Here is a 56,863-nt window from a genome sequence, read left to right as displayed (position 1 = left end):
CAGATTCCCTGTTTGAATGAAGAAGCAACCCTGCCCGATGTGTTGAATGATATTCCCTTGGATTTACCCAATGTGCATTTTGAAACCCTAGTAATCGACGATGGCTCAACCGATCGCACGGTTGAGGTCGCGCGTGAGCTAGGAGTTAACTATATTGTGCGCCATCGTGGGCGCAAAGGCTTGCCAGCCGCCTTTCAATCGGGCATGGATGCAGCGTTAAAGCTCGGTGCTGATATCATTGTTAACACCGATGGCGATCATCAATACCCAGGCTCAGCGATTCCCGAGCTGATCAAGCCGATTTTAGAGGGTAAGGCCGATATTGTGATTGGCGACCGCCAAACCCAAAATGTTGAGCATTTTTCAACTCAAAAGAAGCTCTTGCAGCGAGTTGGCAGTTGGGTTGTGCGGGTTGCCTCCGATACTGATGTGCCCGACGCGCCCAGCGGTTTTCGCGCCTACTCCAAAGAAGCTGGCTTACGTTTGTATGTCACCAGCGAATTTTCCTACACGATTGAAAATTTAATTCAGGCTGGCAAGCGCCGTTTGAATGTTGATCATGTGGCGATCACCACCAAGCCAACCCGACCCTCTCGCTTGCATCGCGGCAATTTCAACTTCGTCAAACGCCAAGGCGCGACAATTATTCGCACCTACGCTCAATATGAACCACTCAAAACCTTCACCTACTTTGCGCTGCCATTTTTGCTAATTGGCGGCGGCCTGCTGCTACGCTTTATGATCTACTACCTGCTCGATCCCAATCAGACCTATACCCGCTATTTGCAATCGGTGTTTATTGGCGGGGTGTTTATGATTGTCGGGATTTTGACCTTCTTCATTGGCATTTTGGCCGACCTCAGCGGCAACAATCGCCGGATCAACGAAGAAATTCTGTATCGTTTGCGCAACCTTGAAGTTGAGGTCGCCCGCCGCTTGCCGAGCAACGATGGCGAAGAAATCCACGAGTAGCCAATCAAATCAGAAGGCAAAAGGCAAAAGGCAACCTCTAACGCAGAGGATTGTATGACTATCGGGGATTGTTTCGGATCTTTCGATCCATAGCCTATAGCCCGCTTCGTGTAACTTCGTGTCCTTCGTGGATCAAAACAGTTTGACAGTAGCCTAGGCTGGTGCTATACTGAGCGGTCGATGCCCCGTGGTGGGCATGCTTTTTTTGCTGCAATTTTTCGCTGGTGAACATCAGCCAACTGACTGATGGCTAACCAATAGATTATGACTGTTCGCGGCATTGGGGGCGGCAATGCCATAGCCCGTTAGGCTAGAACACGCTCACGGTATAGTAGACGTGAGAACCGTCCAGAACCCGGTATTTCCAAAATCTTTGGAGGAATTGAATGCCAACGATCAACCAGTTGATCCGCAAGCCCCGTAAACCTGTGGTCAAAAAGACCAAGGCACCTGCGCTGCGTTTCATCTACAACTCGCTGAAGGGCAAGCTTACCCGCGGTAACGGTGCACCCCAAAAGCGTGGTGTTTGTACCCAAGTTAAGACCATGACCCCCAAGAAGCCAAACTCGGCCTTGCGTAAAGTGGCTCGGGTGCGCTTGTCGAATCAAATGGAAGTGACCGCCTATATTCCAGGCGAAGGTCACAACTTGCAAGAACACTCAGTGGTCTTGATTCGCGGTGGTCGGGTAAAAGACTTGCCAGGCGTGCGCTACCACATTGTGCGCGGTACCTTGGACTCACAAGGTGTCAACAACCGCAAGCAAGGTCGCTCGAAGTACGGCACCAAGAAGAACGCCCAAGTTGCAACGGGCAAGAAGAAAAAATAAGGTAGGGTAACATGCCACGACGACGAAAAATTACCAAGCGGATTGTGCCTGGTGATCCAATTCACAACAGCGTACACGTGCAAATGTTGATCAATAAGGTCATGATGCACGGTAAAAAAAGTGTCGCAGAAAACATCGTATACCGCGCTTTAGATGTTGCCTCACAACGCTTGAACCGCGAAGCGGTTGAGCTGTTTGAACAAGTGCTGCGCAACTCCAGCCCTACCATCGAAGTTCGCCCAAAGCGCGTCGGTGGTTCAACCTATCAAGTGCCTGTTGAAGTTAAAAGCGACCGCCGGATTGCCTTGGCCATTCGTTGGTTGTTGACCGCCGCTCGCGGTCGCAGCGGCAAACCAATGCACGAACGCTTGGCGCTCGAATTGGTCGATGCTTTCAACAACACTGGTGCAACCGTCAAGCGTCGTGAAGAAGTTCACCGTATGGCTGAAGCCAACCGCGCCTTCTCACATTACGCTCGCTTCTAAAGTTTATGGCCACCCCTCACGACCAGCGTCGTGAAACAATTGGGTCGGTGACCAGAGCGGCTAGACGCGAGTTTAGCCGCTTTTTGCCTGCATACTTATGGTACAATACAACGTCACCGCCGTGCAGGCTGTCACCAGCTAATACTAACCATGTAACGGAGTAAGGAATGCCTCGCTCGACACCACTCGACAGAGTACGCAATATTGGGATTATTGCCCACATTGACGCAGGGAAAACTACCACCACCGAACGGATTTTGTTCTATACTGGTCGTAACTATAAGATCGGTGAAGTCCACGAAGGCGCTGCCACCATGGACTGGATGGAACAAGAACGCGAACGTGGGATCACGATTACCGCTGCTGCTACCACCGCTCACTGGGAATATGCTGAGCAACGCTATCAAATCAATATTATTGATACCCCTGGCCACGTGGACTTTACGGCTGAAGTAGAACGCTCATTGCGCGTGCTCGACGGTGGCGTAGTGGTGTTCGATGCAGTGGCCGGTGTGGAGCCACAATCAGAAACGGTGTGGCGACAAGCTGATAAATATAACGTGCCGCGGATTTGTTTCGTCAACAAGATGGACCGCATGGGCGCGAACTTCGATCGCACCGTTCAGATGATTGTTGATCGCCTTGGCGCAAAGCCTGTGCCGATCCAATTGCCAATCGGGGCCGAAGATCGCTTCCAAGGGATCATCGACTTGATGGAAAACAAGGCCATCTTCTACATGGACGATGTTGGTAAAGTCCAAGAAGAGCGCGAAATTCCTGCTGAATTGGCTGAAAAAGCTAAAGCAGCCCGCGAATATATGCTCGAAGCCATCGCCGAAACCGATGATGAGTTGATGATGCTTTATCTCGAAGGCGAAGAATTGCAAGTGCCTGAATTGCGCCGCGCTCTGCGTGCCGCCACGATTGGCAACAAATTGGTGCCAGTCTTGTGTGGTTCAGCCTTGAAAAACAAGGGCGTGCAACGCATGCTCGACGCTGTGGTCTTGCTCTTGCCTTCACCATTGGAAATTCCAGTGACCAAGGCTGTGCGCCCAGGCGTTGATTCAGAAGCCGAAGATGCTGAGTTCATCGAGCGCCCAGCCGATGAAAATGCACCATTCACTGGTTTGGTCTTCAAAATTATGGCTGACCCATTCGTGGGTAAGTTGGCCTACTTCCGGGTTTACTCAGGCAAGCTCGAAACTGGCTCATACGTTTTGAACACCACCAAGAACAAGCGCGAACGGGTTGGTCGCTTGCTGCAAATGCACGCCAACCACCGCGAAGAAATCAAGGAAGTCTATGCAGGCGATATCGCGGCTGTGGTGGGTCCAAAAGACACCTTCACTGGCGATACCATCTGTTCACCAGATGATCCGGTGGTTTTGGAAAGCATCAAGTTCCCAGAACCAGTGATTTCGGTGGCGATCGAGCCAAAAACCAAGGCTGACCAAGACAAGATGTCGATTGCGCTCTCACGCTTGGCCGAAGAAGACCCAACCTTCCGTTTGAACACCGATGTCGAAACTGGCCAAACGATCATCCGTGGGATGGGCGAATTGCACTTGGAAGTTATCGTCGATCGGATGATGCGCGAATTCAAGGTTGAAGCCAATGTTGGTAAGCCGCAAGTGGCCTACCGCGAAAGTATCACCCGCAGCGTCGATATCGATAGCAAATTCGTGCGCCAATCGGGCGGTAAAGGTCAATACGGCCACGTCAAAGTCAAGTTCGAGCCATCAGGCGAAGGCGAAGGCTATATCTTCGTCAATGGGATCGTTGGTGGGGTTGTGCCTCGCGAATACGTCCCAGCAGTCGAAGCTGGTATCCGCGAAGCCATGGAAACTGGCGTTATCGCTGGTTACCCTGTGGTTGACGTGAAAGCAACCTTGTTTGACGGCTCATACCACGACGTTGACTCGTCGGAAATGGCCTTCAAGATCGCTGCTTCAATGGCCTTGAAGGACGGCGTTCGCAAGGGCGGCCCCCAAATCTTGGAACCAATCATGAAAATTGAAGTGATTGTGCCCGAAGATTACATGGGTAGCGTAATCGGCGACGTAAACAGCCGCCGTGGTCGCATCGAAGGTATGGAAGCTCGCGGTAATGCCCAAGTCGTGCGTGGCTTTGTGCCATTGGCCAACATGTTTGGCTATGTCAACGATTTGCGCTCACAAACCCAAGGCCGCGCTACCTACTCGATGGAATTCCATCACTACGAGCCAATTCCACGCAACTTGCAAGAAGAATTGGTCGAAAAAGCTCGTAGCTAAACCCTGCTACAAAGTGCAACAGATGGGTCGATTGGCTATACCAATCGGCCCATTTTCTTTTAACTTTTTTGTGCGTATAATAAACAGCACAAATGTAATCCTGAAGCAATTCGGAGCCAACCCTCATGCTACGAATCACCCAGCGCCAAGCAACACTCGCGCTTTTAGTGCTCTTAAATATCATGACCGCTGCAATCGATGCGGTGATCATCATTCGTAACGGTTGGCAAAATCCGCTGCTGATGGGGGTTATTTTGCTGATTCTGTGTGGTATCAGCGTGGCCTATTGGCGCGGCATCGAGTGGAGTCGTTGGTTAATCGTCGGGTTTGTGACGCTGATTTGTGCTGGCTTTGTCGATAAAACCCAGCCTGTTAATTTGGTTACGCTGATTCCCCCAGTCATGGCGTTGATCATGGGTTCTTCAACCGCCGTGATCATTAGTGCTGTGGTTGGTTATGGTGGCATCTTAGTTCGCGCCAATTTTACTGGTTCGTATGCCGCCGTCGATAACTTAGTGGCCTATGCTTTGTTGATTGCCGCGATTCTGCTGATTCGCACGATTAGCGAAACCAATCTGCTTACCCTCCAAGATACAATCAGTAAATCCGATGGCGAACAACGCCGCATCAAAGCCCAATCAACGCTCATGCGCAACCAAGCCGATGCCTTGCTCAAACAAAATCAGGAGCAACAACGCTTATTGGCCTTGGTCGAAACCCTCGAAACTCCCGCCGTGACCATTGCTGCCAATGTGCTGTTGGCTCCCTTGGTCGGGGCACTCGATCCCAAACGAGTTGAGCAAATTCAAAAACGCTTGCTAGCCAACATTCATCGCCAACGCACCCGCCTGTTGATTTTAGATTTAGCCGGAGTTCGCGAACTATCTAATGAGGCCGCCGAAAAGGTGATCGTGATGATGCAAGCGATTCGCTTGCTTGGTTGTGAAGTGACGGTCACCAGCGCTTCGGCTGAAATCGCCATGCAATTCGGTGATCTTGGGGTCGATCGCGAACTCTTCCAAACCGCTCAAACCCCGCAAATTGCCCTTGAACAGAGCATCTATAGCTTGAGCAAGCCTCAATTTGACAAGTAACTGAGAGTGTGCTAATATACATAGGTCAACGCGGGGTGGAGCAGTGGTAGCTCGTCGGGCTCAACTGTGAAACTCAAGAGTTTCCAAGCAAGGGCTGTACAAAAGGAAACTTTTGTATGATAACCTGTCAAACTCGGGGAACCCTTTCAAATGGCAATCCCGACCCAAGCCTTAGTTTCTAAGGAAGGGCGAGAGACTTGACGGCAGGCATCCTAACAGATAATGCTGAGGATGAAGATAAAGTCCAGACCACAAACTAACAATGTTAGGCAGTGAAAACTGTAGCTGGTAAGCATAACCCGAAGGTCAGAGGTTCGAATCCTCTCCCCGCAACCACAACTAAAGATTTGAGCGGCTTGCTAACAAGCCGCTCATTCTGTGCCGATGTAGCTCAGGGGTTAGAGCGAACGACTCATAATCGTTAGGTCACTGGTTCAATTCCAGTCATCGGCACCATTTTTTTATTTTAGCCCCAATTTCCCTCGCAATACCCAATCCGCATCAGCTCTTTCTCAGATACTCACAAGTCCTGTTTCAGCCAGTCAGCATCCAAAATCAGCTTCCTTTCGGCTACACTCATCTTCAGTAGTGTTGATGTAGAAAGGAATCACGATGCAATGGTTATGGCGCTTAGGTTTGATTTTAAGCCTTGGATTTTTTAGTAACCCTGTAGCTGCGACCCAAAGCCAAACGCTCAGCCGTGAGATTGAGAGCGAGCATACGATTACGCAGCTTAAACTTGATGGCAATTGGCTGGCGTGGCGCACATGGCGCACCGATTTCGTCAATTACACAAGCGAATTATTGGTAACCAATCTTACAACCGGAACGAGTATTAGCCTTGGCAGTATTCAAAGTCAAACCTACGATTTTTTTATTGAGAATGGGCGGGTAATCTGGCGCGATAATCAACATGTCTATCATTATGATCTTGCGACACAAACCAATACAATCTTGCAAGTGCCACATCAGCAAAAACATATGCGTTGGACGGTTGCTGGCGATTGGCTAATTTGGCTAGAACTTGAAGGTTCACCACCGCAACTCACCAACCAAATCTGGAAATGGCATCTGGCTGGCAATCAGGCTCCAGTCTTGGTTGGCAGCGAGGTAGCTACAATTTACGCCACTGATTCGCTGCAATCTGATGGCGAAATCATCAGTTGGGCGTATGGCACACAGACCGCTGGCAAATATAGTATCTGCTCAGAGATCCATTATCTTGCGTTTGATGGCTCACAAGCACCGCAAAAACTAGTCGAATCTGCTTGTAATGTAGAAATTAAACAAAATCTATTGCTGAATAAAAGCTTTTATTATTGCAAAAACCAACATTTATATGCCCGAACATTAGCAAATACTGAAACCTTGATCCATGAAAATAATTGTCGTTTTGATACTATCTCTGGTTTTACTGGAAGCCAAAATTTCTTGGTAGCCGTCAATTATGGTGAAAATAGTAATTCCAATATTAGTTTAGTCGGGGTTGATATTCGCCAGAAAAGCATGTTTAACATTGATCATTTTGGCTATAGCGATAACAATCGTCCAACGATTGATATAAATAATTCGGTTGTCGCGTGGAGTGATCATCGCGGAGCCAAACCTGTGATTCATGTGCGGACCATCGCTGAGATCGTACCAACTGCGCCACGCCAAGCTAACGATCCATTGCTAGCAAATCGCCGCTATTACCCTGAAAGCCAGCACTCGCTTGGTGGATTGTTTGAGCAATATTGGCAAAAAAATGGTGGCTTGGCGGTGTTTGGTTATCCCCAAAGCGAAGAATTTAGCCAAATCAATGCTGATACTGGCAAAACCTACACGGTGCAATTGCTCGAACGTCAGCGCTACGAACATCACCCTGAGCTAGCGGGCACGCCCTATGAGGTTTCGTTAGGTCGCTTAGGAGCCGAGCGTTTGACTACCCTCAAGCGCAATTGGCAAAACGAGGGCGATACGCCGGCTGGAGCTCAGCAGTTGCCTGGCCAATGCCAACATTTTGCTACCACCGATCGCAAGGTTTGTGGAGCATTTTTAAGCTATTGGCAAAGCCATGGCTTAGATTTGGGTGAGCCTGGCATTAGTTACGCTGAATCATTAGCCTTGTTTGGCTTGCCGCTCACTGCTCCACATCTGGAAACCAATCCTGATGGTGATCAGGTATTGACTCAATGGTTTGAGCGAGCACGCTTTGAATGGCATCCCAATAATCCTGCCGAATTCAAAGTTCAACTTGGGCGCTTGGCCGCCGAGCAAATTCCTAGTTTGGGTTGGTAAGACTAAATTGATCAGCCGTCGCCCTTGCCAGATTCAAGGACGACGGCTTTTTACTTATTTGCTGGTCACACCACCACAATTGGGATCGCCACAAGCACACTGGTTGGCCGGCTGCTTGCGTCGCAAGAACAACAACGGAATTGCACATGGAATCAGACAGGCCACGATCATCACGATTGGCGCTGCACCTGCCAACCACACACCTAAAGCACTCCGCTCGAAAAAGAGCACGCCTGCCATCAGGGCTGCAATCAGCAACAAGCCGATTTTGCTCCGCAACAAGCCAAAACAATCCTGTAAAAGTTTCATCGAAAACTCCTTTAAACCCTGATGGTTGTAGGCTATCATGTGAAGTGCACTTTAAGTCAAGCAGGAGTTTTAGCCAATGCAAGGATTATCAATCGGCGAAGTTGCCCAACAAACAGGCCTCCAACCATCAGCAATCCGCTATTACGAGCAGATGGGCTTAATTCCTAAGCCACAACGCCATAACACCCGCCGCCGTTACGATCCCAAGGTGTTGCAATGGATCACTTTGATCAATTTGGCGCGTAAAGCTGGTTTTTCGATCGCTGAGGTTCAAACATTAATTCATGGTTTTAGCGAGGATACACCGCCATCAGCCCGTTGGCGTAGCATGGCCACAACAAAATTAACCCAAGTTGCCCAACAAATTCATGATTTACAGCAGATGCAGGTAGTGCTCAATCATGGCTTGCAATGCCAATGTTTGCGCCTAGAAGATTGTCGAATTAGCAATCAGCAGGGGTGCCACGAGCAGTGTGAAGAAGCAGATCAAACCTAATCTGCTCCAAATTAGTTTATTGAGTAAGTGATGATGGTTCAGGTTTGTAACGCAATAATCGAGCAGAATTGACCATAATACCTAAATCGGGCAGTGATTGAGCTGCTGCTGCTAAAACTGGCGGTAAGATACCCAACGCAGCCAAACTTAGGCCAATCATGTTATAAGCAACCGTAAAGCCAAGATTGCCTTTGACGATCCGCATTGTACCTAAAGCCAAAGCCAAGGCCTGCGGAACTAAGCTCCAATCGTCGCGCAATAAGGCGATATGCGCAGCATCAAGCGCAACCGCCGTGCCAGCCACACCCATAGCAATCCCAACATGAGCTTGAGCTAAGGCTGGAGCATCATTCACGCCATCGCCAATCATCACAACATGCTGGCCTTGAGCTTGGTAGTGCCGCACAATTGCTAATTTATCGGCGGGCAATAATTCAGCTTGATAGCCAATACCCAACTGCTCGGCAATATTGGCCGCTATCGCTTGATTATCACCAGTCAAGATTTCAATCGTGTCGATGCCCAAACGGCGCAATTGAGCAATCGCCGGAGCAACATCAACTCGCAAGCGATCAGCACAGGCAATTAATCCCAACACTTTCTGTTCGCGCAAAACCCAAATCACGGTTTGACCTTGCTGTTCTAAAGCATTGGCCTGAGCTTGCAAAGGATGCTCGCCCAGCAGCCGTTGATGCCCAACAACCACAGTTTGACCCTCGATCACTGCTTGCACGCCTGATCCAGCCATCGCCTTGAATTGGCTTACTTGACCAAGGTCGATTGATTGATCCCGAGCAGCCTGCACTATCGCCTTAGCCAAGGCATGTTCTGAATCTTGCTCGGCTGCTGCGGCCCAACCCAACACCTCGGCCTCATTCGCAGCAGCATGCACGACAACTTGAGTTACCACAGGCTGGCCATGGGTCAAGGTGCCAGTTTTATCAATTAGCACCACACTGGTTTTGGCAAGGGCTTCAAGATATTTGCCACCTTTGATCAAAATGCCCTGTTTGGCTGCCGCGCCAATTGTTGCCAGCATGGCGATTGGCGTAGCCAGCGCAAATGAGCATGAACACGCTACCAACAGCACCGCCGCCGTTGCCAAGGGATCACGCTGAAGCACAAAGGTCAACACGGCAAGTGCGGCCACAACTGGCAGATAATAACCTGAAAAGGCATCACCAATCCGTTGAATTTCGGCTTTTTGCGATTCAGCCTCTTCAACCAATTTGATCACATTGCCAAAAGTGCTATCTCGGCCAACCGCCGTTGCGCGAATCCGTAAACTCCCTGCAGTTGCCAAGGTTGCTGCAAAAACATGGGTTCCCTCAATTGCGTCAATCGGCATCGATTCACCAGTAATCGTTGCTTGATTGATGCTGGCAGCACCTCGCAGCACCACACCATCAACTGGAATTTGGTCGCCAGGCCGCACCACGACGACATCGCCAACTTGGACGACCTCAATTGGTAGCTGAATTTCGGCTCCATCACGTTCAACCTGAGCGAGAGTTGGGGCGAGAACAGTTAATTCTTTGACTGCACGGCGAGCTTGGCTCGCCGTAAATTGTTCAACATATTCGCCGATCCGCATAAATAGCACGACTAACAAGGCAGTTGGCCATTGACCAATCGCTAGCGCGGCAATCACCCCAATGCTCATCAAGCTGTGTGAAAGCACAGTTTTGCGCCAAGCTGCCTGCAACACGCGCCAGAAAATCCGATAGCCTGCCACAAGTACTAAAGCCACGCCAATCGGCCAAGGAATCCAGTCGATTAGTAAATCAAGCCAACCAAGCTGCTCACCAAGCACGCTGAAACCCAACACCACAAGCACAATCGCCCCAAAGAGCAGCAGCAAGCTAGCATTTGCAGGCGTTGATTTAGGCGTAGCCGCCTGAAGTTGCGGCACCTGATAGCCCGCTTGTTCAATCGTTTGAACCAAGGCATTTGGCTCAAGCAGCTGATCATCGAAGGTAATCAGGGCTTTTTCCGCAGAAAACAAAACTTGGGCTTGCACCACTCCGCTTAGCTCGCCCAACGCGGTTTGAATATGCAGCGCACAACTTGAACAATCCATGCCGCGAATCGGTAAGCTGATTGTTTGCTGGCTCATTGGTTTGCCTCGCTAGGGTAACGGGTGCAAGCATACACGCCGTGCGCAACATCGGCCAATAAGCTAGCCGCCAAGCCAATCAACTCGCCCACCCGTGGATCGCTCAGCCGATAGTAAACAAACCGCCCTTGTTGCTGGCGGGCAACCAAGCCACAATCGTGCAAACAACTCAGATGATTGGAAACATTTGATTGGCTTAGCTGGGTTGCTGCCACAATTGCCGAAACCGTCAGTGGCTCAGCCCAAAGCGCCTCAAGCACCCGCAAACGTGAAGCATCGGCCAAACCACGAAAAAGCTTGGCTTTCAATTCGATCAAATCAGCTTGGATTACGGTGTCCATATGTACCTCAACATATCATTACATACTGATGCGATGATATGTTGAGTAACTGCTGCCTGTCAAGAGGTAATTTGGCTATTGACAGGCAGCAGTTACTCAAGTATTCTATTGAACAATGGAATACCTGGGGTACTTGTGATGGAATTGAGTCAAAAACGCCAATTTAAGAATGCCTTGTATGAACAATTTGCGCGGATCAGTCGGGCTTTAGCTAACCCCCATCGGCTGGAATTGCTTGATTTGCTAACTCAAGGCGAGCGCACGGTTGAAGATTTAGCCAACGAAACGGCGCTTTCAATTGCCAATGCCTCACAGCATTTGCAAACGTTGCGAGCCGCTCAATTGGTGAGTGTACGCCGTGAAGGCTTGTATGCCTACTACCGCTTATCTAATCCGAGTGTCCAAGCATTATGGCTCAGCTTGCGCCAGGTCGGCGAAAGTCAACTAGCCGATGTACAAGCGGTTGTCCAGCACTTTTTGGCAGATCGCAGCCAATATCAATCGATCAGCATCAGCGATTTGTATCAGCGGATCGAGCAGCAAGATGTGGTGTTGCTTGATGTGCGACCAAGCAATGAATTTGCTGCCGCCCATTTGCCGCAAGCACGTTCAATCCCGATCACTGAATTAAGCCAGCGTTTAGCTGAATTAGCACCTGATCAGCCAATCGTGGTTTATTGTCGGGGGCCATATTGCCTGTTTGCCGATGAGGCGGTGACAACGCTGAGCCAACGTGGTTTTGAAGTCTATCGGCTTGATGGTGGGATCATCGAATGGCAAGCTCATGGTTTTGCCTTAGCCCAGGAAGCAGCCAAATGATTCAAACAATTGATGTGACAACCTTACAAACTTGGCTTAGCCAAGGTCGAGCAGTCACGGTGCTGGATGTTCGGCCTGAGGCCGATTGGCAAGAGTGGCAGATTCCGCAAAGCGTGCATGCTGAGGCTTACTACGATTTAAAAGCTAGCCAACTCGCTCCAGCCTTGCAACAGCTCAAATTTCCACTTGATCAGCCAATTGTAACGGTTTGTGGAATGGGCAAAATGAGCTTGGTTGCTGCCGAACAACTCCAAGCGCAGGGCTATCAAGTCTATTCATTGGCTGGTGGCATGCAAGCATGGAGCTTGGCTTGGAATATTGCTCAGCTACCGACATTAGCAAATGGCACTGAAATTATCCAAATTCGGCGCACAGGCAAGGGCTGCCTCTCATATTTAATTGCTTCGCAAGGCCAAGCAATGGTCATCGATGCCAGCCTTGATCCGACGGTGTATCTGCAACTAGCACAAGAGCGTGGTTGGCAGATTCAAGCAGTCTTGGATACACATATTCACGCCGATCATCTTTCGCGTTCACGCCAATTAGCCGAATTGAGCGGTGCAACCTTTTATTTGCCTGCTAATCAACGTAGCAGCGGTACATACCAGCCAATCAGCGCCAATATGCAGATTCAGCTTGGAGTCGCCACAATTCAGGCCTTAGCCACACCTGGCCATACGTGGGAAAGCATGAGCTATTTGCTCGATGGCTCTCATCTTTTCAGTGGCGACACGCTGTTTTTGGCAGCGGTTGGTCGGCCCGACCTCGAAGCTCAAGCCGCCGAAGCCCAACAACGGGCCAGTGCCTTATACCAAAGCTTGCAAACAATCTTGACGTTTGATCCTGCAAGCATTATTTTGCCAGGCCATACCAGCAAACCAGTTGCCTTTGATGGCCAGCCAATTATGGCTAGTTTGGCTGAAGTGCAGGCAGCAACGCCCCGTTTAGCCCAACCTGAAACTGAATTTGTGGCCGGATTAACTGCTGTGCGCCCAGCAACGCCGCCCAATCATCAAACAATTGTCCAGTTGAATCAGGCTGGAGCCGGGCTACCCGCCGATCTCATCACTCTCGAAGCTGGAGCCAACCGCTGTGCTATCGCCTAATACCCATCCTGCGATCACCCAAACTGGCTTACGCGCCAATTTGGGTCAATTTAGCCTGCTGATGCTAATTAACGCCATGGTTGGCGGCATGATTGGGATCGAACGCACGATCTTGCCAATTCTGGGCAGCCAAACCTTTGGTCTAAGCAGCACCACCACTGTGCTGAGTTTTATCATCAGTTTTGGCTTGGTCAAAGCCTTGATGAACTTGATTGCGGGGGTTTTGGCTGATCGCTATGGGCGCAAACGAATTTTGGTCTTGGGTTGGCTGGTTGGCTTACCAGTACCATGGATGCTAATCTATGCCCCCAGTTGGGGCTGGATTGTTGCAGCCAATGTGTTGCTTGGAATCAATCAAGGCTTGGCTTGGTCGATGGCAGTCGTGATGAAAATCGATTTGGTTGGCTCAGAACAACGCGGTTTCGCGGTTGGCCTCAACGAATTTACAGGCTATATGGCGGTTGCAATTACCGCTTGGTTGACTGGTTATTTAGCCAGCAGCTATGGTGTGCGGCCAGTGCCATTTTATCTTGGCATCGGCTATGCAGTAATTGGCCTAGGGCTATCGATTGGCTTGGTGCGCGAAACCCATGGCTTAGTCCAACAAACCACGAGCACGAGCAGCAATTTCTGGCAGCTCGTGAAGCAAACATCATGGGGCAATCGCACGTTATTTGGGGCAAGTCAGGCTGGCTTGATCAACAACCTCAACGATGGTATGGCATGGGGCATTTTACCGCTATTTTTCGCCAGCTACGGGCTTGATTTGCCAGCAATCGGCTTGCTCAAATTTATCTATCCAGCGGTTTGGAGCGTTGGCCAGCTGATTACGGGGCCACTCTCCGATAAACTTGGCCGCAAGGCGCTGATTGTCCAGGGGATGTTGCTGCAAGCCGCAGCTTTGGGCTTGATTGTCAACACTACAAGTTTTGGCTGGTGGCTGCTAAGCAGCATTGGCTTAGGCATTGGCACAGCGATGGTCTACCCCACGTTAATCGCCGTGGTGAGCGACAAGGCAGAACCAGCTAGCCGCGCTCGAGTTTTGGGCATCTATCGCTTTTGGCGCGATCTTGGCTATGCTGTCGGGGCACTGTTGGCGGGCATTATCGCCGATTGGCTGGGTATGGCTTGGGCAATTGGCTTGGTCGCAGGTTTAACCGCAATTTCTGGTTTGCTAGCGCATTTGAATCTCAACAACGATTAAGAAAAGCGCTGCTCGATGATCAATCAAGCAGCGCTGCTATGGCCTATTTTGCGTCGTCGATTGCGCTTTGTAAGGCGCTTTGACTCAGCGAACTAACTTCTTTGCCATTGACGAAGAAGCTCGGCGTACCCCGCACATTCAGCGCTTGCGCATCGGCATTATCGCGCTCGATCTTCTGCATAATCTTGGGGTCACTCAAATCTTTGGCAAACTGATCGCCATCCAAGCCCAATTCTTGGGCATATTGCAACATCAAGGCAGTTTGTGGAGTTTGTTTTTCACCCCATTCGCTTTGTTTATTGAAAAGCAGCTCTTGCATCTCCCAATATTTGCCTTGGTTGCCAGCAGCTTCGGTTGCGGCAATCGCCAAAACTGAGTTGTTGTGCAAGGGGAAATAGCGCACAACTAAGCGTACATTATCGCCGTTTTGAGCCAGCACATCCTTGACGATTGGGAAGAAGGCGCGACACGATTCACATTCAGGGTCAAGAAACTCAACGATCGTGACTGGAGCATCAGTTTTGCCCAAAACAGGACTATCAGGGTAGATCAAGCGTGAAACATCGACGGTTTGGGCTGGTTCGGCTCCGGCTTTAGTCAACATCACCACCGCCACAATCAACAGCACTGGCACACTCAGCCAAAGCAACATCTTAACTTCACGCGGTAAGCCACCTTGAGGTTTGCGGGTGCGGGCTTGGCGTTTTTTGGTAGCAACAGATTTATTCATGATCAAGCTCCTTAGCAGGTTTAGCAAATAACAAAGCAACGGTAATGACGCTGAATGCGACCCAAGCCAGCAGTGGAATCGTAATAAAGCCATACCAGTTGATCCAACGGGCAAGGCACGAAACCCCTGCGCTACACGGCGCAAGTTCAGCCGAAATTACACCATAGGTCAGCAAACAGTGATAACTAGCGACCAACCAGCCACCAATACTCAACGGCAAGCCATACCAACGCAGCGCAGGGTCACGGCGAATAATCCCCACCGTCAGAATCAGCACCAGCGGATACATCAAAATCCGTTGATACCAACATAAATTACACGGCGGAAAGCCCTTAATTTCGCTAAAATAGAGGCTGCCAAGCGTCGCAACGACCGCTTGAAGCCATGCTAAATAGCCGAGATTTTCACGGACACGCTGTCCAAATGAAATATGGGTGTGATCATCAGGCTCGCTGAGCGCCGATGATTCAATTGCAGAGGGCTGCATAACATCCTTCTTTAATTTGATAATGTGAATAAACCGATCACGACCAGATCAGCCTTGATCACCAAACATGATCTGGCTGATTGGGCAATAAACTTAATGAAGGATTAAATGCTTTTAGGCGGGGGCACGAGGAGGGCTAAACTGGGCGAGCGATAATTCAGTGCATCAGGCATCCAATGCAGTTGATCAGCCACCAGAATTAACTCAATTTGCTCGGAAACTGACAGGAATGGAGCGGCATGGCTAACACAGGCATCACTTGGCGACTCTGCCGGGGTTGAAATTGGCTGTTCGGCATGATGCTGATCGTTAAAACCTTGGGTTACCTGAGCTGCACATGGATAATGATAGCTGATCAGAATCCGTGGCTGGCATGGCGCAAGCACCAACGGAATTAGCAGCAACACAATTGTGCCGAGCCACGTCATAGTGCGTAAAATGTGGAATTCATGCGCCATACAAATAACCTAATGTCCTTTTCGTTAACTACACTATACCAAAATCGGCTCAAAAGGCCAAATTTGGCGTTTCGCAATCGGTTTGCTATAGTACAGCTTGTGGTTAAACAGGCGGAACAAGCATGGCATACGACCAATCATTTTTAGGCTATTGTTGGCTAAGCAGCCTAATTGTGCTGATTTTGCTACCAATCGGCCAAGCCAACTACCATCAGCACACGCTTGGCTGGTGGTTTTACCCATGCATGCCGCAAATTAATGACCTGCCACAAGCAGAATCCGAAGCACCACGTTCACTGCCCTTTAACCCAATTGCTGAGCATGGACACGGCCAACTAAGCTGGCTCGTGCCAAATCCAATGCTCGATTTAAGCCCACTCAAGCAACGTTGGCGCTACTGGGAAACCCCGGTTTTGAATTATGCAATGTGGTTTCACCCGCGCTACGTGCCACCCCCCAAAACAGTTTAACCCATCAACACGTCGAATATTTGGCCCAATGCCCACTGCTGTGGGATATTTATTTTGAGGTTTGCCATGATGTTACGTTATGTCCATTTAATCCTGTTGAGCTTGATTTTAGTCAGTTTGCTTGGCTGTAGCCGCACGCCCAGCGATGATCCACGTTTGAACATTAGCCTTGAACAAATCCCTAGTACGATGGCGGCGCAAACGATTGTCTTGAGCATCAGCGATGGTTCAACTCCACTGGAAAACGCCAAAGTCCAAATCGAGGCCACCATGACCCACGCTGGCATGCCCTCACAAATTGTGCAGATGGAGCCGCTTGGCGCTGGTAAATATCAGGCGAGCATTGATTTTTCGATGCTCGGCGAATGGGTATTGATCGTCAACATCACTGAATCCAATGGCGCAGTTATGCAACGAACGCTGCCTGCCTTCAACATTCAATAAAGGAAGGTGAATGATGCAACAGCTTGAGGCGATTGATTTGCTGAAATTGCCAGGCTTGCGCTGGTTAGGACGTTGGCGCTATGCCCGTTTTGCGCTGCAAATCCCACTATTTGCCGTAGCCATGTTGATGGTGTGGGATGGTATGACTGGCGCTCAGTTGGCTCCCAAAAATAGCGCTACAGTGCTGGTTTGGGTGCATTATCGTGGTTTTTTGATGTTGGCTTTGTTGGTGGTGGGCAACTTGTTTTGTATGGCTTGCCCGTTTATGTTGCCGCGTAACCTAGCGCGACGCTGGCTCAAACCACGCTTCAAATGGCCAAGCTGGTTGCGCAACAAATGGCTAACGACTGGATTGTTGGTCGCATTCTTCTTTGTGTATGAGCGCTTTGATTTGTGGGCCTCGCCGTGGTGGACAGCTTGGCTGATTGTGGCCTATTTTGTGGCCGCTTTGCTGATCGATAGCAGTTTTCAGGGTGCGCCATTTTGTAAATATGTCTGTCCGTTGGGCCAATTTAATATGCTGAGTTCAACCCTCTCGCCAATCGAGGTGGCGGTGCGCCAGCCCCAACGCTGCCAAACCTGCCAAACCAAAGATTGCATTGTAGGACGTGATGATCAGCCAGGTTGTGAATTGTGGCTGTTTCAACCCAAAAAGGTCGGTAACCTCGATTGCACGATGTGTTTGGATTGTATTCATGCCTGCCCTCACGATAATATTGGCTTATTGGCTCGCGTGCCAGGCCAAGAGCTGATCAGTCTAGAACCACGCTCGGGCATTGGCAGAATCGAACAACGCAGCGATTTTAGCTTGCTGATGTTGGTATTTACTTGGGGTGCATTGCTCAACGCCTTTGGTATGATCAGCCCAGTTTATAGTTTTTACAATTGGCTCACCAGCCAGTTTGCCATCACCAGCGAAACATTGTTGCTGAGTGTGGTGTTTATCTTGGCCTTGGTGATCGAGCCAGTAGTGTTGTTGGGCGGAGCAGCATGGCTCTTTCGGAGGATCAGCGGCCATCGCGAACGCTTAATCGCGATCATCAATCGCTTTATGAAGGGCTTTTTGCCAATTGGCATTGCCATGTGGACAGCCCACTATGCCTTTCACTTTATCATCGGCTTTTGGACGATTCTGCCAGTCTTGCGCTCGTTATTGGCCGAAGCAGGCATTAATTTTAGCTGGATGCCCGTAACGGGATTAAGCCCACTCGTGCCGCAAGCGATGATCTACCCCTTTCAAATCGGCATGATTTTGCTGGGCAGTGTGCTTTCAGCAGTGATTACCTGGCAAACGACAACGACGATCACTAAACAACGCCAACATTGGGCATGGCTGCCATGGGCACTGGTTATCGTAGCGATGGCTGGCAGTGCGATGTGGCTGCTAAGCCAACCAATGGATATGCGTGGGATTCTAGAAGGATAATTGTATGCAAGCATTGCAACGCTGGATCATTCTTTTTCGTGGAATGTTTATCGCCAGCTTGATTCTCGTGAGCCTTGTGCCATTGCAACCAGCAGCGGCGCACTTTGGCGAACCCTACACGGTGTTGTATGATCAAAAAATTGGGGAGTTTACGCTCTCGATGAAGGCCGACCCCGACGTGGGCACTGGTACGTTTTATAGCGATATTGAGCTACCAGCCAGCATGAACGATGGTGAAGTAACGATCGCGATTCAAGCGATAGCCGATGCCAACAGCACTGGGCCAAGCAACTCAAGCGCCAGTGGTCAAAGCGCCAGCCACAAAGCCAGTATCGAACAAACCATCGAATTTGATCAAGAAGGCTATTGGACGCTTGATGTAACCGTGACTGCGGGCGAGAGCACTGGGCAGCATCAATTTAAAGTGCTGGTGACCCCACCATTTCCACCGTGGATCACCACCCTGATTTGTTTAGCGCCATTTTTGGTGGTCGCCGCAATTTGGACATTGACCATGCGACGCAATACCCTACTCAAACAACAACAATCTGAGAGCGAAGCGCCGAGAAGCTAGAGATCAGAGTGCAGGGGCAGATGGGCTACGACATTCAAATCTGGCCCCTCGCCCCTGAATCCTGCCCCCTTGCCCTTCGTGATCTTCGTGGTTTCGGCATTGCTACTGCTCGTTGCTAAGGTTGTTGGGTAAATGCTTGCACGGCGTAATAAATTGCTTTGGGTGTGCCATCAGGCGCTACAAAGGTATAGTTATCGGCATAGGTATAGGTAAGATTGGGCAATGAAAATTGCCAAAAGCCCACAGTGCGCATCCATGGCCAGTGTTGCTCGGCCCAAGCATAAGCAGCAAGCGTATTTTGCACGCGGATTGGCGGGGGTACAGCGTTTGGCCAACGCGAATGATCGTTCCAGCCGCCCTCGGTAATATAAAACGGCACATCATAACCTACCGCCACGACTAAATCATGAATCAACTCAGTCCGCCGAAAGTTAGTAATTGTGGGATCTGGCGCTTGCTCGGCGGGATTAACCGAGCCATAGGCATGGACCGAAACTGCATCAAATGGCGGTTTTTCCGCCAAACACAATTTGAGAAAGGTCAAATCATTAACGCTCAGCGTTTGCGGATCGATTAGGCCAGTCGGGCCACCTGGGGCAAGCCCAGCCAAGGTAATTTGGGCATCGGGGGCAACTGCTTTAACGCGCGGATAGACGACTTTCAACAAATTGGCATAGGCCACCGGATCAGGCGCACGATCGCCCCATTCAAAGCGTAGATTTGGCTCGTTCCAAATTTGCAATACCTGCACGCCCTGCGGCACATAGCGGTGGGCAAACGCCGCCACAAAATCAGCATAGGCCGCATAGTGATCAGGGTCGAGATAGCGATCGCTGGTGTTGGCAGGCCGTGCCCAAGCTGGCACAAAATCCAAACGCGCAATCACCGTCAGGCCTTGGCGTTGGGCATGGGCAATGAGCATATCGCTGCCCGTCCACTCGTAGCTATTGGCTGAACGCGGCTGAATCACGGCCCACGGAAACAAATCGATAATCGTAGTTGCGCCCATTTCGCGTACCTGCTGCAAGGTTCGGCGAATCGTGGGTTCATCCAAGCCCATCAAGCGGGTATGAATCCCAACGATTGGGTGCTGAGTTTGTACGCTGGCGGCAGTGGGCAAATTAAAGGCTGGTGGCACGCGCTGGCGATACAATTGCAACAGCGCCACACCCCAAATTAGGCTAATTAATACGCTTTTGAGCAATAAACGGCGAGTTAAGCGCATAATTTAGGCTTTTTCACGCATAATCCGCAGGCCACCGCTGCGCATCGATTCCTTGCGCGACGTTTGAATTGCATCAACAAGGGCAAAATTGCCAGCTGCTGCTAATTGCTGCACCAACTGCTCGATCCCCTTGCGATCGTAGGAAACAATCACACTAGGATTGGAGATTTGCAACGTGCCAAAACCGCGTAACTGAATTTTGCCGCCCAGCTGCTCGACGAGTTCTGAGATGCGAGCACGCAGGCTTTCACGTTGCGTTTCGAGTTCGCTGATTTGGGCTTCGACGGCAACCAGATCGTTGCAGAGGCTTTTGAGTAAAAGTTGATCGGCAGGGTTTAGCATGGACGGCTCCTTCAAAAAACTGCTTGCGCCATCGTACAAGATTCAGCGCTGCTTGCCAACTAGTGCTTGCTGCCCCAGCAACTGCTCAATCGATTGCCAGGCCATCATTGAGTAGCGGATTGTTTTCTGGGCCTTCTGGCGCTTCAGGACTGGAGTTGAGCGGCGGCAGTGGCCCCGCATTGATCAATTGAGTGCCGCACCATGGGCAAAACCAATGATCGCGGGGCGGAGCATCGCCGATGCTCCACCAACCGCTACATGCGCCACAGTGAAAATGGTGTAATTGCTCAATTGAAAAGCGCACATGGCTCATGCAAGTTCCTCATCACGCAGGGTTTGGCGAATTTCGACTAACAATTGACCAAGCCTATTTTTGCCCGAGCCATCGGCCCCGCAACCCCAATAATAATCATTGGGAGCATTCTCGACGAGCGGCTGATCATCAGTTGCTAGCAAAATTGTCCGAATATCAGCGTGGCTACGAAATTTTGCCAACAAGGCGCGGCACATTACAGCATCTTTGATCGCTTCCCAATCGCGGCGCAACGGCTGTTTGCGGCTGCGCCCCAGCCGTGCAGCAATCGCTGGCGATTTGGCTAGCCGAATCGTTGTAGCATAGTCAGTGCCAACAAATTTTTGGGCTTGAAAATAATGCTCACTGGTGGGCCAGTAGTGACCATCGAGCTTAAACCCGTGGGCCGAAAAGTTCGAGAAGCAACCAAATTCCTCTGAAACTGCGTAAAAATAAATAGTCATGATTGTACTCCATGCGAAAATTTGATATGCTATTTTCGCGCGATTACGACTTGATAGCTATCGGCACTCGACCGATTTAAGCTGCATCTTACGACTGATGGCGAGCCAAGCGCTTGTTGATAGACTGTGGTTGAAACAAAAGATCTTTTAAAAACGTCTTAAGGCTAGATGTAATGACACCCAAAAAACATAATTTAACTGTGCCATTATTGGCGCTAAGGAACGCGTTATGACTCAGCCATTTTATAAAATTTGCCCAACTTGTAACACCCAAACCCATCCTGATGTGATGTTTTGTACCAATTGTGGTGGTTCGTTGCAAGGCAGCCCAGTGCATGGCGCTCAAACTGTGGCCTATCAACAAAATCCTACTCCTGCCCAACCAACCTATCAACAATATAGCCAGCCAGTCCAGCCACCGCCAATGTATCAAGCCAATTATCAACAACCAATCGCTCCTTACCAACAACCCAATCAATATCAATATCAAGTGCCCCAAGGCTATGTTGCAGGGGATAAAAATAAAGTTGTAGCAGCCTTGTTTGCCTTTTTCGGAGGGCCATTAGGTCTCCATGGCTTCTATTTGGGTAATCATCAAATGGGGCTGATTTTGCTTTTATCGAATGTGGTGTTCTTGCCACTAACCTGTATTTTTATTGGTATTTTTGGCTATGCCTTAGTTGGCTTAGTCTGTTTGGCCCAAACTGTACTCTATTTGGTTGCTTCTGATGCAGAGTTTTATCAGAAGTATGTGATTGAGAAGCGCTGGTTTTAACTCACTTTATGGCGCTTCGGCGCTGCTCGTAGCTATCGTATGGTTTGGCTATAATTGGAGCTAGCGATATGTTGCAATGGCTATTGCAATTTGGTCGCGGCTCCAATTATATTTTTGGGCTAAGTTGTTGCTCCAACAATGCCAATAATCCATAGCAAACCAAGGCCAAGCTGGCAATACTGATTGTGCCAGCCCAAATCATATCAGCGCGATCAAAGGTAATGCCTTGAAATAGCAATTGGCCCAAACCACCAACTCCAATCATGGCGGCAATTGAGCTAATCGCAATACACATCATGGCGGCAATCCGCAGGCCGGCCAACATAATCGGCAAGGCTAAGGGCAATTCGACTTGCCACCAGATTTGCCAAGCATTCATGCCCAAGCCCCGCGCCGCTTCCAGCACCGAGCGATCAATGCTCTTCAGGCCAACCACAATATTACGCACCAAAATCACTTGAGCATAAATCACCAGCGTCACGATGACGGTGGTTTTGCTCAGGCCAAACACTGCAATCAGCATAATTAGCATCGCCAAGCTAGGAATCGTATATAACACACTCAGCACAGCCATCACACCACCAGCCAGCCAACCAACCCGCACCACCAATAGCCCCAAGGGCAAGGCGATCAAACTAGCGATTAAGAGCGCGATCAGACTGATCGTCACATGCTGGCCGAGTAATTGCCAAACCTCAGCCCGTTCAGTTAATAGATACTGTAGTCCATCAACGATGTCGTTCATGGCTGACCTCAGGATGCAAATAGGCATGAATTGCGGCTAACGAGAGCATCCCAATTGGCTGATTGTGCTCAACGACCAGCAATTGTTCGTTGCTGCTAGCGAGGAGTTGATTCAACCCATCGCGCAGGTTGCGGCTACTTTCGATGCTTGCTAACGTGGAATCATAATTTGCAGGCAGTGGTTGGAGCACATGGCGCACCTGAATCAAACTCAAACGGCGCACCAAATCATCGGCTCCCAGCAACTCGGCGACATAGTGATTGGCGGGATTGCGTAATAAATTGAGCGGAGTATCGTATTGCACGATCATGCCTTCGTGCAGAATAGCAATTTTATCGGCCAAGCGCAGTGCTTCTTCAACATCATGAGTCACAAAAACGATAGTTTTCTGCAATTGCTGCTGAATCCGCAGCATCTCATCTTGCAGAGCGGTGCGGGTGATCGCATCGATCGCGCCAAATGGTTCATCCATCAACATCACCCCAGGATCGGCGGCTAGGGCACGAGCCAAACCGACGCGCTGCGCTTGGCCACCGGAAATTTGGGCGGGGTAGCGCTGGCGAAATTGGGCAGGATCTAGCTGGATAAGCTGGAGTAATTCGTCAATGCGGCTTTGGATTTTGGCTTTGGGCCAACCAAGCAATTTGGGGACAACTGCAATATTTTCAGCGACGGTCATATGCGGAAAAAGCCCAACTTGCTGAATCACATAGCCAATTTGCTGGCGCAATTTCGTGGCATTGATCGACTGAATATCGACCCCATCGAGCAAAATTGTGCCGCCGCTTGGCTCGATCAAGCGATTGATCATTTTCATGAGCGTAGTTTTGCCACAGCCCGAAGGCCCGAGCAAAATCACAAATTCGCCGCGATGGATCGTCAGAGAAATATCGGCGAGCGCAGCAGTTGCGGCCTTGGGATAGATTTTACGAACATTGTGAAACTCGATTGTGCTCACGCCGATAACTCCCTGCACGGTTCCCTCACCCCCGACCCCTCTCCTTACAAGGGTTAGGTTTTAACGTTCCCTCACCCCCACCCCCTCTCCCACTGCGGCGGGCGAGGGGGTGAGGGCATGTTAATCGACGGTGAGTCCCATCCAAATCATTGTTAACAACCTACCCTTGTAAGCGACCCCTCTCCCACAGTGGGAGAGGGGCGACGTTGTGATCGAAAGTGAGCAAAACCTATTTCAACAAACCTTGGGTAGTTAAGAATTCTTTGGCAACATCTTCATACTTGCGATTATTGCCGCTGACCTCAAAATTGAGCTGTTGCATGGTCGCATCGTCAAGTTTGGGAGCTAAGACATTCAGCACTTCAGCCAATTTGGGGTTGGTATCCAAAACACTTTGGCGTACCAACGGTGCGATTTGGTAGGGCGGGAACATGTTGCGATCGTCTTTGAGTACAACCAAACCATAATTGGCAATTTCGCCGTCAGTACCAAAGGCCACGACCACATCAGCATTGCCTTCGACTAAGCCCTTGTATTTGAGGCCTGGATCAACTGGGACATATTCCTTGAGTTCGAAGTTGCCATACTTGGCTTGAATCCCAGGTAAGCCATCTTCGCGTTCTTGGAACTCAGGTGGGCCGATCATGCGTAATTCGCCTGCTTTGGCGGCCATATCGGAAATTGTGATGATGCCAAATTTTTGTGCGCCTTCCTTGGTCATGGCCAAGGCTTGGGTATTATTCATTGGCGCAGGGTCGAGCCATGCAATTTGATATTTGTCGGCATAGCCTTTTTTGACTGTTTCATAGACCGCTTTGGGATCGGTTTGGGTTGGCAATTTGAGCACGGTCAACAAGCCAGTGCCAGTGTACTCAGGGTAAATATCAATCTCGCCTTTTTCCATGGCAGCTTGGGCTACATCGGTTGCACCTAAACCAATTTTGCGTTCAACTTTGTAGCCTGCTTGTTCCAACAAGAGGGCATACATTTCGCCCACAATAAACTGTTCGGTAAAATTCTTTGAAGCAATCCGAATCACTTGATTGCTACTTGGGGCGGGATTTGGATCGCTACTAGGGGCCGTCGTGCTGCTCACTGCATCATCGCCACAAGCGGCTAAAATTGTCATCAAGAGCGTGAGCAATACGGTTAGCTGGATGAAACGTCGCATGAATCCTCCTATCCAACAAGCTTAAAACTGTGGTGGTTGCACCCATCGCAATAGCCCGGCCATGACGATTTCGGCCAGAATTGCGAGCAAAGCCACCGGAATAGCGCCAACAAGCAAAATATCGACGCGGCTCATACTAAATCCTAGGGTGATAAAACTGCCTAGTCCGCCAGCTCCAATAAAGGCCGCCAAAGTGGCGCTAGCAATCACCTCAACTAAGGCGATGCGGATGCCCGAAAGGATGACAGGTGCGGCCAAAGGCAATTCGACCCGCCATAGTTGCAGCCATGCTGGCATACCCATGGCCTTGGCGGCTTCGCGCACGGCTGGGTTGAGCGTACGAAAAGCCGCGTTGGTATTGATCAAAATTGGCGGTAAAGCTAAGATTGTTAGGGCGATAATTGCCGAACGAATGCTCAAGCCAAAGCCTGGGATTGCTACAAACAAAAAGAGGATGGCAAGGCTAGGAATGACGCGCAGCCCATTGGTGGTGTTGATCGCAATTGCACTAATCAGGCGTGAGCGGCTGCTCCACCAACCAAAGGGCAAGCCAAGCAGCAGCGCAATCGCCATCGCGCTAGTAACAAGCTGCCCATGGCGATTGAGCGCTGCACTTAATCGCGCTAAATTGCGCGGCTCAAGCGCATACTCCAAGGCCTGCTGAAATTCACCCACACACATTCCTCGACGTTGGAAACCTCAAAAGCATACCACAAGTTGCAGCAAAAAGTAGCTCTAAAGTGCTTGCAATAAAGCCACTAATTGATCGCGCAAATTGGATAAGCCTGCCCGAACGTCTTCGGAACTTGGTAGTTCAACGCTCAAGGCTTGGCTCAGTTGGTCGATTTGGGCTTGAATATTGCTGGCAATCTCGGGAAAAGCAGCTTCAACAGGCACGCGTAGGGCATTCCAGCCATTTTCGACCGTGCTAAATAAAGCGCGGGTTTGCTCCCAATCATTGTTGCGGACTGCTTCTTCGATCCCCGACAAACGATCAACCAAATCTTGAACTGAGGTTTCACTTAATTGTTGCACTGTATCCGAGACTTGGGTAGCGATACTGCTGCCTGAGCAGCCCACCAGCATCACTAAAAGACTCAGAACTAAAAACCAACGACGCATTTCGACACTCCTTCAGGCTAAGTTTCGTTTGTATTCTAAACGCTCTGTAAAGGGCAAGCAGCGTGCCACAACCAAAAAGCCCCTCGTTTTGGTAACGAAGGGCTTGAAGCAAGCTAGGTTTATTACACGATTATGGGCGTTCCGCGAGGGTAATTTGGACCTCTTGTTGCTGGTCATTACGCTCGATGGTGACCGTTACGGTATCGCCTGGTTTATATTGCAATAACAGGCGTTGCAACGAGTGGCGTTGAGTAATTTCTTCGCCGTTGACTGCGAGAATAATATCGCCCCGGCTAATGCCAGCTCGTCGCGCAGGTGTACCTTCATCAACATTGGTCACGAAGGCGCCTTTATCGTTGGCAATCCCTAGTTCGGCGGTTTCGGGCGAGAGCAATTCGTATTTAATGCCCATATATGGTCGAATAACTTGACCATTGGCAATTAAGGCATCGCTGACTTCACGCACGATATTTGATGGAACAGCAAAGCCCAAGCCTTGAGCCTCATCAATGCCGCCAATATCACCACGCACAACCAACGTATTGATCCCAACAATTTCGCCTTTAAGGTTGATCAGTGGGCCGCCGCTATTGCCATGGTTAATCGCTGCGTCAGTTTGAATCAGGCCTTCCATGCTATCAATTGTGCGGTCAAGGGCGCTGACCACCCCAAGCGTAACACTATTTTGGAATTTACCAAGCGGACTGCCAATTGCCACGACCGTTTCGCCTGGCTGTAGGCTATCCGAATCGCCTAAGGCAATTGTGGCGGGCACGGCATCAAGTACCCGAATCACCGCAATATCCGAAAAGGCATCAGTGCCGATCAACTCGGCATTGTGGCTCGTTCCATCAGAATAAATCACTTGCAAGCGGCTTTGACCTTCGACCACATGATTATTGGTGATGATATAGCCATCTTCATTGATAATTGCCCCTGAACCGCTGGCCTGACCACCAACCACCGTGCTAATAATTTTTACGACTGCTGGTGAGGCATTGGCGACGGTTTGGACAACAGCATCATTCGTGCTGGCAACAACTGGTTGCGCAGTCAGATTATCGGTCGTTTGCTGATTGGCGCTGGTTGGCGTGACCGCCACCGCCGTTGCCGTTTGATCAACTTGAGCTAAGCGATAGCCTGCCACCCCACCAACTAACCCACCACCAACCCCTGAAAGCGCGAGGGCGGCAATAATCAATCCGCCGAGGCCGACGGTACGTTTGGGATTACTCATAACGACTCCTAGTTGCAGAGAGCTTGTTTTGCTGCTTGTATTGTAGCAATATTTAGCTAAAACGTAGGCTAACGCAGGCTAAATAGTGGTTTAGAAAATAGAGATTAAACGTCGCTTTTGCTCATTCAGAATTTATCCAATGCTCCATCAAATCTTCATAACTTGGTGCATCTATAAAAAAAGCCCGTGGCTGAGCCACGGGCTTTTGAGTAACTAATTATAAAACGTATTTATTCGCCTTTACCGACGAGTGGCAGATAAACCGGAATCATGGTTGGTCCAGCGGTAACGCTTGGGGTAACGGTTGGCGTGTTACTTGGGGTAACCGTGATTGTCGGCGTGTTGCTGGGGGTAATCGTAATAATTGGTGTATTGGTTGGCGTATTGGTTGGCGTGTTGGTTGCTGTTGGCTCTTCAGTTGGGGTAGCCGTTACAGCCGGACTATCACAAGCCATAATTTGGAAATCATCGATCGCGATACCACCTAATTGGACACTATCATCAGTATCAAGGTGATAGAGCGCTTGGATCGATTGGCCCTTGAATTCGCTAATATCGTGCAGCTGGCGGCTCCAAACTGTGCTTTCTTGGAAGGTTACACTGGGGTTACCCACCGCATTGGTCATGGTTGCTGCATCAAATTCATACAAGGTTTTAGTTACAACCCCGGTACCAATCGAAGCAGTGTAATGATCAAACGAAGCACTTTCCATTTGATAGCGTTGTTGCCATTGGATATAGACTGGGCCAGCAACGTTGGGAATACTAATTGATGGTGAGAAGAGATTGGCAATACTACTGATCGAATAGGTTCCGTCAAGGTTGGTCTTCCAGCTATTAGCCCCACTATAACTACCGATCAATGGAGCAGCGATTGGTGCGCCGTATTCCCATGTATCAGCGGTTCCGCTATGGGTAAAGCCCCCATCGTTGGCCTCGAAATCGGTGCTCGTGATTGTGCTCATACTCATACCATCGGGGCAACTGGCGGGTGGGGCAGCACAAAGCGTGATACTCCAATTTTGCAGCATTCCACCATTGCTAGCAGCATCATCATGAATCAACAGCGTCCATGTGCCAGCAGAGCGACCACCATCGAACCAATCGAGACGATACGCAAACTCTGGAATATAACGAACTCCTGAGACAATTGCGAAAATTCCAATTGGAATCGCGCCTTCATCATCAAGATCGATATTGATCGTGGTTTGGGTATTATTGCTAATATCGGTAAATAGCCCACCAACATTACCATCTGGACCTTGGAGTTGGACATCCAGGTCGGGCATGTTGGTATGGGTTAGTTCGATACTGACATCAAGATCGGCGATGATAAAGTTATCAGGCACCGTTAGGGTTGAGGTGATAAAGCTGGTGGTCGTCGGAATGGTCTTGGTCACATCGGTGCTGGTGTAGGTTGTACAATTGGCCTGTTGCTCAGCCGGAAATAGTGTAACATCTAATAAATAGGTTGCTTCAGCCGGAATACTTGCAGCCGTCGTTGAGGCCTGCACATAGTAGGTACCACTCGTCTTGACGGTCATAAAATGGGCTTCAGCATTGGGTGAGACTACACTTCCATCATCAACAACTAAAGTAAAGCCATTAAACGTGCCGATTCCTAGTCGTCCGTTCCAAACGATGCCATCACGCTCAGGGTTGAGATCGAGGCTGGTAAAGATCGTATCACCAGCATTCAAGTTAAATTGGTAGAAATCGAGGTCGGTGGTGGCCGATAAGACCCCCGAAATTGTGCCGCTGGCAGGCAACACTTGGGCGGTTGTCACAAGATCGTTTGGTTCTTGTTCGGCAGTTGCGGCTTCGCTCAACACCCGCACATAGAAGTCATAGTAGCGAACTTGGTTGGTGCTGGTACTACTTAACCGCAGATAGTAGGTAGCGGTTTGGGTCACCGGAGCCGAGCTAATCACTGAGGAATTGGCTCCTATCGAGCCATCGTTATCATCGGTTTCAACCACAGTTGTACCATCAGGCGCAAAAAAGGTTAATACCGTATCATTGTTACCCGAAGCTGAGGCCGAAGACATAGTTGCGGCGGTCAGGCGATCGCCAGCAGCTAATTCAATGCTATAGAAGTCAACGTCGCCATTCCAGATAATCCCGCGAATCAGGGTGCTGCTGGACATGATCGCGTTTGCTGTTGCAGTCGTATTGTTGGTTTCTTGTTCTTTAACGCGGACTGCACCTTGCGGTATATTCGCCTGAGCAATTTGTGAGGCGGTTGTGTTACTTGGGGCGGCTTGAACTGGCTTGAAAGCCCGCAAACCCAAGTAAGGCGATCATGAGGCCAATAAACCCAATCCGTAGACGCATGCAAACCTCCTAAAACAAGGCTTTTGCAGGGGCACTAATGAAGGTGGGATTGAGTTAGGGTAGGTTACTTTTTAACCAATTGCAAGGGTGAATTTAGGGGAATTGCGCCAGTCTGATATCCCCAGGCTGGCACAATTGATCTGGTTGTTTTAGCGGTCAATCGTATTTGGCAGGGTCGTAGGTGTAGTGGTTGCCATCCAAGGTTGTTTAGGGCTGGGCACTAATGGACCTTCAACGATAACCAACGGCAAGTATTGGACAATATTGGTTGGTTGGGGCATGGTGGTAGGCGTTGGTGTGATCGTCGGTGTTGCGGTATTGGTTGGTGTTGGCGTGATACTTGGGGTCGGCGTGATCGTTGGCGTAATTAAGTTGGCGTTAATACACCCAGTAACTTCTATATCATCAAATGCAACCCCGGCAAAGTTATCGGTTGAGTTACTACCAAAATTCCATTTTAGTCGCAGGGTATTACCAGCAAAAGCAGAGAGATCATGATGCTGAAGACCCCAGCCAGTACTTTGCTCGATGGTAACTACTGGGTTACCTACATCGACGCGCATCGCAGCACTTTGATGGTTAAATAAGACTGATCGCATTTGAGAACCAATAGCTGTTACCAAATAAAAATCGTTGATGCCACTATCAAGTTGGTAGCGTTGCTGCCAACTCGCATAAATTGGCCCGGTAACATTGGTCAAATCAACTGCTGGCGTATACATTGTCATCAGGGCACTATTTGGGTAGTTGCCAGTTAAGTTGGTATTCCAGCTATTTTCGCCACTATAAGCCCCAACAATTGGTGGGCTATTGCGATTACCCCAAACCCATTGGTCATCAAAGGGTTCATGGGTAAATCCACCATCATCGGCTTCAAATTGGCTGCTATACAGCACGCTACGCGCCATCCCGACTGGACAATCGCTTGGCGCGGGCATGCCACAAATCCGCAAGCCCCAACTATTTAATTGGCCAGCATTTTGGTCGGTATCATCATAAATCGTCAGAGTCCATTGGCCTTGGGCTTGTTGGCCTACAAACCAATCGAGGCTGAAATTGGCTTCTGGGGCAAAATAGAGGTCATTCAAGTTGTTATAGCTACCAAGTGGCAAGGCTGCTTGCTGATCGATCACGAGATTGACGTTGGGGCGCTGAGCGCTGCCAATATCGGTGAAGAGCGCTACCACATTGCCATCGGGTGCGGTCAAGGTCACATCCAAATCGGGCATTAAGCTATGTTCTAAATCAAGCAACACATCAAGATCAGTAATATTGGCTGCTTGTGCAACGGTTAAGTTCGATTGAAGTATGCCGATATTCGGGCCAATTGCTTGAACTTCTTGGCTCATAACGGTTTGGCAGTTGGCTTGCATTGTTGCAGGTAGAATCAGCACTTGGGCCACATAGCTGGCTTGTGAACCAACATCAACCGCCGAACCAATCTGAATTTCATAGATTCCTGCCTGCTTAACCATCATCACATTGGCTTCAGCATTCGGTGAAACAGTGTTGCCATCGTTGGCTTCGAAATACATGGTGTCGATTAACCCAATCGTCAGAAACCCATTCCAGGTTGTGCCATCGCGCTCAGGGTCAAAATCGACGGTGGCGAAAATTGTGTCACCAGCATTGACGTTAAATTGATAGCGATCAAGGTCGTTGCTCGCTGAAAGAACACCACTGACGCTGGCTTGAGTTGTGATGGTTTGCGGCACTTGGTCGTTTGGTTCTTGTTCGCTAAGGTTTGTGCTCAAAACCCGCACATATAAATCGTAAGGCTCGATTATCGTGGTAGAAGTGCCGCCCTCAAGTTTGATAAAATAGCTGCCAGTCGTCGTAATTGGCTGCGAGCTAATTACCGATGAGCCATTGGTATGTACGCCATCGCTCAAATCGGTTTCGAGCAGCACAAGATTCTCCGCAGGATCAGGATTATTGCCAATCGCGGCAAATAAGTGCAGCGTTGTATCACCAGAAGCGATACTCCCCCGCGTAATGGTTGCTAAAACCACCCGTTGGCCAGCAACCAAATCGATTTTAAAGTAATCAACATCGGTTTGCTGAATTGAGCCACGCACAACCAAACTACCACCAACGAGCACATTGGCATCGAGTGGTAAGTCGTTAAACTCTTGCTCTTGGATGCGGGCAAATCCTTGTGGAATTGTTGTTTGTTCAGGGGTTTGGGGCTGGGCTTGAGCCACCTCCCTCGGGTTTTGCAGGGTTTTTCCAACGGTGATCATCAGCAAAAGCGTGAGGATCAAGCCAACACGGAAACGCATACAACCTCCAAAATCTACATCTAACTCAGGTTTGGTATTAGTTGGTTATTATACTGAGTTTTGTAAGAATAGTTTCAATTAATTGGCATTGCTGTTTGATCGTTGGTAAAGAGCTGCTGCTCCAATCGAGGCTGAGCAAAGGGGTGGTAATTGTCGCTGCCCAACGATCAAGCAATGCGCCAAGTTGGACTAAATCGTCGCGCTGCGCGATTTCCAACGGGCGATTGCGCTGCTCGTAACGTTGAATAATCACATCCAACGGAGCATCAAGTTTGATAATCAAATCGGGCTGACCAAGCCCAGCTCTCAACTCAAGATATAAACGTTGGCATAAGGCAAATTCGGCAACACTCAAATAGCCCTGTTGCTGAAAATGCTGGGTAAAAACCCAAAAATCTTCATCAAGGCCGCCATCTTGGACCCCAATGCCAGTTTGCGCCCGAATCGACCGCTCTTGTTCGGCACGGAGTAAGAGGTAATCGAATTGGTTGGCAAGGGCATAACGTTGTAGATTTTGGGCAAACAGTTGTTGAAATGGCCGTTCGGCGTGGCTCTCTAAAGCTGCGAAAAAACGCGGATCACGACATAAGAGATTAGTGAGGGTCGTTTTGCCAATCCCTGCGTTGCCCACAATAGTAATTAATTTGCCCATGATGGTGTCCTTGATTGTTGATTCACTCGTTGCTGTTGTACCCGAAACAGGCCAAAGTTGCAACTGCAAGCAACATCAGGGCAAATTCCCCAACCACTGAACCATGAAATTAAATTGATCGTCTGCGCTCAGCCTGATTGTGGCAGTTTTGCCAACACAGGGCTATAGTTGAAAAGTCCTATTTCTACTACTAGAGTAGCAAGCGCCAGCGTCAATGCTACTTGCTGATTGCTTAGATTTGGCCAACCCAGCCTTGATCGTTAGCCTGAAATTGGCTAGTGAGGTATTGGTAGAGTTGGGGTTCAAGTGGGCCTTGTTGCAATAATGCTAAATTGTGTTGCATATGTTCAAGGCTGCGCGAGCCAACAATACAGCTATGCACGCCTGGGGTATAGGCGCTGAAGCGGAGAGCAATACCCAAAAGTTGCTCAGGATCGAGATCAAGCTGCATAGCTTGGAGCCGTTCCCAATAGACTTCAGCATAATCGCCAACTGGCCGTTGCGCAAAACGCCACGCAACGTTGGCTACTGGGCGTTTGGCAATCACGCCGATTTGGCGTTGCTGGGTTTGGGCTAATCCTTGGCTGATCACCCGTTGATCGGCGAGGTTGACCGAGCATTCAATTGCACCAAAATGGCCTGATTGTACCGCCCAAGCCAAGGGCGCATTATCGCCAGAATAGGCGGCAACCCGTACTTTGCCCGCTTGAACCGCTCGCTCAAGTGCTTCAATCACCTCGCCTGCCCGTAGGGTTTCGACCGGGCAAGAATGAAAATGCACAATATCCAGATAATCGGTGTGCATCCGTTGCAGCGCCGCATCAATTCCAGCGGTGATGATTGGGCTTGTCCAATCGTCGTAGCCCTCAATGCCATAGCCAATTTTGGTTGAAAGCACAAACTCATGGCGACGTTGCTGGAGATGTCGCCCGATGCGCTCCTCGGAAAGGCCATATCCACGGGCTGTATCAATTAAGTTAATGCCTAGGTCGAGCAATCCATGTAGCAACTTGGCTGCTTCAGCTTCAGTTAATTCGTTTCCGCCAATGTGGCCAGCGCCAAAGCCTAGCACTGAAACATGCAAACCAGTTGAGCCAAATTCGCGCAGCAACGGAGCGTTCATCCAATTCCTATTCAACCAAGCATCTCAGCATGGAGATCCTTGGTGCAATGTAAGTTAATCAAGCATTCAGCCATTCAGGGGCTGGGGTAAGTTCATCGGCGGGGCGTGGCCCAGGGTCGGGCAAGCCCGATGCACTCAGGGTTTGTAAGGGTTGGAGTTGCATGTCGTGTTCACAAAGGATTTGGCAAGCCAATCGCACTCCAGTCAGCTTGGCCTCGGCCAATTTAAACGATTCAGCTTTGGTGATGGCTTGGGGTTCGCCAGCCTGAAACTCAACCCGACAGGTTGTGCAACGGGCATTGCCACCACAGCGATGCAAAATATCAACACCATGATCTTCGAGTGCATTGACCAAACGCGTGCCGCTAGCGACCTCAAACGCTGCTTGCGAGCCAACCGTAATCTGGGGCATGCTCCACCTCCTAGAAATTGTGTGAATCGCCAATCCTGCTCTCTTGCTGCTCATTGTAATGGTTTATAGTATTTTTGAATGGGTGAGTATCTCCGATTGCAGTTGAGGAAGGTGTAAAGTCCTCAGATTCTTGCGTTTTCTGCGCCTTCCCTTCGTGGATCAAACTTGATCCATCGCTCCCAACCAATGCCCCTAGCTTACACCAAATTTACGTGGATCGGCTGGAGTTTGATCGCCAGTTTGCAACTGATATTGCCACCAACCAACATCATGCCAACGCTCATGTTTAAAGCCTGCTTGGCGATAAACCCCAACTGGCGTAAAACCAAGCGCCTCGTGCAAACCAACACTTTTAGCATTGGGCAAGGTGATGCCAGCATAGGCCGAATAATAGCCAAGCCCGCGCAAAATCGCTAAAAGTTGCTGATATAACGCCCGACCAACACCTTGGCGCTGGGCCGTATGAGCCACATACACGGTGGTATCGACCGACCATTGATAGGCTGCCCGAGTTCGGTGTTGGCTGGCATAGGCATAGCCTTGCACCACCGCCTGTTCATCACACCAAACTAACCATGGGTATAATTCGAGCGTTTTGCTGATGCGCTGGGCGATTTCAGCGCTAGTTGGAGCCACAACCTCAAAAGAGATTGCGGTTTGCTCAACAATTGGCGCATAAATCGCCTGAATCGCCGCCGCATCAGCCACCGTCGCAACCCGAATTTCAGCCATAGCTACCTCAACTAAAAATAAACCAGCCCTTTGCATGATAGCTGAAAAGGGCTGGTTTGAAAGTTAGGCAGCGTCAGCTTTGAGTGCTGGGCGCACTTCTGGATCGCGTGGCTCAACTATAGGTTTGACATTGTTTCTCAACGACATTGGGTGTTCAACCACAATAAACAACAATGCGCCAACCACCAGCGTCAAGCCAAACATCAACAGCAAAATCAGCCAAAAGAACCAACCAGCCGTTGGCGTAGCGGGTATCAATTTACTTAGCAGCATAAAGCCTGCATGTAAGGCCAAGCCATGAATCAAATAATATGAATAGCTCATATTGCCCAACCAACGCAGTGGTGTCCACGAAAGCGCCTGTTTAAGCCACGATTCAGTTTGGCTAAAACAGTGCCAGCATGCCAACAAAAAGCCACTGAAAATTAATGTAAACCGAATTGCATTGCCCAGCATACCAGTCAGTGGCAACAATGGAGCGCATGTCCCGATGACCAAACCAAGCAAGCCGAGCCAAGCCGCTGGAGTACGCTCGCGATACGATTCCAACAATTCGTGCAGCAAAATGCCAGCAATAAACATCGCCAATTTCAGCGGGCCTTGCCAGATGATACAAACGGCGGTGAGCACCAAGCCAACCACGCTGAAAAAGCCGATTCGCCATTGGGGCGTTTTGCCACGCAAGCCAATCGCCACGACGATGACTGGCATAATCAAATAATAAAACACTTCATAGCTCAGCGACCAAGCAACCGTAATCATTGGCTCAATCGGCAGCAACCCAGGCAAAAAGATTAAGTTTTGAATGAAATAGAGCGTTGCAGCAGTTACGCCGCTGGGGATTTTACTTTCAGCCGGAAAAAGAATCGATAACCCCAGATAGACCATGAAAATCACAAAAAAGGTTGGGTAAATCCGCCGAATTCGTCGCCCGATAAAGCCCATATAAGCTTGCTCACGTTTAATCAACGAGGCATAGATCAAATAGCCACTGAGCACGAAAAATAAATCAACCCCAGTGTTGCCAATCATTGCCAAAGCATTATTAATCGTGGCGGTTGGGCCATCGCTGAATAACCACGGCTGGATCGAACTGCGAAAGTGCACCAAAAACACCAGAAAAACTGCGATTCCGCGCAAACCTTCCATTGAACGCAGGTTGGTGCCTGCTAAACCACGGGCTAGCTCAAAACGCTGCCGAAAAAATGCCATAATGCCTCCTCAGCAAAATTCGCCAACCAATCGATGCCCACACTGCAAAAACCAGAACTCAAAGAACCACTGCCATAAGCAGCACCATTGCCAAACAATTCAGCGTCGATGGAATATCAGTGCGAGGATCGCAGGCTGCGATTGATACGACCTAGTATAGTAGAAATGAATCAATTGATCAAGAACTCGATCTGAATAAAAAGGCAACTTTATCGTCAAAAATAAAGCTGCCTCCTTACATTATTGTTGCTAAAATTAGCTTTAGCAGGTCAATTATCGTTATTCATCGAATGCAGATTAATCCTGCTTAGTATTGCTTGTTTGGCCCTGTTCAATCAGGATATTGGCGTTATTTTGGGTTTTGTCGATCGTAATCGAACAATTATTAATACTATTTAATAATAATCGATTATCCAAACCATGCTCAGGCTGAACATTCGACCAAAATGGCCTAAAACCAGCACACACACGTTTGTCTAGCACCAACAATCCCAACAGGTATCGGTAGTAGCAACTTTAGCAGAGTCATGGCGGGGTTGCAATTAAATCAGTCGGTTTTAGGTGGTACTTTTGGGTTAAATTGCTGGTGAATTTCTTGGCTATGTTGTCCCAGCAGTGGTGGGGCTAAACGGATTCTTGCGGGTGTTGCCGAGAATTTAAACGGAATTCCCAACATTTTCAAATCGCCAATTGTCGGGTGCTGAACGCTGACCACCATCTCACGTGCCAACACTTGTGGGTCGTTCAACACTTGACCAACGCTGCGCACTGCGCCCACCGGAATACCCGCCGCTTGAATTAACGCCACCCACTCAGCACTCGTTGATTTGCTAAACTGGTGATTTAGCAAATCAACCAATTCGCTGCGGTGCTGCACTCGTTGCGGATTGGTGCTAAACCGTGGGTCATCAGCCCAAGCAGGTTGTTGCAAAACAGCACACAACTGTTGCCATTGACGATCATTGCCGACTGCCAAGGCAAACGCACCATCACTAGCCTCAAAGGTTTGATAGGGCACAATCGTGGGGTGGGCATTGCCATAGCGGGTTGGCTCTGTGCCAGTTACCAAATAGGCGCTGCCAACATTCGCCAGCCAAGCAACTTGCGCTTCCAACAACGAAATATCAATATGCTGCCCCAAGCCTGTGCGTTCCCGCGCATACAACGCCGCCAAAATCGCGTTGCTCGCCAACATTCCGGTGGTCAAATCGACGACGGCAACCCCAACTTTGCTGGCCTCGCCCTCGGCTGGGCCAGTGATGCTCATCAAACCTGCGGTGGCTTGCACAATAAAATCATAGCCTGGCAGCTCAGCTTCAGGCCCAGTCGCGCCCATTCCGCTAATCGTCAAGGTAATCAAACGGGGATTTTGCTCGCGCAGACTGGCTAAACTCAAGCCAAAGCGTTCGAGCGTGCCAGGCCGAAAGTTCTCAACCAATATATCGGCGCGGTTGGCGATTGTGCGAATCAACGCAGCATCAGTGGCAGTTTTGAGATCGGCGACCAACGAGCGTTTATTGCGATTGACCGCCAAATAGTAGGCGCTCTCGCCAGCAACGAACGGCGGCCCCCAGCGGCGGGTATCATCGCCTTGCGGCGCTTCAACTTTAATCACATCAGCCCCAAGATCGCCAAGAATCATGGTGCAATACGGGCCTGCCAGCACCCGTGAGAGGTCGAGCACTAGCAGGCCATCGAGCGGAGAACTCAGCATTGAGCAGTACCGTTAACTAGAAGGAAGCAACTTCCTCAGGCGAATTATTCGCCACAACGATACAATGATGAATTGTTTTGAGCAAATTGTGCACCGCCAGCATTGCCATTTGTGGGCGCTGCTTGGCTATTTTGATTAGCAGTTGGCATTTGGCCATTTGGCAGATCAAAGCCCACTTGACTGCTCGGTGCATCGGTGACTACCCTACAGTTTTGCTGGATCCACGTTTGCACCGTTGAACTACCACCACGGCTACCACCGCCCATACCGCCAGTCATGATGTAGCGTAATTTGCCGTCGGCCACCAACTGCGCAATATCATCGGCATCAACCACCGGATCACTGCCAGAAAAACCGCCCATCATCAAAACAGGTCGTCCAGTTTCGATCACCAACGACGAACCCATCATCGAGCTTGGTACGGCGAGCATATAGTAGGTGTCGCTAGTGCGCTCTTGCAGATAGGTCGCTAAGGCGCTGGTGCTGCTGCTATCTGAGCGGTTGCGATTACTGCCAAAGCCAGTCGCAAAACCATTGGCATTGGCGGTTGGAGCAGCGGCGCTGGGCAAGGTGCTATTCATTTGCTCCATGGCCGAGGTTTTGTAGGCCCATTCACTCGGAATGAGCAGAATCGCGGCAATGCCAACCGCCGTTGCTGCCACCCGCCACGAGGTGCGAAACGCCAAGCCAATCGCCACCAACGCCAAACCAATTGCAATCGCCGGAATGAGCCAACCGCTGACGCTGGGCTGAGCGGCGATCACCTGCACCACCAAGGCGGCTGCAACCAAACCAATGAGCCATAAACCAACGATCTTGCTGGTGCTACGTCGCCAAACCGTGATGCCAATTGCCAGTGTTCCCGCAATCGCCGGCGCAATCGTAGCACTGTAGTAGCCATGCGAAAAGCCCGCAAAACTCAGCACCACAAAAGCCGTAATCAACCAACCCGCCCAAGCCCAAACATCGGCATCAGGCCAACGGCTTTGCTTGATGTAATAGGTAGCTAAGCCAACCACGGCCAAGAGTGCCGCTCCCAGCAACCAGCCAATATTGGTATTCATCGGTGAGCTGAACATGCGCAATAAGCCCGATTCGCCACTATCCATGCCTGGGCCACCGCCGCCAAATTGACCACGCATGCCTGCGTCGGTCATACCATTTGGTGGAGTTTGGGCATTGCCATTGGGAATGGCAGGCATTTGAGCATTGCCATCGGTTGCATTGGAGCGCTGGCGATCATCAGTTGGAGCACCTGCGCCGCCCATGCCTTGGCCTTCGCGTCCAGTCAAGCGCTCAACTCCGTTATAGCCCAAAATCAAGTTGACAACTGAGTTGGTGTCGCTGCTGCCGATGTAGGGCCGTTCGCTGGCTGGAACCAGATCAACCGCAATTGCCCACGAAAAGCTGACCGTTAACAGCACAAGGGTGGTCAAGCCAAGTTGCCAAATCTTGCGCCACCAGCCAGTTTTGGCCGCAAAAAAGTACATCGCATAAAAGGCGGGCAAGGGTAAAAAGGCCTGCAGCATTTTGATATTAAAGCCGAGACCAACCACTGCGCCAGCCAACAACAAATATTTAGTGCTGGTGCGCTCGGTCGCCACCAAAAACAAGGCCATCGCCCCAACCAAGGTCACAATCAACAACGCATCAAGATTATTGGTGCGTTCAACGGCAATGCTAATTGGGCTGATCGCCTGAATCGCTGCCGCCAATAAGCCTGCCGACCGTCCCCAGCGCCGCGCCACAATCCAATAGAGCAAACCAATTGTGGCTAAGCCAGCCAAAACCTGCGGCAGCACTACCACTGTGCCACTGACCCCAAACAACTTGCCAAAAATCGCTTGAATCCATAAACCCAAGGCTGGCTTGTCGATTGTGACCGAGCCACCAGGCTCAGCCGCCGCAAAGAAGAAATTATGCCACGATTGAGTCATGGCGACGGTAGCAGCGGTGTAGTAGGTATTGCCCTCGGCCACAGCATCGAAATTATGCAAACGCAACCAGCCAGCAAACAGCAAAATTAGGCTCAACAGCACTAAGGCTTGACTACGAGTTAATTGGGCAATGCGCCATGCCAATGGGCGGCGCAGATTGCTCGTTGTGGTTGATGCACTCATGCGACCACCTCATGTTCAAGATTAAATGTCCAAATGCGATTCAAACTAAAATTCCAGGCAAAACCAACCATCGTCGCCACTCCCTTGGCCAGCACATAGCCATGGCTCTGCCAAAGATCGTTGAGTGGAGCTTCAGTTACGGCTACGATTAAGGTATTGATCACCAAGGCGCTTAGGCTAATCGCGCCAAAGCGTAAAAACTGTGGCAACCAGTCAGGATTGTTGCTGGCAAACGTCCAACGGCGATTCCACCAAAAGTTATTGATGATGCCGACGCTGTAGGAAACGATGTTGGCCAGAATTGTGGCCCAACCCAGCATTTTGAGCATACTCAGCACTAGCACATCGACCAAGGTTCCGCTGAGGCCCACTAGGGCAAAACGCCACCAACGTTGTTGATTTTCAGCCATTGAAATAGTCATGGAAACGTCCTCCGACCGTGGTTTTATAACGACTGCCAAATAGCCATGACGTACCGCTTCGATCTTCGTTGATGTCGCTTGCGCAAACGTGAGCGTAAATAGCACAGCGCAATTGGTACCCAACTGGCTTAATCTAATTTAAAGTGTGGCGGGCTTGGTTGTGCGACGCTCACGATTGAGCACACGATAAAGTTGCAATAATTCACGAAAGGCGCGAATAATCACGCTCAATTTGGCTCCGGTTGGGTTGCCTGCGACCCGTGGGCGATGGCCAACAATCGCCACTTCGGCAATCTGAAAGCCTGCACGTTTGGCTCGCACCAATAATTCGGCGCTAAAGGTCGCCCCACGTGATTGCACTTGTTGACGCAATATATCGATCACCCGTTGATCAAGCATTTTGAAGGCACAATCGATGTCGCGAGCGGTGTAGCCAAACAACAGCGTCACCAAATGGCTCCAGCCCCAACCATTCAAGCGCCGTAAAAATGGATCGCGGCGCGGTGCACGATAGCCCACCACCAAGGGCGCATGATGCCGCCGCGCTACTAATTTTTCTAATTCAGCCAAATCAAATTGACGATCAGCATCGCAGAAAAAGACCAATTTGCCAGTGGCGTTGGTTAGGCCTGTCCAAACTGCAGCACCATAGCCTTGATTCATTTCGTGGTTGATTAAATGCACCTGCTGATGGCGGGTTGCCACATCGCGCACAACACTGGCAGTGTGATCGTGGCTACCATCATTGACCACCACAATCTCGCCGTTCAGGCCAAGGCTATTGAGCACTTGAATGGCATCGAGAATGCTAGCTTCAATATTTTCGGCCTCGTTATAGGCCGGAAAAACAATCGAAAGATCGGGCTGCGAATCCATTGGCGAACCTCCTAAACACACGAGCGATTGATGGTCGGTGCTTGTCATAGCACTAGAATGTTTGCTTAGATTTACTATCGGCTAGCCGTGTGAAAAAATCGTGAATAAACATCGCTAAATTTGTGTAGAAGCTGGGGTAAACTTAATACTGTTTCAACTTGGCAATAGGAGTGGTGTGTTATGATCGATTTTGGGCCGTTGAAGGAAGGTAAACAAACGTTAGGCGAGCTTGGGGCCAGCTTGAGCAAGCAAGATCTATGGGATGCAACCGATGAGATGATCGGCGACTTGCTCGGTTTATTAACTGATGCGGTTGATGCAGATATCGTTTTCGTGCCATCCGATCCCAAGGCTAATGATCCTGGGGCTTCTGAGGAAGAAAAAGCTATGGCTTGGACATTTGGCCATTTGATTTGTCATGTGACTTCGAGCAACGAAGAGGCCGCCTTGACCGCCTTGGCCATGGCTTCGGGCATTTTGCCCAATGAACGGTTGCGCTATGAAACCCCATGGCGAGATTTACAAACCCTTGAGCAAGCCCGTCAACGCCTTGAAGAAAGCCGCCGGATGTGCCTGAGCATGCTCGATGCCTGGCCCGACCAACCCCACCTCGAAATTAGCAAAGTGTTGTACGAAGCCTGGGGGCCGCTGAACGCCCATGGTCGCTACTTCCTTGGGTTGAAGCATTTAAATGATCATGTTGAGCAATTTCACGAAGTAATGCGCCAAGCCAAAGCCGCCCGTAGCTAAGTATTACCCTCGCCCCTTGCCTTTCAAGGGTCGGTTTTTAACCAATCATTGGCGAAAACCGTCCTGCCTTTATGGCGGAAAACGCAGGGGGCTTTAATTCCTCTAAACCCCCTCAAATCCCATAAGCACTGATTTCAGAAACTGAGATTGTGGCTCGCTCCATTGCGTTGCTGCTAGTATGCCTTTGTGCTCTCCACAGTTTCGGCAAACCAACATAACAACCTCGAGCCAATCATCAAGCTCAATTTGGAACGCGCTTTGGAATTGCCAAGTGTGATGATAAGAGTAGCTAGATACAGCATATGGTTGATCGAATTGGAACGCCCATGCCGTAAGGCGAAACCGCTGAGCAGCATCACCCACGGATGCGCTCGGTTGCCCGATTAGACCAGTACCTAGCCCAACGACAAGCCAGTTAGCCAATTTGGAACCGAATTGGAACAAAGCTGGAACATGCTTGGAACCATAAGGAGGGTGCGATGTCGATTGTGCTTGATCAACTGACCAAACGCTATGAACATCATGCGGTGGTTAATCGGGTGGCGCTACAAATTCACGATGGTGAGTTTTTTGTGCTGCTAGGGCCGAGTGGTAGCGGCAAAAGCACGATTTTGCGCATGATCGCGGGCTTGGCTCCGGTCGATACAGGCCGGATTGTGCTACATGGTCGTGATGTAACTGATTTGAACCCTCAAGCCCGTGATGTGGGCTTTGTTTTTCAAAATTATGCGTTGTTTGAACATATGACCGTGGACGAGAACGTTGAGTTTGCTTTGCGGATTCGCAAGGTTGAGCGCAAGCAACGCACTGAACGCCGCGATCAATTATTGGATTTGGTTGGTTTAGCTGGCTTGGGCAAGCGTTTGCCGCGCCAACTTTCGGGCGGCCAACAACAACGGGTCGCTTTAGCCCGCGCCTTGGCTCATAATCCGGCAGTGTTATTGCTCGACGAGCCGTTTGGGGCACTCGATGCCAAAATTCGCACCGATTTACGGCGTAATTTGCGCAGCATTCAACGTGAATTAGGCATTACCACAATTTTTGTGACCCACGATCAAGAAGAAGCCTTTGAATTGGCCGATCGTTTAGGCGTGATGAATATGGGGCGTTTGCTCGAAGTTGGCACGCCGAATGAGCTGTATCAACGCCCGCAAACCGAGTTTGTTGCGACCTTCCTTGGCAGCGCCAACGTGTTGCTTGGCCAGTGCAACGATATTGGGGTGCAAGTTGGTTCGATGACCTTTCCGCTGCAAACCTCCAGTACTGCCGAGCATCATCCTGCTGTGCAGGTGGTTATTCGGCCTGAAGACGTGGTTTTGGCCCGAACCGAGGCCGCTTTGCGTTGCCCAGCTTTAGGTCAGGCTACGGTCGAAACCCAAACCTTTGTGGGAGCATTTGAACGAATTCGCCTACGATTGCCAGCCCTGCCCGATGTGCATTCGATTGCGCCAGTGCGGCCATTCGGTGAGCATGCCATTTTGATCGATGCCCTGCGCAACCCCGACAAAGCCCATAATTTGCCAATTCAGAGTGGCGACCAATTATGGATTGGCGTGCGGCGGTTGCATGCGCTCAGCCAACGGGGCCTGAATGTGCTGATGCTTGCCGATAGCCAGCCTGTGGCTGAAACTGCTTTGAATATTGGCGGTAATTTGGCTCGCCTCGCCCATGCGCGGGCGACGGTGGTTGCACGTGATGGCAGCGAAGCAAGCTTGCGTGCCCGAATTCAAGCGGTGCGCGAACAACTTGGGGCGGGCTTGCCGCATCTGCAAACCCGTTTATCGACCGCCAGTTTGATTGAAACTGTGCGCAAGGAAACCGAACACGAGCCATGCGATATTGTGGTTTTGGGCACTGAAGCCCGCAACGCTGAGCGCGATGCAACCCAACTTCTGAGCGTGGCCCAACAACATGTATTGCTCGTGCCACCAAGCGCCAAACCCTGTAACAAAGCTTTAATTTGTGTCAGCGATGGCGAACCAAGCAAAGAAGATGTAGCCTTTGCTGGGCGTTTGTTGGGTTCGGTTGGAGCCAGTGCCACTTTAGTTTCGGTGGCAACCCATAGCAACGATATTGAACGCCTAGAGCGCTTTTTACAAACCAGTGCGGCCAGCTTACGCCGCCATGAAGTTGTGACCGAAACCAAAATGCTGGTTGGCAATGTAGCCCAAACCATCAACGCCGAGATCAAATGCGGGGGCTATGATCTGGTGATTGTGGGTGCGCCGCTGGGAGCCTACAGCAGCAACTACGACCTTGGCAGTGTGGTTGGCCCATTGTTGAGCCAAATCAGCGTGCCAGTGTTAATTATTCGTTCAAGTTATCTTCAGCCAATGCCTGAACGGCTGGCTTTGAATGTTTTGGAGACAGTGGCATGAAACGCTTGCATTTCAGTTTATTGAGCTTGTTATTGGTCGGATTATTGGCTGCTTGTGGCGAGGCCAGCCAAACTACCACCAGCAATGCCACGGTTACCACCATCACCTTGGGCGCGTACACCACGCCACGCGAAGCCTATGCCAAGCTGATTCCGCTGTTCCAAGCAAAATGGAAGACCGATACTGGCGGTGAAGTCAAATTTGAAGAATCATATCAAGGCTCAGGTGCCCAATCACGGGCAATCGTCGAAGGCTTCGAGGCCGATATTGCCGCGCTTTCACTCGAAGCTGATATTAATCGCATCACCAATGCAGGCCTGATCACCCACGATTGGAAAGCTGGCACGCACTCAGGTATGGTCAGTACCTCGATTGTGGTGTTCGCGGTGCGCGAAGGCAATCCCAAAGGCATTCAAGATTGGGCTGATTTGGCTAAGCCTGGTGTCCAAATTTTAACTCCTGACCCGCGCACCAGCGGCGGCGCACAATGGAATATTTTGGCGTTGTATGGGGCGGCCAAACGTGGCCAGATTACGGGAGTGCCCGCCAACGACGATGCTGCGGCTCAAGCTTTTTTGGCTAGTGTGCTCAAAAATGTCGTGGTATTTGATAAAGGTGCGCGTGAAAGTATCACCAACTTTGAAAAAGGGGTTGGCGATGTGGCAATCACCTATGAAAACGAAATTTTGGTTGGCCAAAAAGGCGGTCAAACCTATCAAATGGTTATTCCAACGTCAACCATTTTGATCGAAAACCCGATTGCCTTGATCGATAAATCAGTTGAAAAACATGGCAATCGCCAAGCAGTCGAAGCTTTTATCGCCTTCTTACATAGTCGTGAAGCGCAAGAAGTCTTTGCTGAATTTGGCTTGCGCTCGGTCGATGCCGATGTTGCCAAAGCCACTGCTGAGCGCTATCCCGCCATCAACGATCTATTTACAATCAACGAATTTGGTGGTTGGAGCAAAGCCACGCCTGAATACTTTGGCGATGATGGTGTGTATGCCAAAGTGTTAGCACAGGTGCAACAATGACAACCCAAACAATTGAACGCACGGCCCCACGTTTACCGTGGGGCCGTTGGAGTATCCGTGGCGCTGCCTTAACCTATTTGGCAGTGTTTTTGGTATTGCCGTTAATTGTGGTAGTCGTCGATGGGTTGGGCGCTGGCATTGCATCAATCACCAGCGTGGTTAGCTCGCCAATTGCTCGTCACGCAATTTGGCTGACGATTTGGACTGGCCTCGTGATGTCGTTGATCAATGCAGTCATGGGCTTACTAACAGCATTTGTCTTGGTGCGCTATGAATTTCTTGGTAAAACCTTGTTGAATGCAGTCGTTGATTTGCCGTTTGCCATTCCCACCTTGGTAACAGGCGTGATGCTGGTGATTTTGTATGGACCACAAGCAGCGATTGGTGGCTGGATCAATCAACAGTTGGGTTGGCAAGTGATTTTTGCGCCCTCAGGCATCATTTTGGCCTTGCTGTTTACCTCATTTCCATTTGTGGTGCGCTCGGTTCAACCAGTCTTGATCAACCTTGATCGTTCAAGCGAAGAGGCAGCCGCGACGCTTGGTGCACCTGCGTGGCAAATTTTTTGGCGCGTGACCTTGCCAGCCTTATTACCAGCCTTGGTTTCGGGCACATTGCTGAGTTTTGCGCGGGCCATTGGCGAATTTGGCGCGATTGTCGTGGTTGCTGGCAATATTCCGCTACGCTCGCAAACTGCCGCTGTTTATGTTTATGGCGAAATTGAATCGGGCAGTCAACGTGATGCCAGCGCCATGTCGTTGGTGATGTTGGCAATTGCCCTCGGCACAATGAGCTTTGTCGATTGGCTCAGTCGGCGGCGGGAGGTGCAAGCATGAACTGGCGCAAATGGCTGTTGATCAGCATTGTCGTAGGCTATATGGGCATTTTGATCATCGCCCCGCTGGGTGCAATTGTGTTTGGTGCGTTTCGCGAAGGTGCTCCGGCGGTGCTAGAGGCCTTGCAACACCCACATGTGTTACGCTCGTTTGGCCTCACCCTGATCATCTGTTTGATAGTGGTGGCGATTCACGGCATCTTTGGTACGCTGGTGGCTTGGGTACTAGTGCGACATCAATTTGTCGGCAAGGCCTTGGTTAATCGGTTGCTCGATTTGCCATTTGCTATGTCGCCAGTGATCGTCGGCTTCACCCTGATTGTGTTGTTTGGGCGCAACGGGGTGCTCAAGCCGCTGACCGAGGCATTTGATTGGCAGATTGCCTTTGCTTTGCCGGGCATGATTTTGGCAACCTTGTTTGTAACCTTGCCGTTTATGGTGCGCGAGTTGATGCCAGTACTAGAAGCATTTGGGCGCAAGCAGGAAGAAGCCGCCGCAACCTTAGGTGCAAGTGGTTGGCAAACCTTTCGCTTAGTCACATTTCCAGCCTTGCGTTGGGCCTTTTTATATGGTTTAGGCCTGACCTGTGCTCGCGCTTTGGGCGAATTTGGGGCAGTGCTGGTGATCAGCGGCGGGATTCAAGGACGCACTGAAACTGCCACAGTCTATATCTTTCGGGCACTCGATGACCGTCAGTATGCCGGAGCCTATAGTGCAGCCTTGCTACTTGGGGCAATCTCATTAGTGTTAGTATTAGTCATCGATGTGTTTCATCGGCGTTCGCAAAAAAGTGTAGAACATAGAGCATAGAGCATAGATGTAATGGTTCATTGGGTTGACAACGCATCGCATGCCCTCACCCCCTTGCCCCCTCTCCCGCACGCGAGGCGAGGGGGAACCGCTCCAGGAGTGCTCCCCTCGCCCGCCGCCGTGGGCGAGGGGCTGGGGGTGAGGGGGCATTAACGGTTGTTAACTTCAAAACCATTACACATAGAGCATAGAACATAAGTGGGACTGAGTGATCAGTTAATGATCACTCAGTCCCACTTATGAAGCAAAAAAACATCCTTCGCGTTCTTCGCGTCCTTCGTGGTTTCGGCCTTCGTGCTCTTCGCGGCCATTGTGGATAATTTTCGATGCAGTTACGGCCTAAAATTCGCTTACCAACGCTGCTAATCGGCGTAAATTTGGCAGTGTTGATCATTGCCATCGTAGGCATTGCTACGGTGGCAATTGGTTTGTTATTGGAATTAGGCGATGATCAAGGCTTAGCACGGGTACGCCAAGGGGTGGCGATCGCCCAAAACGATGTGCAGCGCTCGGGCAACGAGGTATTAACCACCGCCCAACTGCTAGCCGAACGCCCAACCCTCGCTCGCTTACTGCAAACCAATGATCAACGTGCCTTAGCTGATTTTTTGGGCCAATTTCAAGCCACCAGCGATCTTGCAGGTTGTGCAATTTATCAAGATGGGCAGTTATTGATTGCGGTTGGCACTGAAATTCCAGCCATGCCTACGCTCGATAATCGCGCATTATTGCTTGATGGAGCTTTGTTGGGTTTAGCTGCGCGTGTGCCACTCTCCACCGATCCCAATATGATCGTTGCGGTCTGGATTGAGCTTGATCAGCAGTATCAAACTGAGTTATCAAATATTTTGAGTTTACCTGTGGCGATTGTGCCACAGCAACGCTTACAAACCCCCAGCGATCCCTTGACCGAAACCCAGGCCGCTGCTTTGACCAACAATACCATCACCGACAGCTACCTGCGCGAACAACATCACTACATCGCTAGTGCCCCATTATTGGCTAGCACCGGCCAGCCAATTGGCGTGGTCAGCGTAACCTTGCCTGATACCCAAATTCGTAATTCGGCCCAGCGGCTTAGCGAAGTGCTACTGACGATTGCCTTGGTTGGCGGACTTTTGGCATTTGGATTAAATTTGTTGGTTGGGCGCTATGTTGGCTGGCCATTGCGGCGTTTGACCATGGCCGCCGCTCAAATTGGGCGAGGCGACTTAACCACGCCAGTTGCCCCAGCCAAAGGCGTTGAAGTGGGCATGCTGGCGGGCACACTTGAAGATATGCGCCAGCGTTTGCGTGGCCTGACCGCCGATTTACAACGCCAACAAGCCGAGGCCAACGCGATTTTGGCTGGCATCGTCGAAGGCGTATTCACGGTTGATCGCGATCGGCGAATTCGCTATTTGAATCAACAAGCCGCCAGTATGCTTGGCATCACGACCGAGCAGGCGCTTGGCCGCTTTTGTGGCGACGTATTGCAACCGCAATTGATCGATGGCCTGCGTCCCTGCGAACAGGCTTGTCCAATTATCCATGCGCGATTTCGCGGCCAAGCTCAAGCAACCGAACATTTACAATTGCTTGATGGTCGTCGCCGCACAGTGATTATTACCAGCGCTGGCGATGCTGAGCAAAACCATGTGCAAGTGATGCGCGATGAAACCGATATTGAAACCTCGCGGCGCTTGCGTGACACGATTTTGGCCACGATCTCGCATGAATTTCGCACCCCGCTATCAGCCCAATTAGCCTCATTGGAATTGTTGCTTGATCAATTGCCGCAACTTTCGACCGCCCAGATTCGCCAATTAATCGTATCATTACAGCGCGGAGCCTTGCGATTAACCTATTTGATCGATAATTTATTGGAAAGTGCTCGCATCGAAGCGGGCCAATTGACGATTCGGCGCAGCGAAATTGCGCTTGATGGCGTGGTTGAGGCCGCCGTCGAATTGATGTTGCCCTTGATCGAACAGCGCCGTCAACAAATCGAGGTTGATTTGCCCTACCCGCTGCCGAATGTTGCTGGCGATGCCACCCGATTAACTCAAGTATTTGTTAATTTGTTGGCTAATGCTAGCAAATTCTCGCCGCCCGATACCACGATTGCGATTGGTGGCGAAGTAACCGCTGAGCATCTGCTAATGTGGGTCGAGGATGAAGGGCCGGGCATGCCGCCATCGCCCAGCGAATCGCCGTTTCGCTTGTTTGTGCGCGGGCGCAACGAGCCAGAGCAAAGCGGTGCAGGTTTGGGCTTGTGGATCGTTCAATCAATTATTGAGCGCCACAATGGCCGAATTCATGTGCCAGCCCGTAGCCTTGGCACGCGGATTGTGATTGAATTACCCAGAGGAACTGATGAAGATTTTAGTCGTTGATGATGATGCTGAGTTACGCGGATTAATTGGCTTTGCCTTGAGCCAAGCAGGCTATGCCGTGATACAAGCGGCTGATGGCACTCAAGCATTAACCCAATTTGCTGCTGAACAACCTGAATTAGTGATTCTCGATGTCAATATGCCTGGTTTGGATGGCTTTGAAGTTTGTCGGCGCATCCGTGCCCAATCGCCAGTGCCGGTCATGCTGCTGACTGTGCGCAACAGCGAAGATGATCTAATTCGCGGCTTGGATGGTGGCGCTGATGATTATCTCAACAAGCCATTTAGCCCGCGCACCCTGACGGCGCGAGTGAGAGCCCTGCTGCGACGCGTCGGCGGCGAACGGCCTACACCCTTGCAACAAGGCGATTTAATGCTCGATACCGAGCGCCAAAGCGTTAGTCGCGAGGGCTTGGGCTTTGTCGCCTTGACCAATCGTGAATATCGTTTGCTGCAATATTTACTGGCCAATGCTGGGCGGGTTGTCAGCAACGAGCAAGTCACAATCCACGTTTGGGGTCATCATGGCATTGGCGATCGCACCTTATTGAAACAATTGGTGCATCGTTTACGCCAAAAAATTGAGCCAAACCCCGCCGAACCGCAATATTTGGTGACGATCCCCAGCGTTGGCTATATATTGCAGCCCAACGGCGCAAACTAGAGCTGCATCAAAACCCAGCCAACCAACGTACAAACTGCGACTATTTGGGAGAGAACGATGAAACGTAGCCATACACTAATGTACGCTTCGGTCATGCTTGCTGGCGTGGGAATGAGCTTTGAGCGCTTGCTTAACCTTTTCAATAGCAGATCACTTGAGACAACCTTATTTGGGGTTGCTATGCTTGCTTGGAGTTTATGGGTTACGAGTCATATCGGCTACTACTGGCTTTTCATGCGCCAATTTATGACTACAACAACCAAACCACGTCCAACCCTTGCGCTATTTAACGCTTGGCTCAACCCCACCCAGCAACGGGTTTTGACTGTATTACAGGCTAGTTCGGTTGGATTTGGTGGGTTGTGGTTATTGGCTAAGTGGTTGCTCTAAAATAACCGCAGCACTTTTGGAGAGAACGATGAAATATTTAAAGCACATTTTATTTGGCTTGGTTGGATTTTTTGGCATAACTTTAGCGCTGACCAGTAGTTCATTTTGGCAAAGCGGCGAGTTAACTGCTGGCCTGAGAATGCTAATTGATAGTTTACCAGGCGTGATGTTGATGGTTGCCAGCTATGTGCATGCCCGCTATCACCCGCACTATCGCCAAGATCGCCAGCCAATCAAGCAAACTGGTGGGCTGTGGCCCGATTGGATTCCCGATCATGCCTTTAAAGTTTTGGCAGGATTGGCGTTAGTGCAAGGCTTGTTAATTATAAGTCTATCCATTATCAGTTAAATGCTATGGATTCTCCACCCTTCCGTCCCTCCAGCGGGAAACGCAGGGGGAATTAAAGCCCTTACGAGGATAGATTTTTAAGCATAAATCTCCGTTCCCTCACCCCAACCCCGCTCCCACGGCGGCGAGCGAGGGGCGTTCCACGCGTCATGGTAGACTGCTTCCCCCTCGCCTCGCGGGCGGGAGAGGGGGAAGCTTACAAGGGTAGGTTTTAAGATCCCTCACCCCAACCCCGCTCCCACGGCGGCGAGCGAGGGGCGTTCCAATCGTTATGCTGGAGCGGTTCCCCCTCGCTCGCGGGCGGGAGAGGGGCTAGGGGGTAAGGGCATGCCAATTGACGGCGAATTCCAGCGTTTAGCCCTAGCTTTACGGTTATTACAACGTTTCTAAAACCCGAATGACCTCATTTTGGTCGGGCTGTTGGCCGGGGTTAGTTACCGAAACATGGCGAATGATGCCAGCTTTATCAATCACAAAAACTGCCCGATTGGTAAAGCCTTCGGGTCGCAACACGCCATAGGCCTCGGAAACATGGCGCTGATAATCGCTCAGCAATTGATATTCTAGCCCGAGTTGGTCGGAAAAGGCTTTATGCGACCACTTGCTATCGGTGCTAATGCCAAAAATCTCGGTATCACGTTGATCAAACTCAGGCTTGCGAGCTTGATAACTAGGCAATTGCAGCGAACAAACAGGGCTAAAATCTAATGGATAAAACAACAAAACAACGTTTTTTTGGCCCTGGAAGCTGGCCAAGTGTACATCGCCTTCAGTACCCGTTAATGTCCAATCGGGGGCTTGATCGCCCACTTTGAGGGTGGTACTATCCACGTGCAGCGCTCCTTAAAATGGCACACTCTAAGGCTTACATTATACTGCGCATTGGAGTCAGGTGAGAGGAATTATGACAAGTCAATACCATAACCTTACTGAATTGCAATCCAAATTTCGGCCTGATCAGGCTGGGCAAAATCATAGTATTCAAAATCGGCGGTATAGCTACGTTGATGTAGCTGAGGTTGGCTAAAATACTCCCAAATTTGCATCCACATGCCAATCACATCGCTGGGTTGGGTAATTGTGGCCTGCCAACGGAGATAGCGCTGAGCTGGAATTGTAACCCGACTTAAGCCATCAGCAAGGGGTTGATCGCTACTCACAGCATGGCCGACGATCAGATCATATTCGCCTTGATGATCGCTGGCATAGTTGGTATACACCCCATAGCGGCTAGTTAAATCGGCGTTAGTGAGCTGTTGGCTAATGTTTTCGCCAAAAAAACGCTGATAGAGTGGCCCAATCAAGCCTGTGCGCGGATCAGCCTCAGTCTGATTAGTGGTGCGTGTTGCCAAGCCTGCAATGATTAAACCAGCCCGTTCGTAAACTTGCATACACATTCCTCATACAAACACAGCAATTGATTATACAAAACGTTTGTGCTATTTTCAAATTAAAAAAACCACGGCTATGCGCTTAGCCTAGCCGTGGTTTTTGGGTTGACCGAGGCTTATTTCTCGGTCACAGCCTTTTTCAAGTTGCTACCAGCCGAGAATGCTGGGGCGCGGGTAGCAGGAATTTCCAATGGCTCGCGGGTTTTGGGGTTGAAGCCAGTACGAGCTTGGCGTTCGCGGACTTCAAACGTCCCAAAGCCAGTCAAGACGACCCGATCGCCAGCAGCCAACGCTTCGGTGATGCTTTCGAGCAAGGCGTTAACTGCTTTGCCAGCTTGGGCTTGGCTCAAACCTGATTTTTCCGCAATGGCCTTGATCAAATCCGATTGATGCATTTGGAGTTACTCCTTACACTACCTGTCTTCACCAGAATTGAAAGACAGCCGCATGGCTTTAGTATCCTCGTAATACCACAAGCATTCGCGATATCACCTACCTTATATCACCCGTGCCAAGAATGCAAGTAGTTTTTTGGCTCAGGGAGTAGGTTTTTGCCCTTATAAAAAGCAAATGCAGTGCCATGAGCACTGCATTTGGGCCATTCATTAAGCTTCTTTAGAAATTCGTGTTCCAAATTGGCCAGGTTTGGGTTGATGCACTCCAATTCCAAATCGTCCATTCGTTGCGGCTCTTCCAACTGCCATTCCATTTGCGCAATTGATACCAGAGGAAAATGCGCACTGCCAGCGGTTGAACCGAGATGTTCAGGCCTAAGTTGCCGTGGAATCCATTGGTAATGTGATAGGTCGCGCTGGCCTTGGCTTCGAGCGAAGTCTTGAGGAAGTCGGCGTTGATGCCTACCCCACCACGAGCGATAAAGATGGTGACTGCGGCGGTTGCGCTAGCCGAAGCCCAAACCGTTGGTGTAATCGAAACATTGGCGCTGGCTGAGATTGGCACATCACAGGCGGTTGCGACAATCTTCCAAGGAATTGAGATGCTGCCACTGGCTGACAAGCCCAACTGAATCGGAATCGGGCCAACCATAAAGGTTTTGGTTACCGAGAAGAAGGTGATGGTCGTTTGATACAGGTTGCCAGTGCGTTGGACACCACAAGCGATGCGTTCTTTGATTGGGGTAAAGACGTTGTTACCCAAGACTTTGACATAGGCTTCAAAGTAGCGATACTTGGTGCCATTTTCGGTTTGAACATATGAGGTAGCTTTGGCTTCGGCCAGGCTGTAGCTCCACGACCAGGCATGGGCTTTGGCTTCACCGTGGGCGAGGGCGGTAATATCTGGGCCATCGCTCAAGTACAAGCGCGCTTTCAATTCGCCCTTGAGGTCGCCACCACCAACAAATTTTTGCCAGTTCCAATCGAAGGCGTTCAAGCTTGGCACATCGCCATTGGCGTAGAGCAATTCGCGAGCAGTGTGGCGAGCAACAGCGCTGGTTTCGCTGGTGTAGGCTTGCAGCAACAAGGCTTCAGTTTCATCTGCTGGGAACTTACGCAAGGCATCAATCGCCGAGGTGCGCACAATTTCGTTGCTATGGCCAAGGTAGCCACTGATGACGCTCAGGTCGGTCGCTGGGCCAGCATTGCCCAAGGCTCGCAAGGCTAAGTCGCGGTCAAGGTCAGTTGTGGCTTTGGCGAGCTTGGTTTCGATAATTTGGCTGAGTTCTTGCGCCAATTGTGGTTGTTTGGCTTGGATATTATTGGCAATTGCACCCAAAACCAGCAAGGCTTGCTTGGCATCGCTGCCATTGGCTTGCACCAAGTTGCGCACAGCAGTGATAGTTTCAGCACTTGGTTCGGCAACCACCGTCAAAGCGGTTAAGGCTTGGGTACGGGTGGTTTGATTCAGGCTTTGATTACCAACAAAGTGCTTGACGATCAAGGCTTGAGCTTTGCTATCAACCACGCCGGTCAATGCACCGATGATGCCTTCGTGCAAGGCTGGGTTGGTACGACCCTTGCTCAAATGTTGATCAAGTTGGGCCAAAGCGCCATCAACCGTGTTCAAGGTTGCGCGAAGGCGGGTCACACCGTTGGGGTCGCCAGGTGCAGCCGCAAGGTCTTTCAAGGCCGTCGCCAAATCGGCAGCCGCCAAACCACGGTCAGCATCAGCCTTATTGCTAGTTACACTGGCGACAATATCGGCTGATTTGTATTCTTTGCCTTCGATTGAGCGAATCATGTTGGTAATTGATTTGGTGCTGGCCTTGCCTTCGAATGATTGTGGCTCTAAGAAACCAGGAATCGTGCCTTCATAGCGAATTGAATCGTCAGAATCAGCCCCTGATTGGATACCATAGCCTGAGCCTTCATAGTTATTCAAGCTATTTTCGGTGCTGAAGCCGCTGCGAATCCGTTGGGTTGTCGTATTTTTGAGCAAGATTCCCGCTCGCAAATCGTAGACTGCCACACTGGTGCTTTCAATTTTGGTTGCTTCAGCGTTGGCGATTGAACGATCAGCGAAGCTCTTGTAGGATTTTTCGGTGCGTTTTTTGGTAATTTCAACCGTTTGAGCATCAATCATGCGGCTGGTGTAATCGGCAGTATATGCCCCTGAAACATCGCTTTCGCCAATGCTATAGGGTTGCAAGCACTGAATTTGGGTAGGATCTGAGCACTCGCCGATTGGATTTGGATCATAGAAGAAATACATTTGCAATTGTGAAAGCGCTGCTCGCTTGATATTTTGCACATCTTCAGTATCAGCGCTATCGAAATACAGGCCATAAACCGTGCCATTGCGATCTTGTTGGAAGTAGAATGGTCGGGCTAATTCAGCATCAGTAGTACGGCCAATCACTTCAGGATCAGTGACCTGCTGCCAGCCAGCCTCAGTTTTGTTGTACATAACTGGTCGGACAACTTGGGCACGTAGGTAAGCGCTGTAGCTATCGTAGGCATAGCGTTCAACTTGTAAATAGCCTTGGAGATTGAAGCTGTTGCTATCGTTGCGAATGCCGCTGCTTTGTTCTTGGGTGGTTGAAACCGTATCGACTAAGGTTGACCAGTAATATTGGTAGATATCGTTTGATGGATAGTAATAGTTTTCGCCTGGCACGGTTGCAGGCAATTCGCTTGCAGGTGTCGCTTGCTTGCTTTTACTTTGAGCAGCAACATTGCTTGGAATCAGTACCAACTGGACGGTCAAGGCGGTCAGTAGGATCAGCGAAAACAATCGAACCAGACGTGGATGAGCCATGGTTTCCTCCAAATGGGTATCAATAATCGGTGGTGGTTTTTCGAAGTAGGAGTTTGTTGTCTGGCTCTATTTCACCATATTCAATGAATCCACACTAGTTCTTAAGCGATCCTTAAAGCGATATACAACCGATACAGCTAGCTATATCACTAGCCAGAATAAAGTATTTGCAAATGTGCCATTGCTAAAATATCGGTTTCCATTGGGCTTAAAATCGCCGTATAATACGATGTATTGTGCGTCGTAGCGGAGGAATCGATACCAATGACGACGTTTTTGTTAATTCGCCATGCCACCAACGATATGGTTGGCAAAGCCTTGGCTGGCTGGACACCCAACGTCCATCTGAATGCTGAAGGTCAGGCTCAAGCTCAACGCTTGGCTGAACATTTAGCCCAAGCCCCGATTAAAGCGATCTATAGCAGCCCGCTTGAGCGAGCCGTCGAAACCGCCCAACCAATCGCCCAGCAACTTGGCCTCGAAATTCAAATCTTGGCGGGCGTTGGCGAAATTCAGTTTGGAGAGTGGACAGGCCGCACGATTAAAGAATTAGCGGATACGCCAACCTGGGCCAATATTCAGCGCTTTCCATCGGGCACACGCATTCCAGGCGGCGAGACCCTGCGCGAGATGCAAAATCGGGTCGTCGATGCACTCGAAGCCTTGCGCCAACAACACCCCGATGAGTTGATCGCGGTTTTTGCCCATGCTGATGTGGTCAAGGCGATGATCGCGCACTATTTGGGTGTTCATTTAGATTTATTCCAACGAATTATTATCAGCCCAGCCTCAGTAACGATTGTCTCGGTCAACGATAGCGGACCGCATGTGCTATGTGTCAATCACACTGGCGAAATGCCTAGCTTTCCTGAAGCCAAACCTGCTTCAAACGATGCGAACGATCTTACGCCGGAAACTGAACGGCCTGTGGGCTAAACTAAACACTCGCTTGCACTGAATTGAAAGGTTCGGCATGTCAGATTTCGTCTACGATTTACGGCGCGTTAGCCATATTACCGCAGCAGCAGTTGGCCAACCAGGCCAACGCACCTTTTATTTACAAGCTCAAAAAGGTAGCGACCTGGTTTCATTAATCACTGAAAAAGAGCTGGTTCGAGCACTCTGCTTGCGCATTGACGATATTTTGGAAGAGTTGGATAAACGTGGGGTTGCCCGACCTGATGCTTCCGAGGAGCCAACGCCCGCCGAATTGCTGCTGCGCCCACCATTAAATCCTTTCTTCCGCATCGCCCAAATGTCGTTAGCCTACGATCCAACCAGCGATTTGTTGGTCGTTGAGGTTGAAGAATTCCAATTGGCCGCCGATGAGGACGATGAGGAAATCGACCCAATTTTGCAGCAACATGCTGAGGCCGAGGAAAGCAAAAACGATCCACGACGGGTGCGGATTTCGGCAACGCGGGCGCAAATGCAGGCACTCAGTCGCAACGCTATGGACATTATCACCACTGGCGGGCGGCCAATTTGCCCTCAATGTTTGCAGCCAATGGAAGATGAAGGTCATCTCTGCGTCAAGAAAAATGGCCACG

57 protein-coding genes and 1 tRNA gene (2 of these 58 only partly in view) are annotated in these 56,863 nt (G+C 50.2%); 27 read left to right on the top strand and 31 right to left on the bottom strand.

Translation table 11 applies throughout. The features are described 5' to 3' along the window. From ABEB26_RS15975 to ABEB26_RS15945, 7 genes are all read left to right on the top strand, one after another. Nucleotides 1-972, top strand: the 3' portion of a protein-coding gene (locus tag ABEB26_RS15975; RefSeq protein WP_345723045.1) for a glycosyltransferase family 2 protein. The gene continues 78 nt to the left of window position 1, outside the view; the window shows 972 of its 1,050 coding nt (coding positions 79-1,050); its start codon lies off the left edge, out of view; it ends in the stop codon at nt 970-972. A 386-nt stretch (nt 973-1,358) separates the two neighbouring features. After that, entirely contained in the window at nt 1,359-1,799 is a 441-nt protein-coding gene (gene rpsL, locus ABEB26_RS15970; protein ID WP_012190809.1) for a 30S ribosomal protein S12, read from the top strand. An 11-nt stretch (nt 1,800-1,810) separates the two neighbouring features. Then, nucleotides 1,811-2,284 carry a 30S ribosomal protein S7 gene (gene rpsG / locus ABEB26_RS15965; protein ID WP_345723043.1) on the top strand — a complete coding sequence of 158 codons (474 nt, stop codon included), beginning with the start codon at nt 1,811-1,813 and terminating at the stop codon, nt 2,282-2,284. A gap of 167 nt (nt 2,285-2,451) precedes the next feature. Continuing rightward, the gene (gene fusA, locus ABEB26_RS15960) at nt 2,452-4,557 is read left to right on the top strand and encodes an elongation factor G (protein WP_012190811.1); all 2,106 of its coding nucleotides are present in this window, start codon (nt 2,452-2,454) and stop codon (nt 4,555-4,557) included. A gap of 125 nt (nt 4,558-4,682) precedes the next feature. Next, a complete protein-coding gene (locus tag ABEB26_RS15955; protein WP_345723040.1) occupies nt 4,683-5,651 on the top strand; it encodes an STAS domain-containing protein in 969 nt (322 codons plus the stop codon). Nucleotides 5,652-6,031: 380 nt separating this feature from the next. Further along, a tRNA-Met gene (locus ABEB26_RS15950) sits at nt 6,032-6,107 on the top strand. 156 nt (nt 6,108-6,263) lie between these two features. Continuing rightward, on the top strand, nt 6,264-7,931 hold the full coding sequence (locus ABEB26_RS15945; RefSeq protein ID WP_345723039.1) for a hypothetical protein: 1,668 nt from the start codon (nt 6,264-6,266) through the stop codon (nt 7,929-7,931). Nucleotides 7,932-7,985: 54 nt separating this feature from the next. Here the strand turns inward: ABEB26_RS15945 and ABEB26_RS15940 are convergent, their stop codons facing one another. Next, the gene (locus ABEB26_RS15940; protein ID WP_345723038.1) at nt 7,986-8,240 is read right to left on the bottom strand and encodes a hypothetical protein; all 255 of its coding nucleotides are present in this window, start codon (nt 8,238-8,240) and stop codon (nt 7,986-7,988) included. Nucleotides 8,241-8,316: 76 nt separating this feature from the next. Here ABEB26_RS15940 and ABEB26_RS15935 point away from each other — a divergent pair, with 76 nt between their 5' ends. Further along, complete coding sequence (locus ABEB26_RS15935; protein ID WP_345723037.1) at nt 8,317-8,736, top strand: helix-turn-helix domain-containing protein; 420 nt, start codon at nt 8,317-8,319, stop codon at nt 8,734-8,736. Between the two features lie 16 nt (nt 8,737-8,752). On the opposite strand, the gene ABEB26_RS15930 is transcribed toward ABEB26_RS15935, so the two are convergent. Next, nucleotides 8,753-10,852 (bottom strand): heavy metal translocating P-type ATPase, encoded by a 2,100-nt coding sequence (locus tag ABEB26_RS15930; protein ID WP_345723036.1) that lies wholly within the window; start codon nt 10,850-10,852, stop codon nt 8,753-8,755. Then, nucleotides 10,849-11,193, bottom strand: a complete 345-nt coding sequence (locus ABEB26_RS15925) for an ArsR/SmtB family transcription factor (RefSeq protein ID WP_345723035.1) — start codon at nt 11,191-11,193, stop codon at nt 10,849-10,851. The genes ABEB26_RS15930 and ABEB26_RS15925 overlap by 4 nt, the downstream gene beginning before the upstream one ends. A gap of 138 nt (nt 11,194-11,331) precedes the next feature. Here ABEB26_RS15925 and ABEB26_RS15920 point away from each other — a divergent pair, with 138 nt between their 5' ends. The 3 genes from ABEB26_RS15920 to ABEB26_RS15910 are packed head-to-tail and all read left to right on the top strand — an operon-like array spanning nt 11,332 to nt 14,322. Then, nucleotides 11,332-12,012, top strand: a complete 681-nt coding sequence (locus ABEB26_RS15920; RefSeq protein ID WP_345723034.1) for an ArsR/SmtB family transcription factor — start codon at nt 11,332-11,334, stop codon at nt 12,010-12,012. Next, nucleotides 12,009-13,118, top strand: coding sequence for an MBL fold metallo-hydrolase (locus ABEB26_RS15915; protein ID WP_345723033.1), 1,110 nt, complete (start codon nt 12,009-12,011; stop codon nt 13,116-13,118). Before ABEB26_RS15920 ends, ABEB26_RS15915 begins: the two co-directional genes overlap by 4 nt. Further along, nucleotides 13,105-14,322: an MFS transporter gene (locus ABEB26_RS15910; protein ID WP_345723031.1), complete on the top strand. Its 1,218-nt coding sequence runs from the start codon at nt 13,105-13,107 to the stop codon at nt 14,320-14,322. Before ABEB26_RS15915 ends, ABEB26_RS15910 begins: the two co-directional genes overlap by 14 nt. A 43-nt stretch (nt 14,323-14,365) precedes the next feature. Here ABEB26_RS15910 and ABEB26_RS15905 read toward each other — a convergent pair whose 3' ends face one another. The 3 genes from ABEB26_RS15905 to ABEB26_RS15895 all read right to left on the bottom strand — a co-directional run bounded on the left by ABEB26_RS15905 (nt 14,366) and on the right by ABEB26_RS15895 (nt 15,997). Continuing rightward, nucleotides 14,366-15,052: a DsbA family protein gene (locus ABEB26_RS15905; RefSeq protein WP_345723029.1), complete on the bottom strand. Its 687-nt coding sequence runs from the start codon at nt 15,050-15,052 to the stop codon at nt 14,366-14,368. Next, nucleotides 15,045-15,539 (bottom strand): disulfide oxidoreductase, encoded by a 495-nt coding sequence (locus ABEB26_RS15900; RefSeq protein ID WP_345723028.1) that lies wholly within the window; start codon nt 15,537-15,539, stop codon nt 15,045-15,047. The genes ABEB26_RS15905 and ABEB26_RS15900 overlap by 8 nt, the downstream gene beginning before the upstream one ends. A 104-nt stretch (nt 15,540-15,643) precedes the next feature. Continuing rightward, nucleotides 15,644-15,997: a hypothetical protein gene (locus tag ABEB26_RS15895; protein WP_345723027.1), complete on the bottom strand. Its 354-nt coding sequence runs from the start codon at nt 15,995-15,997 to the stop codon at nt 15,644-15,646. A gap of 122 nt (nt 15,998-16,119) precedes the next feature. Here ABEB26_RS15895 and ABEB26_RS15890 point away from each other — a divergent pair, with 122 nt between their 5' ends. From ABEB26_RS15890 to ABEB26_RS15875, 4 genes are all read left to right on the top strand, one after another. Next, a complete protein-coding gene (locus ABEB26_RS15890; protein ID WP_345723026.1) occupies nt 16,120-16,467 on the top strand; it encodes a hypothetical protein in 348 nt (115 codons plus the stop codon). Between the two features lie 66 nt (nt 16,468-16,533). Further along, on the top strand, nt 16,534-16,911 hold the full coding sequence (locus tag ABEB26_RS15885) for a FixH family protein (protein ID WP_345723025.1): 378 nt from the start codon (nt 16,534-16,536) through the stop codon (nt 16,909-16,911). Nucleotides 16,912-16,921: 10 nt separating this feature from the next. Further along, nucleotides 16,922-18,337, top strand: a complete 1,416-nt coding sequence (locus ABEB26_RS15880) for a 4Fe-4S binding protein (protein ID WP_345723024.1) — start codon at nt 16,922-16,924, stop codon at nt 18,335-18,337. A gap of 4 nt (nt 18,338-18,341) precedes the next feature. Continuing rightward, nucleotides 18,342-18,911 carry a hypothetical protein gene (locus ABEB26_RS15875; protein WP_345723023.1) on the top strand — a complete coding sequence of 190 codons (570 nt, stop codon included), beginning with the start codon at nt 18,342-18,344 and terminating at the stop codon, nt 18,909-18,911. 115 nt (nt 18,912-19,026) lie between these two features. Here ABEB26_RS15875 and ABEB26_RS15870 read toward each other — a convergent pair whose 3' ends face one another. The 4 genes from ABEB26_RS15870 to ybiA form a co-directional block, all read right to left on the bottom strand. Next, nucleotides 19,027-20,136, bottom strand: coding sequence for a GH39 family glycosyl hydrolase (locus ABEB26_RS15870; protein WP_345723022.1), 1,110 nt, complete (start codon nt 20,134-20,136; stop codon nt 19,027-19,029). Between the two features lie 3 nt (nt 20,137-20,139). Next, complete coding sequence (locus ABEB26_RS15865; protein WP_345723021.1) at nt 20,140-20,478, bottom strand: hypothetical protein; 339 nt, start codon at nt 20,476-20,478, stop codon at nt 20,140-20,142. An 85-nt stretch (nt 20,479-20,563) separates the two neighbouring features. Continuing rightward, the gene (locus ABEB26_RS15860) at nt 20,564-20,791 is read right to left on the bottom strand and encodes a hypothetical protein (protein ID WP_345723020.1); all 228 of its coding nucleotides are present in this window, start codon (nt 20,789-20,791) and stop codon (nt 20,564-20,566) included. Next, nucleotides 20,788-21,234: a riboflavin biosynthesis intermediates N-glycosidase gene (ybiA, locus tag ABEB26_RS15855; protein WP_345723019.1), complete on the bottom strand. Its 447-nt coding sequence runs from the start codon at nt 21,232-21,234 to the stop codon at nt 20,788-20,790. Before ybiA ends, ABEB26_RS15860 begins: the two co-directional genes overlap by 4 nt. A 229-nt stretch (nt 21,235-21,463) precedes the next feature. Between ybiA and ABEB26_RS15850 the strand changes: the two genes are divergently transcribed. Continuing rightward, the gene (locus ABEB26_RS15850; RefSeq protein WP_345723018.1) at nt 21,464-22,009 is read left to right on the top strand and encodes a TM2 domain-containing protein; all 546 of its coding nucleotides are present in this window, start codon (nt 21,464-21,466) and stop codon (nt 22,007-22,009) included. 106 nt (nt 22,010-22,115) lie between these two features. Here ABEB26_RS15850 and ABEB26_RS15845 read toward each other — a convergent pair whose 3' ends face one another. From ABEB26_RS15845 to ABEB26_RS15765, 17 genes are all read right to left on the bottom strand, one after another. After that, complete coding sequence (locus tag ABEB26_RS15845; RefSeq protein ID WP_345723017.1) at nt 22,116-22,754, bottom strand: ABC transporter permease; 639 nt, start codon at nt 22,752-22,754, stop codon at nt 22,116-22,118. After that, nucleotides 22,738-23,712: an ABC transporter ATP-binding protein gene (locus tag ABEB26_RS15840; protein ID WP_345723016.1), complete on the bottom strand. Its 975-nt coding sequence runs from the start codon at nt 23,710-23,712 to the stop codon at nt 22,738-22,740. The genes ABEB26_RS15845 and ABEB26_RS15840 overlap by 17 nt, the downstream gene beginning before the upstream one ends. Before the next feature lie 229 nt (nt 23,713-23,941). Next, nucleotides 23,942-24,883, bottom strand: coding sequence for a glycine betaine ABC transporter substrate-binding protein (locus ABEB26_RS15835; protein ID WP_345723015.1), 942 nt, complete (start codon nt 24,881-24,883; stop codon nt 23,942-23,944). 21 nt (nt 24,884-24,904) lie between these two features. After that, nucleotides 24,905-25,564 (bottom strand): ABC transporter permease, encoded by a 660-nt coding sequence (locus ABEB26_RS15830; protein ID WP_486348313.1) that lies wholly within the window; start codon nt 25,562-25,564, stop codon nt 24,905-24,907. Between the two features lie 54 nt (nt 25,565-25,618). Continuing rightward, nucleotides 25,619-26,005, bottom strand: coding sequence for a hypothetical protein (locus tag ABEB26_RS15825; RefSeq protein ID WP_345723012.1), 387 nt, complete (start codon nt 26,003-26,005; stop codon nt 25,619-25,621). Between the two features lie 130 nt (nt 26,006-26,135). Beyond that, nucleotides 26,136-27,242 (bottom strand): S1C family serine protease, encoded by a 1,107-nt coding sequence (locus ABEB26_RS15820; RefSeq protein ID WP_345723011.1) that lies wholly within the window; start codon nt 27,240-27,242, stop codon nt 26,136-26,138. 230 nt (nt 27,243-27,472) lie between these two features. Next, nucleotides 27,473-29,533 carry a pre-peptidase C-terminal domain-containing protein gene (locus tag ABEB26_RS15815; RefSeq protein ID WP_345723010.1) on the bottom strand — a complete coding sequence of 687 codons (2,061 nt, stop codon included), beginning with the start codon at nt 29,531-29,533 and terminating at the stop codon, nt 27,473-27,475. 192 nt (nt 29,534-29,725) lie between these two features. Next, nucleotides 29,726-31,858, bottom strand: a complete 2,133-nt coding sequence (locus ABEB26_RS15810) for a proprotein convertase P-domain-containing protein (RefSeq protein WP_345723009.1) — start codon at nt 31,856-31,858, stop codon at nt 29,726-29,728. A gap of 37 nt (nt 31,859-31,895) precedes the next feature. Next, nucleotides 31,896-32,510 carry a deoxynucleoside kinase gene (locus tag ABEB26_RS15805; RefSeq protein ID WP_345723008.1) on the bottom strand — a complete coding sequence of 205 codons (615 nt, stop codon included), beginning with the start codon at nt 32,508-32,510 and terminating at the stop codon, nt 31,896-31,898. Nucleotides 32,511-32,742: 232 nt separating this feature from the next. Then, nucleotides 32,743-33,633, bottom strand: coding sequence for an aldo/keto reductase (locus tag ABEB26_RS15800; RefSeq protein WP_345723007.1), 891 nt, complete (start codon nt 33,631-33,633; stop codon nt 32,743-32,745). Between the two features lie 58 nt (nt 33,634-33,691). Beyond that, nucleotides 33,692-34,045, bottom strand: a complete 354-nt coding sequence (locus ABEB26_RS15795; RefSeq protein WP_345723006.1) for a 2Fe-2S iron-sulfur cluster-binding protein — start codon at nt 34,043-34,045, stop codon at nt 33,692-33,694. A gap of 192 nt (nt 34,046-34,237) precedes the next feature. Beyond that, nucleotides 34,238-34,777 (bottom strand): arsinothricin resistance N-acetyltransferase ArsN1 family B, encoded by a 540-nt coding sequence (locus tag ABEB26_RS15790; protein WP_345723005.1) that lies wholly within the window; start codon nt 34,775-34,777, stop codon nt 34,238-34,240. A gap of 63 nt (nt 34,778-34,840) precedes the next feature. Next, a complete protein-coding gene (locus ABEB26_RS15785; RefSeq protein WP_345723004.1) occupies nt 34,841-35,989 on the bottom strand; it encodes an acyltransferase family protein in 1,149 nt (382 codons plus the stop codon). A gap of 547 nt (nt 35,990-36,536) precedes the next feature. Then, the gene (locus ABEB26_RS15780; RefSeq protein WP_345723003.1) at nt 36,537-37,703 is read right to left on the bottom strand and encodes a CaiB/BaiF CoA transferase family protein; all 1,167 of its coding nucleotides are present in this window, start codon (nt 37,701-37,703) and stop codon (nt 36,537-36,539) included. Nucleotides 37,704-37,747: 44 nt separating this feature from the next. Beyond that, complete coding sequence (locus tag ABEB26_RS15775; RefSeq protein WP_345723002.1) at nt 37,748-39,823, bottom strand: glycosyltransferase family 39 protein; 2,076 nt, start codon at nt 39,821-39,823, stop codon at nt 37,748-37,750. Continuing rightward, the gene (locus ABEB26_RS15770) at nt 39,820-40,245 is read right to left on the bottom strand and encodes a GtrA family protein (protein ID WP_345723001.1); all 426 of its coding nucleotides are present in this window, start codon (nt 40,243-40,245) and stop codon (nt 39,820-39,822) included. The genes ABEB26_RS15775 and ABEB26_RS15770 overlap by 4 nt, the downstream gene beginning before the upstream one ends. Nucleotides 40,246-40,383: 138 nt before the next feature. After that, a complete protein-coding gene (locus ABEB26_RS15765) occupies nt 40,384-41,121 on the bottom strand; it encodes a glycosyltransferase family 2 protein (RefSeq protein WP_345723000.1) in 738 nt (245 codons plus the stop codon). Between the two features lie 180 nt (nt 41,122-41,301). Between ABEB26_RS15765 and ABEB26_RS15760 the strand changes: the two genes are divergently transcribed. The 9 genes from ABEB26_RS15760 (at nt 41,302) to ABEB26_RS15720 (ending at nt 50,706) form a co-directional block, all read left to right on the top strand. Beyond that, nucleotides 41,302-41,871, top strand: coding sequence for a DinB family protein (locus ABEB26_RS15760; RefSeq protein WP_345722998.1), 570 nt, complete (start codon nt 41,302-41,304; stop codon nt 41,869-41,871). Between the two features lie 479 nt (nt 41,872-42,350). After that, nucleotides 42,351-44,249, top strand: coding sequence for an ATP-binding cassette domain-containing protein (locus tag ABEB26_RS15755; protein ID WP_345722997.1), 1,899 nt, complete (start codon nt 42,351-42,353; stop codon nt 44,247-44,249). Next, the gene (locus ABEB26_RS15750; RefSeq protein WP_345722996.1) at nt 44,246-45,283 is read left to right on the top strand and encodes a sulfate ABC transporter substrate-binding protein; all 1,038 of its coding nucleotides are present in this window, start codon (nt 44,246-44,248) and stop codon (nt 45,281-45,283) included. The genes ABEB26_RS15755 and ABEB26_RS15750 overlap by 4 nt, the downstream gene beginning before the upstream one ends. Beyond that, nucleotides 45,280-46,119 carry a sulfate ABC transporter permease subunit CysT gene (cysT, locus tag ABEB26_RS15745; protein ID WP_345722995.1) on the top strand — a complete coding sequence of 280 codons (840 nt, stop codon included), beginning with the start codon at nt 45,280-45,282 and terminating at the stop codon, nt 46,117-46,119. Before ABEB26_RS15750 ends, cysT begins: the two co-directional genes overlap by 4 nt. Then, nucleotides 46,116-46,928 (top strand): sulfate ABC transporter permease, encoded by an 813-nt coding sequence (locus tag ABEB26_RS15740; protein WP_345722994.1) that lies wholly within the window; start codon nt 46,116-46,118, stop codon nt 46,926-46,928. The genes cysT and ABEB26_RS15740 overlap by 4 nt, the downstream gene beginning before the upstream one ends. A gap of 326 nt (nt 46,929-47,254) precedes the next feature. Beyond that, the gene (locus ABEB26_RS15735; RefSeq protein ID WP_345722993.1) at nt 47,255-49,303 is read left to right on the top strand and encodes an ATP-binding protein; all 2,049 of its coding nucleotides are present in this window, start codon (nt 47,255-47,257) and stop codon (nt 49,301-49,303) included. Next, nucleotides 49,284-49,967 (top strand): response regulator transcription factor, encoded by a 684-nt coding sequence (locus ABEB26_RS15730; protein WP_345722992.1) that lies wholly within the window; start codon nt 49,284-49,286, stop codon nt 49,965-49,967. Before ABEB26_RS15735 ends, ABEB26_RS15730 begins: the two co-directional genes overlap by 20 nt. 57 nt (nt 49,968-50,024) lie before the next feature. Continuing rightward, nucleotides 50,025-50,357 carry a hypothetical protein gene (locus tag ABEB26_RS15725; protein ID WP_345722991.1) on the top strand — a complete coding sequence of 111 codons (333 nt, stop codon included), beginning with the start codon at nt 50,025-50,027 and terminating at the stop codon, nt 50,355-50,357. A 28-nt stretch (nt 50,358-50,385) separates the two neighbouring features. Continuing rightward, nucleotides 50,386-50,706 carry a hypothetical protein gene (locus ABEB26_RS15720; protein ID WP_345722990.1) on the top strand — a complete coding sequence of 107 codons (321 nt, stop codon included), beginning with the start codon at nt 50,386-50,388 and terminating at the stop codon, nt 50,704-50,706. 375 nt (nt 50,707-51,081) lie between these two features. Here the strand turns inward: ABEB26_RS15720 and ABEB26_RS15715 are convergent, their stop codons facing one another. The 4 genes from ABEB26_RS15715 to ABEB26_RS15700 form a co-directional block, all read right to left on the bottom strand. After that, nucleotides 51,082-51,537: a redoxin domain-containing protein gene (locus ABEB26_RS15715; RefSeq protein WP_345722989.1), complete on the bottom strand. Its 456-nt coding sequence runs from the start codon at nt 51,535-51,537 to the stop codon at nt 51,082-51,084. A 95-nt stretch (nt 51,538-51,632) separates the two neighbouring features. After that, the gene (locus ABEB26_RS15710) at nt 51,633-52,097 is read right to left on the bottom strand and encodes a GyrI-like domain-containing protein (RefSeq protein WP_345722987.1); all 465 of its coding nucleotides are present in this window, start codon (nt 52,095-52,097) and stop codon (nt 51,633-51,635) included. Nucleotides 52,098-52,213: 116 nt separating this feature from the next. Beyond that, a complete protein-coding gene (locus tag ABEB26_RS15705; RefSeq protein WP_012190931.1) occupies nt 52,214-52,492 on the bottom strand; it encodes an HU family DNA-binding protein in 279 nt (92 codons plus the stop codon). Nucleotides 52,493-52,712: 220 nt separating this feature from the next. Next, on the bottom strand, nt 52,713-55,313 hold the full coding sequence (locus ABEB26_RS15700) for a HEAT repeat domain-containing protein (RefSeq protein WP_345722986.1): 2,601 nt from the start codon (nt 55,311-55,313) through the stop codon (nt 52,713-52,715). Between the two features lie 264 nt (nt 55,314-55,577). Between ABEB26_RS15700 and ABEB26_RS15695 the strand changes: the two genes are divergently transcribed. After that, on the top strand, nt 55,578-56,249 hold the full coding sequence (locus ABEB26_RS15695) for an MSMEG_4193 family putative phosphomutase (protein ID WP_345722985.1): 672 nt from the start codon (nt 55,578-55,580) through the stop codon (nt 56,247-56,249). Nucleotides 56,250-56,286: 37 nt separating this feature from the next. After that, nucleotides 56,287-56,863: the 5' portion of a DUF3090 domain-containing protein gene (locus ABEB26_RS15690; protein ID WP_345722984.1), read on the top strand. 26 nt of this gene lie beyond the right edge of the window; the window shows 577 of its 603 coding nt (coding positions 1-577); its start codon is at nt 56,287-56,289; the stop codon falls past the right edge of the window.

Source organism: Herpetosiphon gulosus, assembly GCF_039545135.1.
Classification (GTDB): Bacteria; Chloroflexota; Chloroflexia; order Chloroflexales; family Herpetosiphonaceae; genus Herpetosiphon; species Herpetosiphon gulosus.
Note: the sequence above shows the minus strand (reverse complement) of the source record. Positions and strands in the feature narration are given on the sequence as shown.

What these genes read in the sequence shown, in the direction of transcription:
- rpsL (WP_012190809.1), top strand. Translation starts at nt 1,359, where the DNA reads ATGCCAACGATCAACCAGTTGATCCGCAAGCCCCGTAAACCTGTGGTC.
- rpsG (WP_345723043.1), top strand. Translation starts at nt 1,811, where the DNA reads ATGCCACGACGACGAAAAATTACCAAGCGGATTGTGCCTGGTGATCCA.
- fusA (WP_012190811.1), top strand. Translation starts at nt 2,452, where the DNA reads ATGCCTCGCTCGACACCACTCGACAGAGTACGCAATATTGGGATTATT.
- ABEB26_RS15955 (WP_345723040.1), top strand. Translation starts at nt 4,683, where the DNA reads ATGCTACGAATCACCCAGCGCCAAGCAACACTCGCGCTTTTAGTGCTC.
- ABEB26_RS15945 (WP_345723039.1), top strand. Translation starts at nt 6,264, where the DNA reads ATGCAATGGTTATGGCGCTTAGGTTTGATTTTAAGCCTTGGATTTTTT.
- ABEB26_RS15940 (WP_345723038.1), bottom strand. Translation starts at nt 8,240, where the DNA reads ATGAAACTTTTACAGGATTGTTTTGGCTTGTTGCGGAGCAAAATCGGC.
- ABEB26_RS15935 (WP_345723037.1), top strand. Translation starts at nt 8,317, where the DNA reads ATGCAAGGATTATCAATCGGCGAAGTTGCCCAACAAACAGGCCTCCAA.
- ABEB26_RS15930 (WP_345723036.1), bottom strand. Translation starts at nt 10,852, where the DNA reads ATGAGCCAGCAAACAATCAGCTTACCGATTCGCGGCATGGATTGTTCA.
- ABEB26_RS15925 (WP_345723035.1), bottom strand. Translation starts at nt 11,193, where the DNA reads ATGGACACCGTAATCCAAGCTGATTTGATCGAATTGAAAGCCAAGCTT.
- ABEB26_RS15920 (WP_345723034.1), top strand. Translation starts at nt 11,332, where the DNA reads ATGGAATTGAGTCAAAAACGCCAATTTAAGAATGCCTTGTATGAACAA.
- ABEB26_RS15915 (WP_345723033.1), top strand. Translation starts at nt 12,009, where the DNA reads ATGATTCAAACAATTGATGTGACAACCTTACAAACTTGGCTTAGCCAA.
- ABEB26_RS15905 (WP_345723029.1), bottom strand. Translation starts at nt 15,052, where the DNA reads ATGAATAAATCTGTTGCTACCAAAAAACGCCAAGCCCGCACCCGCAAA.
- ABEB26_RS15900 (WP_345723028.1), bottom strand. Translation starts at nt 15,539, where the DNA reads ATGCAGCCCTCTGCAATTGAATCATCGGCGCTCAGCGAGCCTGATGAT.
- ABEB26_RS15895 (WP_345723027.1), bottom strand. Translation starts at nt 15,997, where the DNA reads ATGGCGCATGAATTCCACATTTTACGCACTATGACGTGGCTCGGCACA.
- ABEB26_RS15890 (WP_345723026.1), top strand. Translation starts at nt 16,120, where the DNA reads ATGGCATACGACCAATCATTTTTAGGCTATTGTTGGCTAAGCAGCCTA.
- ABEB26_RS15885 (WP_345723025.1), top strand. Translation starts at nt 16,534, where the DNA reads ATGATGTTACGTTATGTCCATTTAATCCTGTTGAGCTTGATTTTAGTC.
- ABEB26_RS15880 (WP_345723024.1), top strand. Translation starts at nt 16,922, where the DNA reads ATGATGCAACAGCTTGAGGCGATTGATTTGCTGAAATTGCCAGGCTTG.
- ABEB26_RS15875 (WP_345723023.1), top strand. Translation starts at nt 18,342, where the DNA reads ATGCAAGCATTGCAACGCTGGATCATTCTTTTTCGTGGAATGTTTATC.
- ABEB26_RS15870 (WP_345723022.1), bottom strand. Translation starts at nt 20,136, where the DNA reads ATGCGCTTAACTCGCCGTTTATTGCTCAAAAGCGTATTAATTAGCCTA.
- ABEB26_RS15865 (WP_345723021.1), bottom strand. Translation starts at nt 20,478, where the DNA reads ATGCTAAACCCTGCCGATCAACTTTTACTCAAAAGCCTCTGCAACGAT.
- ABEB26_RS15860 (WP_345723020.1), bottom strand. Translation starts at nt 20,791, where the DNA reads ATGAGCCATGTGCGCTTTTCAATTGAGCAATTACACCATTTTCACTGT.
- ybiA (WP_345723019.1), bottom strand. Translation starts at nt 21,234, where the DNA reads ATGACTATTTATTTTTACGCAGTTTCAGAGGAATTTGGTTGCTTCTCG.
- ABEB26_RS15850 (WP_345723018.1), top strand. Translation starts at nt 21,464, where the DNA reads ATGACTCAGCCATTTTATAAAATTTGCCCAACTTGTAACACCCAAACC.
- ABEB26_RS15845 (WP_345723017.1), bottom strand. Translation starts at nt 22,754, where the DNA reads ATGAACGACATCGTTGATGGACTACAGTATCTATTAACTGAACGGGCT.
- ABEB26_RS15835 (WP_345723015.1), bottom strand. Translation starts at nt 24,883, where the DNA reads ATGCGACGTTTCATCCAGCTAACCGTATTGCTCACGCTCTTGATGACA.
- ABEB26_RS15830 (WP_486348313.1), bottom strand. Translation starts at nt 25,564, where the DNA reads ATGTGTGTGGGTGAATTTCAGCAGGCCTTGGAGTATGCGCTTGAGCCG.
- ABEB26_RS15825 (WP_345723012.1), bottom strand. Translation starts at nt 26,005, where the DNA reads ATGCGTCGTTGGTTTTTAGTTCTGAGTCTTTTAGTGATGCTGGTGGGC.
- ABEB26_RS15820 (WP_345723011.1), bottom strand. Translation starts at nt 27,242, where the DNA reads ATGAGTAATCCCAAACGTACCGTCGGCCTCGGCGGATTGATTATTGCC.
- ABEB26_RS15810 (WP_345723009.1), bottom strand. Translation starts at nt 31,858, where the DNA reads ATGCGTTTCCGTGTTGGCTTGATCCTCACGCTTTTGCTGATGATCACC.
- ABEB26_RS15805 (WP_345723008.1), bottom strand. Translation starts at nt 32,510, where the DNA reads ATGGGCAAATTAATTACTATTGTGGGCAACGCAGGGATTGGCAAAACG.
- ABEB26_RS15800 (WP_345723007.1), bottom strand. Translation starts at nt 33,633, where the DNA reads ATGAACGCTCCGTTGCTGCGCGAATTTGGCTCAACTGGTTTGCATGTT.
- ABEB26_RS15795 (WP_345723006.1), bottom strand. Translation starts at nt 34,045, where the DNA reads ATGCCCCAGATTACGGTTGGCTCGCAAGCAGCGTTTGAGGTCGCTAGC.
- ABEB26_RS15790 (WP_345723005.1), bottom strand. Translation starts at nt 34,777, where the DNA reads ATGGCTGAAATTCGGGTTGCGACGGTGGCTGATGCGGCGGCGATTCAG.
- ABEB26_RS15785 (WP_345723004.1), bottom strand. Translation starts at nt 35,989, where the DNA reads ATGGCATTTTTTCGGCAGCGTTTTGAGCTAGCCCGTGGTTTAGCAGGC.
- ABEB26_RS15780 (WP_345723003.1), bottom strand. Translation starts at nt 37,703, where the DNA reads ATGCTGAGTTCTCCGCTCGATGGCCTGCTAGTGCTCGACCTCTCACGG.
- ABEB26_RS15775 (WP_345723002.1), bottom strand. Translation starts at nt 39,823, where the DNA reads ATGAGTGCATCAACCACAACGAGCAATCTGCGCCGCCCATTGGCATGG.
- ABEB26_RS15770 (WP_345723001.1), bottom strand. Translation starts at nt 40,245, where the DNA reads ATGACTATTTCAATGGCTGAAAATCAACAACGTTGGTGGCGTTTTGCC.
- ABEB26_RS15765 (WP_345723000.1), bottom strand. Translation starts at nt 41,121, where the DNA reads ATGGATTCGCAGCCCGATCTTTCGATTGTTTTTCCGGCCTATAACGAG.
- ABEB26_RS15760 (WP_345722998.1), top strand. Translation starts at nt 41,302, where the DNA reads ATGATCGATTTTGGGCCGTTGAAGGAAGGTAAACAAACGTTAGGCGAG.
- ABEB26_RS15755 (WP_345722997.1), top strand. Translation starts at nt 42,351, where the DNA reads ATGTCGATTGTGCTTGATCAACTGACCAAACGCTATGAACATCATGCG.
- ABEB26_RS15750 (WP_345722996.1), top strand. Translation starts at nt 44,246, where the DNA reads ATGAAACGCTTGCATTTCAGTTTATTGAGCTTGTTATTGGTCGGATTA.
- cysT (WP_345722995.1), top strand. Translation starts at nt 45,280, where the DNA reads ATGACAACCCAAACAATTGAACGCACGGCCCCACGTTTACCGTGGGGC.
- ABEB26_RS15740 (WP_345722994.1), top strand. Translation starts at nt 46,116, where the DNA reads ATGAACTGGCGCAAATGGCTGTTGATCAGCATTGTCGTAGGCTATATG.
- ABEB26_RS15735 (WP_345722993.1), top strand. Translation starts at nt 47,255, where the DNA reads ATGCAGTTACGGCCTAAAATTCGCTTACCAACGCTGCTAATCGGCGTA.
- ABEB26_RS15730 (WP_345722992.1), top strand. Translation starts at nt 49,284, where the DNA reads ATGAAGATTTTAGTCGTTGATGATGATGCTGAGTTACGCGGATTAATT.
- ABEB26_RS15725 (WP_345722991.1), top strand. Translation starts at nt 50,025, where the DNA reads ATGAAACGTAGCCATACACTAATGTACGCTTCGGTCATGCTTGCTGGC.
- ABEB26_RS15720 (WP_345722990.1), top strand. Translation starts at nt 50,386, where the DNA reads ATGAAATATTTAAAGCACATTTTATTTGGCTTGGTTGGATTTTTTGGC.
- ABEB26_RS15710 (WP_345722987.1), bottom strand. Translation starts at nt 52,097, where the DNA reads ATGCAAGTTTACGAACGGGCTGGTTTAATCATTGCAGGCTTGGCAACA.
- ABEB26_RS15705 (WP_012190931.1), bottom strand. Translation starts at nt 52,492, where the DNA reads ATGCATCAATCGGATTTGATCAAGGCCATTGCGGAAAAATCAGGTTTG.
- ABEB26_RS15700 (WP_345722986.1), bottom strand. Translation starts at nt 55,313, where the DNA reads ATGGCTCATCCACGTCTGGTTCGATTGTTTTCGCTGATCCTACTGACC.
- ABEB26_RS15695 (WP_345722985.1), top strand. Translation starts at nt 55,578, where the DNA reads ATGACGACGTTTTTGTTAATTCGCCATGCCACCAACGATATGGTTGGC.